This window comes from Clostridium tarantellae, assembly GCF_009295725.1.
GTDB lineage: Bacteria > Bacillota > Clostridia > Clostridiales > Clostridiaceae > Sarcina > Sarcina tarantellae.
On record NZ_WHJC01000003.1, the window covers coordinates 1 to 47,596 of the forward strand.

General features: G+C 26.2%; 39 protein-coding genes. All 39 read left to right on the plus strand.

The genetic code is table 11. The features are described from left to right. The first annotated feature begins 143 nt into the window (after window positions 1–143). Window positions 144–1,289, plus strand: coding sequence for a DegT/DnrJ/EryC1/StrS family aminotransferase (locus GBZ86_RS00625; RefSeq protein WP_152886754.1), 1,146 nt, complete (start codon window positions 144–146; stop codon window positions 1,287–1,289). A gap of 36 nt (window positions 1,290–1,325) precedes the next feature. After that, on the plus strand, window positions 1,326–1,946 hold the full coding sequence (locus GBZ86_RS00630) for a sugar transferase (RefSeq protein ID WP_152886757.1): 621 nt from the start codon (window positions 1,326–1,328) through the stop codon (window positions 1,944–1,946). 32 nt (window positions 1,947–1,978) lie between these two features. Then, window positions 1,979–2,644 (plus strand): acetyltransferase, encoded by a 666-nt coding sequence (locus GBZ86_RS00635; protein ID WP_152886759.1) that lies wholly within the window; start codon window positions 1,979–1,981, stop codon window positions 2,642–2,644. A gap of 99 nt (window positions 2,645–2,743) precedes the next feature. Continuing rightward, window positions 2,744–3,907 (plus strand): glycosyltransferase family 4 protein, encoded by a 1,164-nt coding sequence (locus GBZ86_RS00640; RefSeq protein WP_152886761.1) that lies wholly within the window; start codon window positions 2,744–2,746, stop codon window positions 3,905–3,907. A 4-nt stretch (window positions 3,908–3,911) separates the two neighbouring features. Further along, entirely contained in the window at window positions 3,912–5,021 is a 1,110-nt protein-coding gene (locus GBZ86_RS00645; protein WP_152886762.1) for a glycosyltransferase, read from the plus strand. A 23-nt stretch (window positions 5,022–5,044) separates the two neighbouring features. Continuing rightward, window positions 5,045–5,938 (plus strand): glycosyltransferase family 2 protein, encoded by an 894-nt coding sequence (locus GBZ86_RS00650; RefSeq protein WP_327443409.1) that lies wholly within the window; start codon window positions 5,045–5,047, stop codon window positions 5,936–5,938. Window positions 5,939–5,955: 17 nt separating this feature from the next. After that, a complete protein-coding gene (locus GBZ86_RS00655) occupies window positions 5,956–7,032 on the plus strand; it encodes an EpsG family protein (RefSeq protein WP_327443411.1) in 1,077 nt (358 codons plus the stop codon). Between the two features lie 137 nt (window positions 7,033–7,169). Next, window positions 7,170–8,309, plus strand: coding sequence for a glycosyltransferase family 1 protein (locus tag GBZ86_RS00660; protein WP_152886764.1), 1,140 nt, complete (start codon window positions 7,170–7,172; stop codon window positions 8,307–8,309). 20 nt (window positions 8,310–8,329) lie between these two features. Continuing rightward, a complete protein-coding gene (locus tag GBZ86_RS00665) occupies window positions 8,330–9,520 on the plus strand; it encodes a glycosyltransferase (protein WP_152886766.1) in 1,191 nt (396 codons plus the stop codon). Between the two features lie 132 nt (window positions 9,521–9,652). Next, window positions 9,653–10,756: a polysaccharide pyruvyl transferase family protein gene (locus GBZ86_RS00670; protein ID WP_152886768.1), complete on the plus strand. Its 1,104-nt coding sequence runs from the start codon at window positions 9,653–9,655 to the stop codon at window positions 10,754–10,756. Window positions 10,757–10,769: 13 nt separating this feature from the next. Next, entirely contained in the window at window positions 10,770–11,942 is a 1,173-nt protein-coding gene (locus GBZ86_RS00675) for a glycosyltransferase (protein ID WP_152886770.1), read from the plus strand. A gap of 32 nt (window positions 11,943–11,974) precedes the next feature. Next, window positions 11,975–13,165: a glycosyltransferase gene (locus GBZ86_RS00680; protein WP_152886773.1), complete on the plus strand. Its 1,191-nt coding sequence runs from the start codon at window positions 11,975–11,977 to the stop codon at window positions 13,163–13,165. A gap of 13 nt (window positions 13,166–13,178) precedes the next feature. Beyond that, window positions 13,179–14,366, plus strand: coding sequence for a glycosyltransferase (locus GBZ86_RS00685; protein WP_152886775.1), 1,188 nt, complete (start codon window positions 13,179–13,181; stop codon window positions 14,364–14,366). 69 nt (window positions 14,367–14,435) lie between these two features. Continuing rightward, complete coding sequence (locus GBZ86_RS00690) at window positions 14,436–15,977, plus strand: lipopolysaccharide biosynthesis protein (protein WP_152886777.1); 1,542 nt, start codon at window positions 14,436–14,438, stop codon at window positions 15,975–15,977. Between the two features lie 367 nt (window positions 15,978–16,344). After that, window positions 16,345–18,456 carry a right-handed parallel beta-helix repeat-containing protein gene (locus GBZ86_RS18370; RefSeq protein WP_170272125.1) on the plus strand — a complete coding sequence of 704 codons (2,112 nt, stop codon included), beginning with the start codon at window positions 16,345–16,347 and terminating at the stop codon, window positions 18,454–18,456. 341 nt (window positions 18,457–18,797) lie between these two features. Next, the gene (locus tag GBZ86_RS00700) at window positions 18,798–19,844 is read left to right on the plus strand and encodes a hypothetical protein (protein ID WP_152886781.1); all 1,047 of its coding nucleotides are present in this window, start codon (window positions 18,798–18,800) and stop codon (window positions 19,842–19,844) included. 362 nt (window positions 19,845–20,206) lie between these two features. Further along, window positions 20,207–21,580, plus strand: coding sequence for a GGDEF domain-containing phosphodiesterase (locus GBZ86_RS00705; RefSeq protein ID WP_170272126.1), 1,374 nt, complete (start codon window positions 20,207–20,209; stop codon window positions 21,578–21,580). Between the two features lie 483 nt (window positions 21,581–22,063). Beyond that, window positions 22,064–22,732: a YveK family protein gene (locus GBZ86_RS00710; protein WP_152886785.1), complete on the plus strand. Its 669-nt coding sequence runs from the start codon at window positions 22,064–22,066 to the stop codon at window positions 22,730–22,732. Window positions 22,733–22,761: 29 nt separating this feature from the next. Continuing rightward, window positions 22,762–23,466: a CpsD/CapB family tyrosine-protein kinase gene (locus GBZ86_RS00715; protein ID WP_152886786.1), complete on the plus strand. Its 705-nt coding sequence runs from the start codon at window positions 22,762–22,764 to the stop codon at window positions 23,464–23,466. Between the two features lie 79 nt (window positions 23,467–23,545). Further along, window positions 23,546–25,450 (plus strand): polysaccharide biosynthesis protein, encoded by a 1,905-nt coding sequence (locus GBZ86_RS00720; RefSeq protein WP_152886788.1) that lies wholly within the window; start codon window positions 23,546–23,548, stop codon window positions 25,448–25,450. 142 nt (window positions 25,451–25,592) lie between these two features. Further along, on the plus strand, window positions 25,593–26,723 hold the full coding sequence (locus tag GBZ86_RS00725; protein WP_152886825.1) for a DegT/DnrJ/EryC1/StrS family aminotransferase: 1,131 nt from the start codon (window positions 25,593–25,595) through the stop codon (window positions 26,721–26,723). 36 nt (window positions 26,724–26,759) lie between these two features. After that, complete coding sequence (locus GBZ86_RS00730; RefSeq protein ID WP_327443429.1) at window positions 26,760–27,380, plus strand: sugar transferase; 621 nt, start codon at window positions 26,760–26,762, stop codon at window positions 27,378–27,380. Window positions 27,381–27,411: 31 nt separating this feature from the next. After that, the gene (locus tag GBZ86_RS00735) at window positions 27,412–28,077 is read left to right on the plus strand and encodes an acetyltransferase (RefSeq protein WP_152886790.1); all 666 of its coding nucleotides are present in this window, start codon (window positions 27,412–27,414) and stop codon (window positions 28,075–28,077) included. Window positions 28,078–28,105: 28 nt separating this feature from the next. Continuing rightward, window positions 28,106–29,212, plus strand: a complete 1,107-nt coding sequence (locus tag GBZ86_RS00740; protein ID WP_152886792.1) for a glycosyltransferase family 4 protein — start codon at window positions 28,106–28,108, stop codon at window positions 29,210–29,212. Between the two features lie 8 nt (window positions 29,213–29,220). Then, on the plus strand, window positions 29,221–30,327 hold the full coding sequence (locus GBZ86_RS00745) for a glycosyltransferase (RefSeq protein ID WP_152886794.1): 1,107 nt from the start codon (window positions 29,221–29,223) through the stop codon (window positions 30,325–30,327). A gap of 39 nt (window positions 30,328–30,366) precedes the next feature. After that, window positions 30,367–31,431 carry a glycosyltransferase gene (locus GBZ86_RS00750; RefSeq protein WP_152886796.1) on the plus strand — a complete coding sequence of 355 codons (1,065 nt, stop codon included), beginning with the start codon at window positions 30,367–30,369 and terminating at the stop codon, window positions 31,429–31,431. 20 nt (window positions 31,432–31,451) lie between these two features. After that, the gene (locus GBZ86_RS00755) at window positions 31,452–32,579 is read left to right on the plus strand and encodes a glycosyltransferase family 1 protein (RefSeq protein WP_152886798.1); all 1,128 of its coding nucleotides are present in this window, start codon (window positions 31,452–31,454) and stop codon (window positions 32,577–32,579) included. 1 nt (window position 32,580) lies between these two features. Further along, complete coding sequence (locus GBZ86_RS00760) at window positions 32,581–33,474, plus strand: glycosyltransferase family 2 protein (protein ID WP_152886800.1); 894 nt, start codon at window positions 32,581–32,583, stop codon at window positions 33,472–33,474. A gap of 20 nt (window positions 33,475–33,494) precedes the next feature. After that, window positions 33,495–34,577: an EpsG family protein gene (locus tag GBZ86_RS00765; RefSeq protein ID WP_152886802.1), complete on the plus strand. Its 1,083-nt coding sequence runs from the start codon at window positions 33,495–33,497 to the stop codon at window positions 34,575–34,577. Window positions 34,578–34,605: 28 nt separating this feature from the next. Further along, window positions 34,606–35,721, plus strand: a complete 1,116-nt coding sequence (locus tag GBZ86_RS00770; protein ID WP_152886804.1) for a glycosyltransferase family 1 protein — start codon at window positions 34,606–34,608, stop codon at window positions 35,719–35,721. A 19-nt stretch (window positions 35,722–35,740) separates the two neighbouring features. Continuing rightward, window positions 35,741–36,931 (plus strand): glycosyltransferase, encoded by a 1,191-nt coding sequence (locus GBZ86_RS00775; RefSeq protein WP_152886806.1) that lies wholly within the window; start codon window positions 35,741–35,743, stop codon window positions 36,929–36,931. 22 nt (window positions 36,932–36,953) lie between these two features. After that, the gene (locus GBZ86_RS00780) at window positions 36,954–38,069 is read left to right on the plus strand and encodes a polysaccharide pyruvyl transferase family protein (protein WP_152886808.1); all 1,116 of its coding nucleotides are present in this window, start codon (window positions 36,954–36,956) and stop codon (window positions 38,067–38,069) included. Window positions 38,070–38,080: 11 nt separating this feature from the next. After that, entirely contained in the window at window positions 38,081–39,268 is a 1,188-nt protein-coding gene (locus GBZ86_RS18615) for a glycosyltransferase (RefSeq protein WP_207707412.1), read from the plus strand. A 25-nt stretch (window positions 39,269–39,293) separates the two neighbouring features. Beyond that, window positions 39,294–40,415: a glycosyltransferase gene (locus GBZ86_RS00790; RefSeq protein ID WP_152886812.1), complete on the plus strand. Its 1,122-nt coding sequence runs from the start codon at window positions 39,294–39,296 to the stop codon at window positions 40,413–40,415. 10 nt (window positions 40,416–40,425) lie between these two features. Continuing rightward, window positions 40,426–41,574, plus strand: a complete 1,149-nt coding sequence (locus GBZ86_RS00795; protein ID WP_152886814.1) for a glycosyltransferase — start codon at window positions 40,426–40,428, stop codon at window positions 41,572–41,574. Window positions 41,575–41,582: 8 nt separating this feature from the next. Further along, window positions 41,583–42,485, plus strand: a complete 903-nt coding sequence (locus GBZ86_RS00800; protein WP_152886816.1) for a glycosyltransferase family 2 protein — start codon at window positions 41,583–41,585, stop codon at window positions 42,483–42,485. Continuing rightward, complete coding sequence (locus GBZ86_RS00805) at window positions 42,475–43,995, plus strand: lipopolysaccharide biosynthesis protein (protein ID WP_152886818.1); 1,521 nt, start codon at window positions 42,475–42,477, stop codon at window positions 43,993–43,995. The genes GBZ86_RS00800 and GBZ86_RS00805 overlap by 11 nt, the downstream gene beginning before the upstream one ends. 50 nt (window positions 43,996–44,045) lie before the next feature. Next, the gene (locus GBZ86_RS00810) at window positions 44,046–44,897 is read left to right on the plus strand and encodes a homocysteine S-methyltransferase family protein (RefSeq protein ID WP_152886820.1); all 852 of its coding nucleotides are present in this window, start codon (window positions 44,046–44,048) and stop codon (window positions 44,895–44,897) included. Between the two features lie 175 nt (window positions 44,898–45,072). Beyond that, window positions 45,073–47,596: alpha-mannosidase (locus GBZ86_RS00815; protein WP_152886822.1), on the plus strand; the 2,524-nt coding region annotated here is incomplete at its 3' end.

Here is a 47,596-nt window from a genome sequence, read left to right on the forward strand (position 1 = left end):
ATTTAGTTATTAGATATTTTTACAAAAGAATTAATATATAGATTTAATGAATTTGAATTCATTAAATCATAAGAGAAGGGAGTAGGTGTTACCAAAATTTATTTAGGGTTTATAAATTATATTGGTAACAGAGTTGTTTGAAAATGGAATGTAAAAGAATTTATTTAGCATCACCTCATATGGGTGGATTAGAAAAAAAATTTATTGATGAGGCTTTTGAAACAAATTGGATTGCTCCACTAGGTAAAAATGTTGATGGGTTTGAAAAAGAAATTGCTGAATATGTTGGGTGTAAATCAGCAGTAGCACTATCTTCAGGAACTTCTGCTATTCATATGGCATTAAAATGTGTAGGCATAGAAAAAAATGATAAAGTCTTTTGCTCAAGTCTAACTTTCGCAGCAAGTGCGAATCCTATCATGTATGAAGGTGGAATACCTGTTTTTATTGATTCAGAAGAAGAAAGTTATAATATGTCACCAAAGGCTTTAAAGAAAGCTTTTGAAAAACATGCAGAAAAAGGACAACTTCCTAAGGCGGTTATAGTTGTTAATCTTTATGGACAAAGTGCAAATATGGATGAAATTAAAGTAATTTGTCATAAATATAATGTTCCAATAATAGAAGATGCGGCAGAATCATTAGGTGCTACATATAAAGGTAAAATGAGTGGAGCAATAGGTGATTATGGAATATTTTCATTTAACGGAAATAAAATAATAACAACTTCTGGTGGTGGAATGTTAGTTTCAAATAATGAAGTTATGATGCAAAAAACAAAGTTTTGGGTAACTCAATCAAGAGATAATGCAAGACATTATGAACATAGTGAATTAGGGTATAACTATAGAATGAGTAATATAGTAGCTGGTATAGGTAGAGGTCAGCTAAAAATATTAGAGCAAAGAATTTTAGAGAAGAAACATATATTTAATTCTTATAAAAATGGGTTTAAAGATATAAGTGAAATAGAAATGGCTCCCATATGTGAATATGGAGAATCTAACTATTGGTTAAGTGTAATTACGCTAAAAGAAGAAAGTAAGGTTAAGCCTTTAGATATAATTTTAGCATTAGAAAATGAAAATATAGAATCTAGACCAGTATGGAAACCAATGCATCTTCAACCTTATTATAAAGATTATGAATTCTTTAATCATAATGATGAAGGAATAAGTGTAGCAGAAGATATATTTAATAGAGGAATTTGTTTGCCTTCAGATACAAAAATGACTGAGGATGATATTCAAAAGGTTATTAAGATTATTAGAAATCTTTTCAGTAAGTAACAAAGGGTAAAATATATTAGATAGTAGGTGTACACAATGGTTAAGGGTAAAAAATTTGAACTTATAATAAAAAGAATTATGGATATAGTACTATCTCTTTCGGGATTAATACTATTATCACCAATTATATTATTTGTTGCAATTTTAGTTAGAATTAAATTAGGAAGTCCTATTTTCTTTACTCAAGAAAGAGTGGGTAAAAACAATAAAGTATTTAAGATGATTAAATTTAGAAGTATGAAGGATGGTAGAGATAAAAAGGGAAATTTACTACCAGACAAAGAAAGACTAACTAACTTTGGAAAGAAATTAAGAAGTAGTAGTTTAGATGAAATACCAGAACTTATAAACATATTAAAAGGAGATATGAGTTTAGTTGGTCCTAGACCATTGCTTGTAGAATATCTTGAGTTATATAGTGAAAGACAACTTAAAAGGCATGATGTTACACCTGGATTAACAGGTTTTGCTCAAATTAACGGCAGAAATTCAATTTCTTGGCATGATAAATTTGAACTAGATGTAGAGTATGTTGAAAAATGGTCTTTTATATTAGATTTAAAAATATTATTTTTAACTGTTTATAAGGTATTTAAAAAAGAAGGAATAAATCAAGAGGGAAATGTAACTATAGAGAAGTTTAATGGTTGCAATTAACTTTAATCATATAATTTAAGAGGTTTTAGGTAATGAAGGACATCATAATAATTGGGTCAGGTGGCGTTGGAAGAGAAGTAGTTTGGATTATAAACCAAATAAATAAAGAAGAACACAAATACAACATAGTTGGATTCATAGATGATGATAAAAATAAATGGGGCAAATCAATAAATGGAATTAAGGTTTTAGGGGGAGTAGACTTCCTAGAAAAATATAATGAAGAAATAGATACTTGTAAAAATACATATTTAGTAGTTGCTATGGCAAATTATAAAGTTAAAAAATTTATTATTGAGAGATTAGAAGATAAATTTTCCTTTGAAACTATAGTACATCCGTCCGTTTATATAGATGAAACTATTGAAATAGGAGATGGTACTATAATTTATCCAGGTGTAATAATGACTACCAATATAAAAGTTGGAAATCACGTTTTAATTAGTTCTAAATGTGGAATTGGTCATGATACTGTTATAAAAGATTATGTTTCATTATTATGGAATGTAAGTGTATCAGGCTTTGACACAATTGAAGAAGGTGTTTTGATGGGATCTGGATCAACGGTAATACAATCAAAAACAATAGGACAAGGTGCGGTTATTGGAGCTGGTGCTGTAGTTATAGATTATGTACCAGATAATACTACTTCTGTTGGAATACCAGCAAGAGTTTTAAGTAAAAGTGCTGTAGTATAGATAAACTACAATGTATTTAAGAATATATTAGTTAATATTTTAATTTATTTATAAAGCAGAAGCTCCATATTACTAGGTAATGTGGAGTTTTCTATTTATATGAAATTTAAGTTATATAAAACAAAAGATAAGAAAGGAAGTCAATTGGTGAAAAAGATACTTTATGTAACAACAGTTAGTAGAACTATTAATGCTTTTTTAATACCACATATAGAAGAGTTAATAAGAAAAGGATATAAGGTTGATTGTGCATGTTCTATTGATAAGGAGGTAGATAAAGGGTTAATAAAAAAAGGGGTTAAAGTTTTTGAAATACCTTTTAATAGAAATCCTTTAAGCTCAGAAAATGTAAAAGCATTTAAGCTTTTAGATAAAATTCAAAAAGAAAATAATTATGATATTGTTCATGTACATACTCCCATAGCATCTATATATGGAAGATTACTAAAGAAAAAACATCCAAAAATAAAAACAATTTATACAGCTCATGGATACCATTTTTTAAAGGGTGGTTCAAAGATAGCTTGGCTAACTTATTATCCAATAGAGAAATTTATGGCTAAATTTACAGATGTAACTATCAATATAAATGAAGAAGATTATAAAGTAACAAAGAAATTAATAAGACCTAAACAAAGTTATTTCGTTAAGGGGGTAGGGTTAGATTTAACTAAATACAAACCATTAAATAATGAAATTAAGAAAAATATAAGAAAAGAATTAGGGTTAACTTGGAATGACTTTATTATCATAATGATTGCAGAACTTAACGAAAATAAAAATCATATACAGTTAATAAAATCAATGGAGATTTTAAAAAATAGATTTCCAAACATAAAAGCATTATGCGTAGGCGATGGAGTTCTATCAGAAAAGTTAAAAGAAGAAATAGAGAAAAGAGCTTTAGGTAATAATGTAAAATTATTAGGATTTAGAAATGACATAAATAATCTTATAAACATAGCAGATATAGGAATACTACTTTCCTACAGAGAAGGACTACCAAGAAATATAATGGAACTTATGGCCAATGGAAAGAAAGTTATTGCCACAGACATAAGGGGAAATAGAGATTTAGTATGCAATAAAAATGTAGGAACTTTAGTTAAACTTGGAGATTATGAAGAAACAGCTAAAGCTATAGAAAATTATTATTTAAATAATAATAAAAATGTTGCAATACCAGATGAAATACACCCTTACGATGTAAGAAGAGTTACAAAAGAAATTTTAAAAATACATGAAAGTGTTTTGGAGGGATAAGCAAATGAAGTGTCTTCACATTTTACCAATGAATAAATTAAGTGGTGCTGAAAAAATGGCACTTATTATGTGTAAGAATATGAAAAAATTTGAGCCTATAGTAGTTTGTGGAGGAGAAACTTTAAAAAAAGTATTTGAAGATAAAGGCATAAAAACCTACGCTTTAAGTTTTTCAAATAAAAAACTATTTAGCACAATGAGAGATTTAAAAAACATAATAAAAGAAAATGAGATAAAAGTAATCCATGCCCATGATAATAATGCTTCATTAAAAGCATATATGGTAAAGAAAATATACTCATTAAATGTAAAAGTAATATCTCATATACATAACTGTTACCCATGGTTAAAAAATGATAGTAAAAATAAAAAGATAGACGGTTATATAAGACCTAAATATGATCACAACATAACTTGTGGAAAGGTAGTTTATGACTTTTATAAAGAACATACTAATTATCTTTATGAAAATAAAACAACTATATTATCTAATGCCATGGATATAGATGAAATAACTAAGGTAGATGTAAGTAAAAGCGAAGAAATAGTTAAAGAATTTAACATACCAAAAGATAAAAAAATAATTGGGTTCATTGGAAGATTGCATGAGCAAAAAGGAATTATTCCATTTATAAAAGAGTTTGCAAATTATAAGGAATATTTTAATGATTCAAAGATATTATTAGTTGGAAATGGAGAACAAGAGGAACAGGTTAAAAAGTTAATAAGGGAATTAAACTTAGAAGAATACTTTATACTAACAGGTTTCCAAGGAGATGTTTATAAATTCTATCCAATTATAGATATATTCTTTTTACCATCTCTATATGAAGGATTACCAATGGTTATTTTAGAAGCTATGGCATTTAAAAAAGCAATTGTTTCAATGAATGTAGGAAGTATAAGTGAAGTAATAAATAATGAAACAGGAATAATAATTAATGAAGGTGAGTACAAAGTCTTTATAGATAAATTAATAGAAATAAAGAACAATAAAGAAAGAATAAAAGCATATGGAGAAAATGCTTTTAAATTTATAGATGAAAATTACAATATACATTCTTATGTAGAAAAAATAGAGAAAAAATATTTAGAGCTACGAGAAGCAATATAAATTAAAAGTAAGGAGAAACTAAAGTGAAAAAACCATTATTAACAGTGTTCACTCCAGCATATAACAGAGGGTATACCATACATAAATGTTATGAAAGTTTAAAAAGACAAACTTTAAAGGATTTTACTTGGTTAGTAGTAGATGATGGTTCCACTGATAATACAAAAAATTTAATAAATCAGTGGATTAAGGAAGACAATGGGTTTGAAATAAAATATATATATCAAAAAAATCAAGGAATGCATGGAGCGCATAACACAGCTTATGAAAATATAGATACGGAGTTAAATGTGTGTATAGATTCAGATGATTATATGCCAGATTATGCAGTAGAGAAAATAAAGAATTTTTGGGAAAAAAATAAAAATGATAATTTGGCAGGAATAATAGCATTAGATGCCTATGAAAATGGGGAAGTAATAGGAAGTAAGTTTCCAGAACATTTAAAAAGGACAACTCTTTTTGAAATTAATAATACTTATAAAATTCCTGGAGATAAAAAATTAATATATAGAAGTGAGTTAACAAGAGATTATAAGTACCCATTGTTTGAAGGGGAGAGATATGTTGGACTTGCTTATAAATATTATAAAATAGATGAAAAATATGAAGTAGCAACAATGAATGAAAAAGTATGTATAGTTGAATATTTAGAAGATGGATCATCTAGAAATATGATAAAACAATACAAAAAAAATCCAAAGGGATTTGCCTTTTACAGAGTAGAAAATATGAAAAATTCAAAAGCAACATTAAAGTTTAAATTAAAAGAATGTGTTCATTATGTGGCAAGTTCTATTATAAGTAAAAATAAAAACTTTTTAAAAGAAGTTCCTTGTAAAATGCTTACTATATTAGCAATGCCTTTAGGATGGTTATTATATTTACACATAATTAAAAATACAAAAGAAGTATAGTTAGGAGTTTTGACAAAGTGGATGTTTTATTTTATACCCTTATAGCAACCTATATTATAGCTTTAATAGCTAGACTAACAAATACTAAATCAGGAAAAGCATCTATATTTTTTACTTTTGTACTTTCTGCTGTATTGATTTTAGTTGCAGGGTTAAGACATGGTATAGGAGACACAGTATTTTATGTTCATACCTATGAAATGCTTGGACCAGGGTTTAATGCACAGGGATATGAACCAGGTTTTTTAGCTTTAATGAAATTTTTAAAAAGTATATCTACAAACCCACAGGTTATGGTGTTTACATTAGCTTTAATAACAACTTCCCTTAATATCTGGACTTTAAGAAATTATAGTAAAAAAAATTACTTTGAGTTAGTTATTTTTATGTATATAGCATCAGGATATTATCTTGTTACCATGAATGCTTTAAGACAAGCTTTAGCCGCAGCAATAATATTTTCAGCCACACCTTTAATTTTAAAAGGTAAGATGAAAACCTATATGGCTGCAATAGCATTTGCAACCTTATTTCACAATTCATCAGTAATAATGATACCAGTTTACTTCATAGCTAGAACAGAAGCGTGGTCAAAAACCATAGGAAAACTATTAGCCGTTACATTAGTGGCAGTAGCTTTATTTAATCCAATTATGGACATTGTTTTTGGTTCCTTAAGTAATTCAAAATATGGGGCTTATGCTACAAACAATGAAGGTGGAGCAAACCTAATAAGAATAGCATTATTTGCAGTACCTGTTTTATTTGCATTTATAAAAAGAGAATCATTAAAAGAAAAATGGCCAGATAGTAATATATTTGTAAACATAAGTTTAGTTTGTTTCATAATAATGATGTTTTCTGCTTTCAATTGGGCTTTTGCTAGATTTACAGTAACCCTTCAACCATATTCTTTTATATTATTGCCTTATATAATAAAAAATTGCTTAGAACGATCTGAAAAACGATTGGTTTATTTAGGATTTTTAATAGGTTACTTAATATTTTTCTATTTTGAACATGGGGTAAGCTTAGGAATAGTATATAGAACAAAGTTCACCATTGAACAGCTATTTTATTATGTAGTTAATTAAGTGAACTATTCTATGATTAAGTAATTCTTAAAGTGATGGCTGTTTATAGATATAAACAATGTTATAAGTTAATTCCCATCCATATTGGGGTTATAAAAAATAAAGAACAAAAGATGTAAATAGGAGTTTAAATTTAAATGAGTGTTTCAAGTAATTTAAGAAAAAAAGTATTACATGTTGTTGGTGGTATGAATGTAGGTGGAACAGAAACTATGCTTATGAATTTATATAGAGAAGTTCATAAGGATATTCAATTTGATTTTATATCTTACTATAATAAAAAAGCTTACTATGATGAAGAAATAGAAGCTTTAGGAGGTAAAGTAATAAGATTAAATGCACCAAATAAAGTAGGCGCTATAAAGGCTATTAAAGATTTAATTAGAGTAATAAAAGAAGAGGGAGAGTATGAAGCTATTCATGCTCATACCCTGTTTAACTGTGGTATAGCTATGATAGCTGCATGGATGGCAGGAGTTAAAGTTAGAGTATCTCATGCCCATACTACTTTAGATAAAAAAGATAACTTTATAAAAAAAGTATATACAAACTCCATGATTAAAGTTATAAGAATTTTCTCCACAAATTTTTTAGCTTGTAGCCATAATGCAGGAAAATATTTATTTGGAGAGAGTATAGGAAAAAATAAAAAATATAAAAGATTACCTAATTACATAAATTACAAAAAAATAATAAATTGTAATGATAATAACAATTTAAGAAAAGAACTTGGACTAAAAAGGGATGACATATTAATAGGACATATAGGAAGATTTATGGATGCAAAAAATCATAAATTTATTATAGAAATAATGAGTTATTTAGTTAAAAAAAATAAAAAAATAAAGTGTGTTTTAGTAGGTCATGGACATTTAAAAAAAGAAATAGAAACACAAGTTAAATGTTATGAATTAGAAGAAAATATATTATTCTTAGGTATTAGAAATGATATACCAGAAATACTAAATAATTTAGATTTATTTTTATTTCCTTCAATTTATGAGGGGTTAGGATTAGTTTTATTAGAAGCACAAGCAGCAAGAATACCTTGTGTAGTTTCAGAAGCAATACAGCCAGAAGCTGATTTAGGGTTGGGATTATTTAAGATGCTTACACTAAAGGATGGAGTAGAAAAATGGAGTGAAACCATACTAAATTCTTTAAATTGTAATGAAAAAATAACAAAGGAACAAATAACAAAGAGATTTGAAATTGCAGGATATAATATAAAAACTATAACAAAGGAACTGATGAATATTTATAAAGTTAGTTATTAGTTATGATTAGGAGAAGACAAATGAAAAAAGTATTAATATCTTCATTTGATATGGAAGTTGGGGGAGTTGAAAGAAGTCTTATAAGTATGTTAGATAACTTAGACTATGAAAAAAACAATGTTGATTTAATGTTATATAGACATACAGGAGATTTTTTTAAGTTATTACCTAAAAAGCATACATTACTAAAGGAAGTAAAAGAGTATGCAACCTTTAGAAAATCCATATCTGAAGTATTTAAAGAAAAAAAAATTTCCCTGGGAATATGTAGACTTTTAGCAAAATTTAATGCAAACAAATTAGCTAAAAAAGAAAGTCTTAAAGAACCAGGTTGTGTTCAAATGCAGCTTATGTGGAAATATGCTATACCCTTTTTACCAAAATTAAAAGAAGAATATGACGTAGCCATAAGTTATCTTTGGCCACATTATTTTATAGCAGATAAGGTTAAGGCTAAAAAGAAAATAGCTTGGATACACACAGATTATTCAACCATAGATACACATATAGAAATAGACTTAGAAATGTGGAATAAATTTCATCATATCATAGCAGTTTCAGAAGAGTGTAAAAAGGCTTTTTTATCAAAATATCCAACATTAGAATCAAAGGTTAAGGTTATAGAAAATATAACTTCACCAGAATTTATCCACAAAATGTCTAATGAAAAAATAGAAGATTTTATAGAAGATAAAAAGAGCTTTAATTTAATAACAGTAGCAAGATTATCTCATGCTAAGGGAATAGATAATGCAGTAAAAGCATTAAAGAAAGTTCATAACAAAGGCTTAACAAATATAAAGTGGTATGTGGTAGGTTATGGTGGAGATGAAGTTATTATTAGAAAGCTTATAAAAGAAAATAATCTAGAAAATAGTTTTATTTTATTAGGAAAGAAGATAAATCCATATCCATATATAAAAGCATGTGACTTATATGTACAACCTTCTAGATATGAGGGAAAAGCAGTTACGGTAACAGAAGGTAAAATATTAGGAAAACCTGTTATCATAACAAACTACACTACTGCAAAAAGTCAGGTAGACCATGGGGTGGATGGATATATAACAGAGTTATCTATAAAAGGAATAGCAGATGGTATAGAAAAGCTATATAAAGATAAAGAACTAAGAAATAAATTAGCTGATAAATGTTTAAACACAAACTACGGAAATAAAGAAGAATTAGAAAAACTGTATTCCTTATTTTAAAAAAGTGAAGTGGAATTTCATATAAAAAAATATTTCATAAGAAATAAAAAACTAATAAGTAATATAAATTTATAGAATTACTAAAGAGGTTTGTTTAGGAAACTAATGGAAAATAAAAAGGAGTAAAAAATTATGAAAGTGTGTACAATTACCTGTCATGATGTTTATAACCATGGCGCATCCCTTCAAGCTTATGGACTTATGACTTATCTAAAGAATAATGGACATGATGTAGAAATTATAGATTATAAACCTAATTACTTAGGTAATTTATATAACATGCTTAGTGTGGATAATCCTAGATGGGAAAAAAACTTAATAACTAAGTGGGCATATATAACGCTAAAAGCACCAATTAAAATAAGAAGTTTAAAGAGAAAAAGAGCCTTTGACAAGTTCACTAAAGAAAGATTAAAGGTTACGGAGAGAACATATACAAACAATGAAGAACTAAAGGAAAATACACCCCAGGCAGATGCTTATCTTTGTGGAAGTGATCAAATTTGGAATAGTCTTCACAAAAATGGAAGAGATCCAGCTTTTTACTTAGACTTTGTTCCAGATAATAAAATTAAAGCATCCTATGCAGCAAGCATGGCAATAGATAAAGTACCTGATGAATGTGTGGATTTAGTTAAGAGTAAAGTAAGTAGATTAGATAAAGTGGCATTAAGAGAATCAAGTGGTGTTAGAGTATTAAAAGGATTAGGAATAGATAATGCTATACAAGTAGTAGACCCAGCATTACTACTAGACCATAAGGAATGGAGTAAAATTAGTGAGTGTAAATTTAATGAGAAATTTATACTAGTATATGATTTTGACAGAAGTTCAGTAATTGAAAAAGTAGCAAAGGATATTGCAAAAGCTAAAGGATATAAAATATACACACTAAATATAGATAAACCAGATTATTCAGATAAATCCTTTAGGTATAGTGGACCACAAACTTTTATATCCCTTGTAAAACATGCAGAATTTGTAGTGTCTAACTCCTTCCATGCAGCTATATTCTCACTAATATTTAAGAAAAATTTCAACATAGTAAATAGAACAGAAGCCATAAACACAAGAATGAGAGATTTATTAACAGATTTAAATATAGGTGAAAGATTAATAGGTGCTGATTATAAGGTAGAAGAGTTAATTAAGGATATTGATTACTCAAAGGTAGACAAAATTCTTAATGAAAAAATAGAGTTTTCTAAAAAATATTTAGAAGAATTACTAGCATAAAGAGGATAAAAAAATGAAAAAAAAAATACTATTTCTAATAGATTCATTACATAGTGGTGGAGCAGAAAAAAGTTTAGTATCCTTATTAAATTTATTAGATTATACCCAATATGATGTGGATTTAATGTTAATAAGTAAATCAGGATTATATTTATCTTTAGTTCCTGATGAAGTAACTATAATAGAGCCACCAAGATTTTTTTCTAGTGGAAAATCTATAAAAAATATAAAAGAGTTAAAGTATATGTTAACTAAATTAAAGTATTCAGCATACTTAAGAATGCCACTAAAGAAAAAAAAATTACATAAAGCACAAGAGAATTGGAAGTTTATATCTAGTTCAATAGAAACTATAGAAAAAGAGTATGATGTAGCAATAGCCTACAGTCAAGGGCTACCTACTTATGTGGTAAGCAGTAGAGTTAAGGCTAAAAAGAAATACTGCTGGATAAATACAAATTATAAAGAAGCAGGATATTCAAAAGATTTTGATGTTAAATACTATGAAGAGTTTCATGGAATAAATTTAGTATCCCATGAGGCAAAAGAGATTTTTTTAGAAGTTTATCCACAGTTTAAGGAAAAAGTATCAATTATTTATGATATTATTCCACATAATTTAATAAAAAAAATGGCAGAAGAACAGGTACAATTAGCAGAAGAAAATTTTAAAGGAACTACTATCTTAACCATAGGAAGATTGGTTCATACAAAAGGATATGATATGGCCATAGAAGCAGCTAAAAAGCTTAAAGATAATGGAATTGAATTTAGATGGTATGTAATAGGAGAAGGAATCTTAAAGAATGAGTTAATTAGTATCATTGAAGAAAATGGATTACAAAAAGAATTCAAACTTTTAGGGACTTTCACTAATCCATATCCTTATATAAAAAATTGTGATATATATTGTCAGCCATCTAGATTTGAAGGGTTTGGAATGGCAATAGCAGAAGCTAAAATATTAGGAAAACCTGTAATAGCAACTAATTTTGAAACAGTAAAAAATCAAATAAATCATGGAGTAAATGGATTAGTTGTAAAAATGGATGGAATGAATATTTTTAGAGGTATTAAGTATTTAATAATGGATGAATTTTTCTATAGAAATGTACAAGATAATCTTATTAAAGAAAATTTAGGAACAGAAAGTGAAATAAATAAGATAAACCAACTATTAAATTAATAGTAATTATAAATTAGTTTTAGGAGAAACCAATGAAAAATATAGTTTTTATGATTATAAACATGAATGTAGGGGGAACAGAGAAAGCATTACTTACAATGCTTAATGAATTACCTAAAGATAAATATCATGTTACAGTTTTAATGTTAGAGAAGTCAGGTGAATTTTTAAAATACATACCTAATTGGGTTAATGTAAGAGTTTTAGAAGAGTATAAAGAATTAAAACCATACATACAAGAACCACCAAAGCACTTAGCTAAAAAGTTATTTAAAGAAAAGAAGTATATTAAAGGAATAAAGCTTTTAATTAGTTATGGAATTTCAAAAATTAAAAAGGATAACTCTTATTATTATAAGCATATATTAAAGGATATTAAACCTATAGATCATTTATATGATGTGGCTGTAGCTTATGCTGGTCCAATGGAATTTATTACATACTTCATTGCAAACAAAATAAATGCTAAGAAAAAGCTTCAATGGATTCACTTTGATGTAACTAAAATAGGTTTTAACAAGAATTTTGCAAAGAATATATATACAAAGTTTCATAAGATTTTTGTTGTTTCTAAGGAAGCAAAGAAGTCTCTTATAAATGAAATACCAGAATTAGAGGGAAAAACAGAAGAATTTTTCAACATTGTATCTTCAGATTTAGTTAAGAAAATGGCTAATGAAGGAGAATCTTTCAATGATGGTTTTGAGGGAATGAGAATACTTACAGTAGGAAGATTAGCTAAACAAAAGGGTCAAGATTTAACTATTCCTGTTTTAGCTAGACTAAAGGCTGATGGATATAAGGTTAGATGGTATTGTATTGGTGAAGGTTCAGCAAGAACTGAATATGAAGAAATCATAGAGGATTTAGGGGTTAAAGAAGACTATGTACTTATGGGAGCACATGCTAACCCATACCCATATGTTAGAGATTGTGATATGTATGTTCAATCATCTCGTCATGAGGGGTATTGTATAACAGTAGCAGAAGCTAGATGTTTTGATAATCCTATAATATCAAGTAAATTTACAGGAGCAGCAGAGCAAATAGAGCATGAGAAAAATGGTCTTTTAGTTAATCTTAATAGTGAAGAAATGTATGAAGCAATTAAAAGACTTATACATTGTGAAGATTTAAAAAATACTATAAAAAGTAACTTAAATCATAACATTGATACAACTAAAGAAATTGAAAAACTAAATAAAGTAGCAGAATTAGCTTAATGAGGACAAACTAATGAAGAAAGTATTATTTATGGTAAGTAGTATGAAGATAGGTGGGGTAGAAAAATCCCTACTTTCTTTATTATCTGTTATACCTAAAGATAAATATGAAGTAACAATTTTAATGCTTGAAAAAAAAGGTGGTTTCTTAGATAAATTACCACAATGGGTAAAGGTTGAAGAGGTTCAATGGTTTAAAAAGATAAAGCCAATAATTATGCAACCTCCAAAGGAAACCATAAAATCCTACATAAAAAATAAAGAATACTTTAAAATACTCCCATTTATTTATTCTTATTTTATGTCTGAAAAAAAGAATGATAGACACATTTATTATAAACATGTATTTACTCATGTACCAAAACATAAAGAAGAATATGATGTGGCAATAGCCTATGCAGGACCAACAGATGTTATAGACTATTATATAGCCCATAAAATTAAAGCAAAAAAGAAAATTTCATGGATTCATTTTGATATTTCTAAGCATAAAGTTAATTCAAAGTTATATACAAAATTATATGAAAAATTTCATAAGATTTTTGTAGTGTCAAAGGAAGCAAAAATTCATTTAGACAATATAATACCAAAAGCTAAACATAAAACGGAAACTTTTTTAAACATAGTATCAAAAACTTTAATTAATAATATGTCAAAAGAAAAAATAGATATGGATGAAAGCTTTAATGGTATTAAGGTTGTAACTGTAGGAAGATTGTCAAAGGAAAAGGGACAAGACCTTGCCATAAAGGCACTACATAAACTTAAAAAAGAAGGTTATAAAGTAAAATGGTATTGTGTTGGAGAAGGCCCAGCAAGAAATGAGTATGAAAATCTAATAGAAGAATTAAACTTAGAAAATGAGTTTATTCTTTTAGGAGCTACCAACAATCCATATCCTTATATAGCTAAAAGTGATATATATGTTCAAACTTCAAGGCATGAAGGCTTTTGTCTTACTTTAGCAGAAGCTAAATGTTTAAATAAGCCCATAGTAACTACAGACTTTACTGGAGCTAAAGAGCAGATTAATCATGGAGAAAATGGATATATTGTTTCTTGTGATGAGAATGAATTATATAAAGAAATTAAAGTTTTAATTGAAGATATAGAAAAGAGAAAAAGCTTTGAAAAAGCATTATCATTAGAACACTTTGATACAACTACAGAAGTAAACAAACTTTACCAAGCTATTGGTTAGATGAAAATAGTTTTATATTTTAAAAGTTAATTTACTAAAAAATAAACTGAAGATGAAGAGGGTGATGTTTTGAGAACTAAACATGCTTTGAAGAATATATCCATAAGTATATTCTCGCAGATAATTATAATTTTATTAGGTTTTGTTTCAAGAAAGATTTTTTTAGATAATTTAGGTGCAGAATACTTAGGAGTAAATGGACTACTTACAAATATTCTTTCCATAATAATTTTAATAGAAGGGGGGATAGGGGGAAGTATAGTTTATAACCTATACAAACCTTTAGCAGAAAATGATCATGAAAAAGTAGCAGCTTTAGTTCAACTATATAAAAAAGCTTATTTAGTTTTAGCTATTATTATATTAGTTATAAGCTGCGCTTTATATCCTTTCTTAGGAATGCTTATGAAGGGTGGAAGTACCATTCCTGGAATGGCTATAGTGTATTTTATATTTGTAGCTAAAAATATGGCTTTATATATAAATTCTCATAGAGTAGCTTTAATAAACGCAGATCAAAGAGGGTATGTGTTAGCAAGAATAAATCTTATATTTCAAATATTAACAACAGTAACTAAAATAGCAATTTTAGTAGTAACTAAAAGTTATATACTATATCTATTAGTAGAATTAGTGATATTTTTAATACAAACTATAATAAGTGCCATTATAGTAGAAAAAAAATATCCATACATAAATGAACAAAAATGCATAATAGATGTGGAAACTAAAGAAAACATAACTAAGAATGTAAAGGCAATGTTTCTACATAACATAGGCGGATATTGTGTTTTTGGAACAGATAATATTCTTATATCTTCCTTTGTAGGTGTTATAGCAGTAGGACTTTATTCTAACTACACCATGATAATTGGACAACTATCTTCACTAATAACTCCAATAATATCAGGTATAGGAGCAGGGGTTGGTAACTTAATAGCTACAGAAAGTAAAGAAAAGAATTATTCCATATTTAAAATAACTTACTTTATAAGTTTTTGGATACATTCATTCTGTGTAATTTTCCTATACAACCTAATAGAACCATTTATAAGCTGGTGGATAGGAGCTAGTTATTTACTAGATAAATTTACTTTTATAGTTATACTCTTAAACTTTTATTTAATGGGCATGAGATTAGCCATAAGTACCTTTAAAAATAAAGCAGGTTTATTTGTTCAAGATAAATATGCACCTTTATTAGAAGGATTAATAAATTTAATAGCTTCTATAATATTAGTTAAATATTTAGGGTTAGTAGGTATATTTATTGGTACAACCATAAGTACTTTAAGTATAGTTTTTTGGAATCAACCACGTATAGTGTATAAACATGTTTTCAAAGTTCCACTAATATCATACTTCAATAAATATGCCATATATGGAGCATTAACAATAATAGTAGGATTTATCACAACCTTTGCATGTAATAGTGTGGTAAGTTTAGATAATTTCACTTTTATATCTTTAATAATAAGAGGAGTAATATGCCTTGTAGTTCCAAACTTAATATATTTTATATTGTTCTTTAAAACTGAAGAATTTCAATATTTATGGCAGAATATCTTTAAAAATATCTTTGTTAAATTAAAAGTAAAAGTATCTTTCTAATTATTCTATGAAAAGAAGTGTGAAGATTTAAATGAATTTTCATGCTTCTAATATTTAAAAAGCACATTAAAAATTAAAGTCTTCAAAAAGTAAAAATGATATACCTAAGATATATTTAAAGGTATATTATTTTTTTCGCAATAAAATGTTAAATAAAGTTTCATTAAGTTAAGAAGAAACTTTAATTTTTATAATAAAGATGATTTTTAGATACTATAGTAAAAAAAATAATAAAGTGGAATTATTGTTAAAATATTGTAATAAAACAGGTTTATAATGTAAAGAAACTATGGTATTTAAACCAAAAATAAAGTATAGTGGTTTTTGCATAGTTTTTGAATTTTATATAGACATAGGAGGGAAAATAGTGAACAAGAAGAAAAAACCATTGAGCAAGAAAAAACAAAAGTTAAGACGAAAGAAGCAAGTAGTAAGAATACTATCAGCGGCAGTTTTATTAGGTGTTATTTGTGCTGGTCCTTATTACGTAGGAAAAAAGTATTTCTTTGATAAGGATGTAGATGCTAGTCAAGAAATAAATAAGAGTTATACTGTAGAGTTAAGTAGATTTAAAATAAAAAATAATGGAACGGACCCAATTCAAACATCTAAAGGAATTAATGAAGCTTTAGAATATGCTAAAGGGAAAGGTTATAAAGAAATAGTTTTTCCTAAAGGAACATATCTAATAGATGAAAAAAATCCTGTAACCATAGATGTTAAAGATATGGTTATAAACTTAAATGATTCTACATTTCAAATAAACACTAATGGACAAGAAAAATACTACACAGTGGTATTTAAAGATGGTGCTGAAAATGTTAGATTAACTAATGGAACTATTAGAGGAGATAGGGATACCCATGACTACAAAACTATAAAAACACCTCATGAATGGGGACATGGTTTAGTATTTGATGGAGGACAAAATCTAGATGTAGATCATTTAACTATTACTAATGTTACTGGTTATGGTGTATATACTAGAAGTGGAAATGATGCAAATAGATTTGATGCTATAAAATTTGAAAACTTAGAAAGTGGAAATATATCAGATGATGGAATATCAGTAGATGATGGAAATAGCATAAGAACAAAAGAAGCTTACGATATAAGCAAAGTTGGCGGAAAGTTTGAATTAGGCTATACATTAGGCTATCAAGGATATCCAAGTTTTAAAAATAAAGAATATACTGCATATTTCTATGATAAAGATAATAAGTTCTTAGAAAAAAAAGATTGCATACAATTTAAGAAGACAGAAGTTCCTAAAGATGCTGTATATGTAAAATTTGCATTTCCTCAAAGTGAAGTAGTAGAAGCACCAGTGGCAGCAGCATGGATTTCTAATTTTAAACCACCTACAAATGTAAAACTAATGAACTGTGATATAAAGAAAAATAGAAGTTTAGGACTCGGCTTCTGTGGTGGACAAGATTGGAGAATTGAAGGTAATACTTTTGAAGATAATGGTGGAAATGCACCAGGTTTTGCAGTGGATTTTGAAGATGGATGGAATTTAATGCAAAATGTAACCTTCAAAAATAATGTATTTAAAAACAATCACGGTGATTTAACATCAGCAGCTGGAGATAATTTTGTATTTGAAGGAAATGACTTTACAAATACAGTTTACATATGGCATAGAACTACTGATTATAAAATATTAAATAATGAGTTTAACAATTCAAAGGTAACTTATGAATATTCAACTCCTTTTGAAACTAGAGGAAATACTTATAATAATAGTGAATTAAGATTAAAAGCAAAAGAAGGAACTGAAGTTAATCCATTAATACATAAAGAAATATTTATAAATAGTAGTATAGAAAAAATGGCTCCAAATGAACAAGTTATAGATTCAGATATAAGAGGTACTAAAGGGGCGAGTATAAGATTAGCAGGTAACATAAAAAAATGTAATATAAATGTTAAAAAATCATATTTAATGGGTGACTTAGATGAGTGTAACATAGAAGGAAGCGAACTTAGTGTATTAGAAGATAGTAAAATAACTAATGGAACTATAAAAGATTCACAAATACTTAACCATGGAAGAACTGGTACTATAGCTTTAATAAATAATAAAATAAATAATAGCCAAGTACTATTAAATACATGGGGCAGTCATACTATATTAGATATTGAAAATAATGAAATAAATATGGATAAAGATTCATTTATAAAACTTTCAGCAGGAAAAATGAAAGATTTATTATTTAAGAATAATGCAGTAAATAATACCAGTGATAAAAAGCCAGTATTAAATATGTATGATACAACTTATAGTCAGCCAAATGGAAATGCAACTATAGAGGGAAATACATTTACTCAAACAAAATACCCTTATGTATTTGATGGCGTAAATATAAAAAGTGGAATATTTAACTTTGATGCTAAGGATAATACTCTAAACAATTGTGAAATAATAAATGAAAAATATAATAAAAATCCGAACTTTAACATGACAATTTCATAGAAATGCAATAAAAAACAATAATAGAGTAATTTTATGAAGTGGTTTAATAAAACTGTAAAAGTTGTGAAAATAAGGAGATTAAATCTTTAAGTTCACAACTTTTTTTTAGTATAATTATTCAAATAAAAAATAAATTTACAGTTTTTGAATAAATTTTATGTGAAAATAGTTTTAAAAAGAAAATAAGTAAAAATTATCAATAAAAAAGTAAAAAAATCAAACAAATTTATAGTGAAAACATATACAAAAAGTTCGGATTATAGTGTATAATATAAATATGAAAATGTAAAAAATATAAATGTCAAATTTAAGGGACATGAAATAGGTAGAGGTGATTAATAATGGACAAGAAAATTGCTTCAACAATAATAGCAACAGCTATTGCTGTTAATAATATCTCTACTACAACCGTTTTAAGTAAACCTATTACAACAAGGACTAGAATGTTAAAGCATAACGAAAATAGTGAAAAGGTTTACGGATTGAACAATAATTTAGAGCAAACCTTTAAAGAAAATGTTTTAGATGTAGTAGAGTTTGAAAGCAATGTATTTAATGAAGGAGAATTTATTTCTTTAATTAAAGAAGGAACAATTGATGTTGTAAAATTAGATAGAGATTTAGATTTAACATCCTTTAAAGATGAAGAAATGATAGTTACAGCTCAGGGACTTACTATTGATGGCGGAGGAAAATCCATAATTTTACCAGCTTTTTATGAAGAGTTAAATAAAAAATGCTTTACTATAAAAGGCAATGATGTAATCATAAAAAATGTTAATTTTATAGTGAAAAATAAAAATAGTAGATTTTCAGGTTCCAAGTGTGATGCCATAAATATAGTAGCAGATGGAGTACAACTTAAAAATATTAATATTCAAAGCGAAGATGGAAGAGGTATTAACATTTATAATTGTAAAGATGTAATTTTAGATAATGTTAATATTAAAACTTCTAAGGAATATAAATCAGCATTAAAAATTGATAATGGAAATGTTAAATTAAAAAATTTAAATATAAATAATGACAAAGGTATTGGTATTGAGGTAGTTGGTAGACAAGCTAAGGTTAATATTGAAGATAGTCTACAAATAAATTCTAATATAAATATAAGAGCACAAAAAAGAGATGGAGCTGAAATACTTTGCAATAATCAACAAATAGCATTGCAAGAAAAATTCTTTGGTTATGAAATATATAAAGCAATAAAGCCTAAAGAGTTTGTAAAAAGTGAAGAAGAATTTTTATCACTTATAAATAATCCTAATGTGGATAAGCTAATATTAAAAACTAATTTGGATTTAAGAAAATATGAAAAGGCTTTAATTTTAAGAGCTATGAGTAACGTGATTATAAATGAAAATCAGTATCACATATCTTTTCTTTAAAAGTCTTTTTAAGAAGTACTATACAAAACTGCCATGTATAAAATCAACTAAGCACAATCTTTGTTGTTTAGTTGATTTTTTTACTGAATATTTACTTAAAAAATAATAATTTTTAAGTAAAATTTAGAAAAATTATACTAGAGAAATATAATAAAAATAAGGTAAAATAATAATAGGGTAATGGTTAATTTAGGAGTAAAAATACTGTTAATTATTGAATAAAGAAATTAGGGGTTCTATTAGTTTAACAAAGGAAAAAATTATTAATTCAATTATGTGACCATACTGGTAAATGGCATTTAAACACATATGAATAAAAAAAATTATTAGTATTGTCAATAATATTAATTGGAGGATTTGTTTTGGGTAAAAAAAATATAACAAGAATAATTGATAGTTTTATAGAAAGTGATAGAAAAGAAACAATAATAAATGAAGAAAAAATAAAAGAATATGAATACTATATAAAATCATCTAAAGTAGATTTATTAACAGGCATTTATAATGAATATGCTTTAGAAGATTTAATGGATATTTATAAAGAAAACTATACATTTTTATTCATAGACATAAATAAATTAAAATATGTAAATATGTACTATGGTCAACTTAAAGGGGATGAATTATTAAAAGAATTAGCTTCTTATTTAATAGATTTATCAAAAGAAATTAAGGTTGCTTTTAGGTTTTGTAGGTATGAAAGTGATGAATTTATAATATGTATAGGTACTACAAATGATTGTGAAATAAAAAGTGTAATTAAATATTTAAAAGAGTTTAGTAAAAAAGATATTATTTGTGAAATGAATATAACTCTTAGAATTATAGCTATAAAAAATAAATATAATCTTTCATTAAAAAAATTAATAGCTTATGTAGAATACTTATTAGAAGATAACTCCATAGGATTAGGAGAAGATTATAATAATATAATTCAAGATGAAAAGAATTTATATAGGTATTATTGTATGGCTGAAAGATTAAATAAAGAAGTAAAATATTTAGGTGAATTAGGAGAAATATATGTGGTTTTTCAACCTCAATTTGAACTTAAAACTAAAAGTATTGTGGGGTATGAGGTACTATGTAGATGGAACCATGAAAAAATAGGAGAAATTTTTCCTAAAGAATTTTTAAGTTTTTTTAAAGCTAACAATAGAATGTATGAATTAGATATATTTATATTTGAAGAAGCTTTAAAATTTCAAAAGAAATTAGAATCAATGAAATTTTACCAACGTTGTTCTATAAATGTAAGTATAGTAACTTTAAAAAATAATAATTTTATAAATGATATTAGTAAATTAATAAAAAAATATGAAGTGGATGCAAGTAAAATAACCATAGAGCTAATAGAAGAATTAGCCTTAGAAGAAAAAGATACTATAAAGAATTTATTAAAAAACATTAAAGATAATGGAATGAACATTTCTATAGATGATTTTGGAACAGGATATTCATCTTTAAGTAGATTATATTTAGTACCCTTTGATGAATTAAAAATACCTAGAGAATTTTTAATGAATTCATTAACTGATGGAAAGCAATTAAAAATATTAAAAACAATTTCTAATTTAGCTAAAGTATTAAACTTAAGTACTGTGGTAGAAGGAGTTGAAACTTTAGAACAATATGAACTTATAAAAACTTTAGGTTTTAATTATTCACAGGGATTTTTTCACTCTAAACCTTTAAAGAAAAATGAGTATTTAATATTTATAAAAGAATTTTCATAAATATATGATTTTAAAAGAAATTTTTCATTTATATTAGTGTAACTTAAAGTTTACTAATATAAATTGAGAATTTTTTTTTTGTTTAAAATTGATATTTTGTAAAAAAACAAAATATTATGTAAGAAAAATTTAACTTTTTTTGAACAAAATATAAGTAATATGAAAATAAATATTGTAATTAATTAAAAATAATTGATAAAATGTAATTAAATGCAAAAATAATTAAAGTTTTAAATAATATGAAAAAATTTTTGAATATAAATATATATAAATAAAATAATTCTATAGAGAAACCCATAAAAAAATGCAATTTTCAATGTCGTATAATAAAAGGTTTTGTTGTACGAAATTTCTTAAAATTCAAATTATTGTCTGATATAATGCATTTACAAGATAATTTTTGCATGGGATAGTGATATTTGTCAAAGCATGGAGATTTAAAATCACTAAGGGTTATTTATTTGTAGAACTAAGGAGGCGACGATGGAAGAAAAAACGTTAAAGATTGACGAGTTACTATATACCATTAAGAAAAGGTATAAAATCATAATTTTAGTAACTGCATCTATGACAATATTAGCCACATTATTTGCTTTTTTTAAAATGAAACCACAGTATTTTGCCACAACTAAAGTTTTTGTTGGAAGAGTTGGAGATTCTAAAAATTATAGTACGTCAGAACTAGAAACATATAAAACTTTAATGAGCACATATGTAGATTTAATAAGAACTGAAGATGTTGTAGCAAAAGCTTTAAATGATAGTGGAATTAAAAAAAGTGCAAAAGCTGTTCTAGGATCCATGCAACTAGCTCCTAATGAAGCATCACCTATACTAACAATAAAAGTAATAGGCACTAGTGAAAAAGATGCAAGAGTAACCACAGAAGCTTTATTAAAAGGTTTTGATAACATAACTAAGGAGGTTTTAACAACAGCTAAAATAGATGTAATAGACTCCACTAAAACTTATACCGTAATGCCAAATAGAAAAAAGGTTTTAATAATGGGTTTTATAGTAGGTTTAATAATTAGCTTAGGAGTAGTTTTTGTATTAGATTATCTAGACAATACCATAAAGACTACAGAAGAGTTAGAAGAATTACTGAATCTGCCTGTTGTTGGAATAATACCTAATGAAGATGAGGTATAGAAGTATAAAAGTAGGAGGAAAAATTATTAATGTTTGCAGTAGAGAAAAGCAATAAATCTTTATCCACAGAAGCCTATAGAACCTTAAGAACTAATCTACAATATTCAGCTTTAGACAGAGAAATAAAAGTTATATTAGTAACAAGCTCTAACCCAGGGGAAGGCAAAACTACTACAGCAGGAAACTTAGCAATTGTTTTAGCTCAAGACGGTAAAAGAGTAATGCTTATAGATTGTGATTTAAGAAAAGCTAACGTTCATAAGCAATTTAAAATATCAAATACAGTAGGATTATCAGAAGTATTATTAGGAAAAGAAACTTTTTTTAATTCTATGACAACACATGAGAGTGGATTGCATATACTGACTTGTGGAAAAATGCCTCCTAATCCAGCAGAAATGGTTGGCTCTAAAGCTATGGAAAAATTATTAAATGATTTAAGAAATAGATATGACTATATAGTTTTAGATACACCACCTGTGCAAGCTGTTACAGACTCAAAGGTTCTAGCCACTAAATCAGATGGGGTTGTACTAGTAGTAAGAGTAGAAAAAACTACAAAGAACATAGTTCTAGAAACTAAAAAAGAACTAGAAAAAGTAAATGCAAAAATTATTGGTACTGTTTTAAATGGAGTATCAAACAAAAATGGTAAAAATCCATACTACTATTATGGTAGTAGAGTTGAGAAAAATAAGAAAAAAAAGAGAATATTTTCATTTTTAAAAGGGTAATCTAAATTACGTAGGTAAAGGGGTTTAATCTAATTTAATATAAATGGATGGTATTAGAGAGGAGGTGCACATTAATAAGATGAAACTTGCTCAAAAAACTAAAGTAATATTGTTATTATTCATGGATATTTTTCTAATATCTATAGCATATTTATTTAGTTTGTATATAAGATTTGCCGCAGATGTACCTGCTATTTATATGGTATTGTATTTTAAATACATGGCAATAATATTAGCTCTTTATATAATACCTCTTTATATATTTAAAATGTATAAAAGTTTATGGAGCACAGCAGGAATAGATGAAGCAATACAGGGGGGAACAGCTTGTTTTATAGGTATGACATTAAGTGTTTTAGTTATGTTTATACTTCCTTCAAGAATTCCCGTTTCAGTAAATATTTTATCAGGTATATTAATAACTTTTTCAGTAATAGGTGCTAGACTTTCCTTTAGAGTTTATAGAAGATTAATTATTTATAAAGACTATATGTACTCAAAGGATAAAGGTGATGCAACTAGAGTTTTAGTTGTAGGAGCTGGTTCCTGTGCACAGATGATTCACAAAGAATTTGCAAATGATCCAAAAGGAAAATACAAATTAATAGGTTTTATGGATGACAATAGAAATAAGGTAGGAACTTACCTTGCAGGAGTTAAAGTTCTTGGAACTAGAGAAGACATAAAAATTATAGCAGAAGAGAAGAAAATAGACTTAATATTAATAGCTATACCATCTCTAAAAGGAAATGAAAAAAAAGAAATAATAGAAAAATGCCAAGAGGCAAAGGTGAAAACTCAAATAATTCCATCAGTATATGAGTTAATTGGAGAAAAAGTTAACTTAAAGCAAGCCAGAGATGTAGATTTAAGGGACCTACTAGGCAGAGAAGAAGTAAAGCTAGATAAAGATGGAATAAAAGATTATATTCATGGAAAGACAGTTTTAGTTACAGGTGGAGGAGGTTCCATTGGCTCAGAACTTTGTCGTCAAATAGCACAATTTTCGCCTAAATTACTTCTAATTTTAGACATATATGAAAATAATGCTTATGATTTACAAAATGAGTTAAAAAGGAAATTCCCTACGGTAGAACAACAAGTGTTAATAGCTACAGTAAGAGATAAAAAAAGAATGAGACATATATTTAGACAATATAAACCAAATGTAGTGTTTCATGCAGCAGCACACAAACATGTGCCACTTATGGAATTTAATCCAGGAGAAGCTATAAAAAATAATGTGGTAGGAACTTTAAATGTAGCAGAATGTGCTCATAGGTATAATTCAGATAAATTTGTTTTAATATCCACAGACAAAGCAGTAAATCCAACTAACGTAATGGGTGCTACAAAAAGAATGTGTGAAATGATAGTTCAAGCAATAAACAAAGTAAGTGAAACAGAATTTGTGGCAGTTAGATTTGGAAATGTACTAGGTAGTAATGGTTCCGTAATACCACTATTCAAAAAGCAAATTGAAGAAGGTGGACCTATTACCTTAACGGATATGGAAATAACAAGATACTTTATGTTAATACCTGAAGCATCTCAACTAGTATTACAAGCTGGAGCTTATGCAAAAGGTGGAGAAATTTTTGTATTAGATATGGGGAAACCAGTTAAAATTTATGATTTAGCTAGAGATTTAATAAAACTTTCTGGATATGAACCAGATAAGGACATAAAAATAAAAGTTACAGGGTTAAGACCAGGAGAAAAATTGTATGAAGAACTTCTTATGGATGAAGAAGGACTAAAAGAAACTCAACATGAAAAAATCTTTATAGGTAAACCTGGGGATTTCAATTTAGATAGATTAAAGCTTGGTATAAAAGCTTTACTAGATATAAGTGAAAAGGATGACAAAGAAACAATAAAAGTGGCATTAGCTCAAATTGTTAAAACCTATAAAAGATTAGATAAAAAAGAAGAAGAAGAGGAATTGGTGTTAAGAAAAGTATTTATCACCAAACTTGGATAATAATATTTAAAAATGTTCTTTAGGATTAGGGGTATTTTAAAAAGGTTTTATATATAAGGGGAAATTTTAACATAAATGAAAAGAAAAAGAGGGGGAGCTTATTTTGAAGGGGACTAAAAAAATATATTTATCTTCACCACATATGGGGGGATTGGAAGAAAAGTATATTAAAGAGGCATTTGCAAGTAATTGGATTGCTCCACTTGGAAGTAATGTAGATGGCTTTGAAAGAGAGATTGCTGAATATGTAGGGTGTAAATCTTCAGCAGCTTTAGTTTCAGGCACATCTGCTATACATATGGCATTAAAATGCATAGGAGTAAAAAAGGGAGATCTAGTATTTTGTTCTAGTTTAACCTTTGTAGCTAGTTGTAATCCTATTATGTATGAAGGTGGAATTCCAGTATTTATTGATTCGGAAGAAGAAAGTTATAACATGTCACCTAAAGCTTTAAGAAAAGCCTTTAGGTACTATGAAGAAAAAGGACAAGTTCCAAAAGGGGTTATAGTAGTTAATCTTTATGGACAAAGTGCTAATATGGATGAAATAAAAAGCATATGTAGTGAGTATGATGTTCCAATTATAGAAGATGCAGCAGAATCCTTAGGAGCTACATACAAAGGAAAACAAAGTGGAACCTTTGGAGAGTATGGCATATTCTCATTTAATGGAAACAAGATAATAACTACCTCAGGTGGTGGAATGTTAGTTTCAAACAATGAAGAAATGATAAAAAAGGTAAGGTTTTGGGTAACTCAAGCAAGAGATGAAGCAAGACATTATGAACATAGCGAGCTTGGGTATAACTACAGAATGAGTAATGTGGTAGCTGGTATAGGTAGGGGACAATTAAAAGTTTTAAAAGAGAGAATAGCAAAAAAGAAAGAAATATTTAATAGCTACAAAGAGGGATTAAAGGATATAGAGCAAATAGAAATGGCTCCAGTATGTGAATATGGAGAACCAAACTATTGGTTAAGCTTAATGTTATTAAAGGAAGAAAGCATAGTAAAACCTTTAGATATAATATTAGCTTTAGAAAAAGAAAACATAGAAGCAAGACCAGTGTGGAAACCAATGCACATACAACCATATTATAAGGAATATCAATTCTTTAGTGATAAAGAAGATGGGATAAGTGTTTCAGAAGACATATTTAATAGGGGAATATGCCTACCAAGTGATACAAAAATGACTAAGGAAGATATGGATAGAATAATAAACATAATAAAAAAATGTATGGTTAAAGAAGAGTGTGCTATTTGTATTTAATAAGTAAAAAAGTAATTAGTATAAGGAAATAAAGAAGTGAATAAGGGAAAAGATTATAAGTTTTTAGTAAAAAGAGCCTTTGATATAACTGGTGGAATAGTAGGGTTAATAGTTTTATCACCAGCTATAGTTATAACTGCCATTGCAGTTAGAGTTAAGTTAGGTAGTCCAATATTTTTCACTCAAGAAAGAATTGGATTAAACAATAAAACTTTTAAAATGATTAAGTTTAGAACTATGAAAAATAGTAAAGACAAAGAGGGAAACTTACTATCAGATGAAGAGAGATTAACTAAGACAGGGAAATTTATTAGAAGCCTTAGTTTAGATGAAACTCCAGAACTTATAAATGTAATAAAGGGAGATATGAGCTTAGTTGGGCCAAGACCTTTACTTGTGGAATACCTTCCTTTATACAGTGAAATACAAATAAAAAGACATGATGTCATGCCAGGTATCACTGGTTGGGCACAGATAAACGGAAGAAATGCAATTTCATGGACAAAGAGATTTGAATTAGATGTTTTCTACGTTGAAAACTGTAGCTTATTACTAGATTTTAAAATATTATTTTTAACTTTTGTTAAAGTTTTTAAAAGAGAAGGAATAAGCCAAGTGGGGAATGCAACTATGGAAAAGTTTAATGGTCACAATTAGCATGAAGCTAGAATGTTAGAGGTGTTTAGCATTGAAAGATATTTTAATAATTGGAGCAGGGGGAGTTGGGTCAGAAGTAGCTTTGCTCATAAATCAAATAAATGAAATTAGTAAGGGTTATAAATTAAAAGGTTTTATAGATGATAATGAGGAGCTTTGGGGACAGAGAATAAATGGAATAGAAGTTTTAGGTGGACTAAGTTTTTTAGAAAAGCTTTATGAACAGATTCAAGATAATATGAATACTAGTTTTGAAAATCTTCATATAATAATAGCTATTTCAAATTATAAAGTTAAAAAGTTAATTGTGGAAAAGTTAGAAAGAAAATTTCCCTTTGTAACTTTAATTCATCCACAGGTTTATGTGGATAAAAGTATAATCATTGGGGAAGGAACTATTATTTATCCAGGAGTTATAATGACTACTAATATAAGTATAGGAAATCATGTAATTATAAGTCCAAAGTGTGGAATAGGTCATGATTCTATTATAAAAGATTATACTTCACTTCTTTGGAATGTAAATGTATCTGGTAAGGATATTATTGAAGAGGGAGTTTTAATGGGAACTGGATCATCTGTTATACAGGAGAAAGCTATTGGAGAAGGTGCAGTAATTGGAGCTGGAGCAATAGTTATAAGAGATGTACCAAAGTATACAACCTCCGTTGGAGTTCCTGCACAGGTTGTAGGGTAAATGGGATGAAAGAATAGGAGAAGATTTTATGAAAAGGGTATTGTATGTAACCACAGTTAGTAGAACTATAAATGCTTTTTTAGTTCCTCACATTTTAGCTCTAAGAGAAAAGGGATTTCAAGTTGACTGTGCCTGTTCTATTGATAAGGAATTAGATAAATCCTTAGAAAAAGCAGGAGTTAAGTTATATAAAATACCTTTTACAAGAAATCCTATAAGTTTATCAAATATAAGAGCTTTTAAAATGTTAGACCAAATTCAAAAAAACAATAAATATGATATTGTTCATGTTCATACTCCCATAGCATCTATTTATGGAAGACTACTAAAGTTAAAACATAAAGGAATTAAAACAATATATACAGCACATGGGTATCACTTTTTAGAAGGTGGATCAAAAAGTAGTTGGCTTATTTATTATCCCATAGAAAAGGTAATGGCAAAGCTAACAGATGTAACAATAAACATAAATAAAGAAGATTTTAAAATAACACAATCAAAATTAAAACCTAAAAAATCCTATTACGTTAAGGGGGTAGGATTAGACTTAAAAAATTATAAACCCTTAACAGAAAAAGAAAAAGTAAAGAAAAGAAAAGAATTAAATCTAAAAGAAGAAGACTTCATAGTAATAATGATTGCAGAAGTGAACGAAAACAAAAATCAAATACAGCTTATAAAAGCAATGGAAATACTAAAAGAAAAATATGAAAACATAAAAGCAATATGTGTTGGAGATGGAGAATTATTAAAACAAAGAAAAGAAGATGTAAAAAATAAAGGGTTAGAAAATAACATTAATTTCTTAGGGTATAGAACAGATATTAATGAACTTATAAATATAGCAGATATAGGAGTGCTACTTTCCTATAGAGAAGGACTTCCAAGAAACATAATGGAGATTATGGCAAATGGAAAGAAAATAGTAGCCACAAACATAAGAGGGAATAGAGATTTAGTATGTAATGAAAATGTAGGTAAATTAGTAGAAGTAGGGGATTATGAAGAAACAGCAAAGGCTATTGAATATTATTACTTAAATAATACAAGGGAAGTAATAATACCAAAGGAGATAGAGCCTTATAGTTTACCTAATGTAGTTGAAATGGTAAGGGAGATACATGAGGGAGTTTAAATATTATTATGAGTAAAATTAAAGTTTTGCAAATATCACACGGATTAGCACCAGGTGGAATTGAATCATTTTTGCTAAATATTTATGAAAATATAGAAAAAGATAATATTGAAATTAGTTTTGCGGTTGCGGCTAATGGAAAGCAATATCATGAAGATAGAATTTTAAAAAATGGAGATAAAGTATATCATACGAGCGACTTAAATGGTGCTAATAATATTTTAAAGCATTTTTTTAGGTTGATAAAATTGTTAAAAAAGGAAGGTCCTTTTGATGTAGTTCATAGTCATATAGATTTTTTTAATGGAGTAAATATATTAGCGGCATTTATAGCTGGAGTGCCTGTTAGAATATCGCATTCACATAATACTAATAGTGCTAATGCAAATACAACAAAAATAAAAATGCCAATACTTTTATATCGTAATTTTATGAGGACTTTAATAAATAAATTTTCAACTGTTACTTTAGGGTGTTCTACTGAAGCTAATGATTATATGTATGGAAATAATCATAATGCTAAGGTGATATGTAATGGAATTAACTTTAATGAATTTATGGAATCTAAGAGATGTCCAATTAATATAAATTTAGATAAGACCAAAATAAACTTTATAACTATAGGAAGATTGTGTGAACAAAAAAATAGTATTTTTATAGTTAAGATTTTAAATGAATTGATAAAAATAAGAAAAGATATACATTTATATTGGGTTGGAAAAGGTCCTCAAGAAAATGAAGTAAAGAATATAATTAAAGGTTTAAAGTTAGAAAGACATATTACACTTTTAGGAGCAAGAAATGATATTTCAGAAATATTATCAATAAGTGATTTTATGATTTTTCCATCTAAGTGGGAGGGTCTTCCTGTAACTTTAGTAGAAGCACAAGTAGCACAAGTTCCTTGCTTTATATCTGATGTAATTTCAAATGAAGCTAATTTAGGTTTGTGTACTAAAATATCATTAAAAAGTGATGCTAAAATATGGGCAATCAAAATAAATGATTATATAGAAAATAATACTTTTAATAATAAGATAGATAAAAAAAAGTTAAATAATTTTAATATTAAAAATGTAACTAAACAAATGAAAAATATATATTTATGTAAATAAAAGGAAGGTTTTAAAAATTATAGGGAGTATTGAGAAGTAATGGCTACAAAAGTAAGTGTTATTGTACCAGTATATAATGTAGAAAAATTTTTAAGGAGATGTATGGATAGCTTAATATCACAAGCTTTTAAAGATATTGAAATTATAGCTATAAATGATGGATCAACAGATAAGAGCTTAGAGATTTTAAGAGAATATGAGGAAATAGATAGTAGAGTAAAAGTTATTGACAAAGAAAATAGTGGAGTTTCTAAATGTAGAAATATTGGAATTGATGTTTCAAAAGGTGAGTATATTATGTTTGTAGATAGCGATGATTGGATAGATACAGATATGATTGAAAACATGTATTATAAAGCTTTAGAGGAAAAAGCAGATTTAATAATGTGTACATATACTAGAGAATTTATCAATCATTCTAAAGAAAGAGTAATTAAATTACCTAGTACTAAAATATATGATGATGAAGAGGTAAAGAAAGAGTTACTTAGAAAATTAGTTGGTCCAATAAATAAAGAATTAGCAAGTCCAGATCAATTAGATGTATTAGGTACTATTTGGGGTAAATTATATAAAACTGAAAATATAAAAAGCAACAAATTAGTATTTATAGATTTAGCAGTCATAGGTTCAGCAGAAGATACATTATTTAATATATATACATTTAATTGCTTAAAAAAAGTAGTGTTTATAAATAGGCCTATGTATCACTATTGGAAAGGAAATAGTGAATCAATAACTTCTAAATATAATCCTAATTTGAAAGAACAAAGAAAAGCTTTTTTTAAATACATAGATAATTTTATAAAAGAAAATAGGTTAGGAAGTGAATTTGAAAAAGCTCTAGAAAATAGAATTTGTACTTCGGTTTTAGGACTAGGATTAGTTGAATGTAGTGTTCAAAATAAAGTTTCTACAACAAAAAAAATAAAAAATATAAAAAATATTTTAGAAACTAACTATATTGAAAAGGCATATAAGAAGCTTGAGATTAAACACTTTCCTATACATTGGAGATTATTTTATTTTTTTAACAAAAATAAAATGGCTACATCATCATATTTTATGTTAAATAGTATAGAATTTTTGAGAACTCGTTTTTAGGTATATAAGGGGTGAAATAAATGAAGCCAATAAGGGTATTACAGGTAGTTACTATAATGAATCGTGGTGGATTAGAAACTATGTTAATGAACTATTACAGAAAAATAGATAGAACTAAAATACAATTTGATTTTATGACTCATAGGACGGAGCGAGGCCATTATGATGATGAAATTGAAAAATTAGGTGGCAAAATATATAGAATGTCTTCAATAAGACCTGGAAATTATAATAAATACTTTAAGGAATTAGATGATTTTTTCAATGAACATAAAGATTATAAAATAGTTCATTCACATATAAATGAAAATAGTGGTTTTGTGTTAAAAGCTGCTAATAAATATAATGTTCCATGTAGAATTGCACATAGTCATTTGGCAGATTTGAAGTTAGATTATAAATATCCTTTTAGAATATATGCAAGGTTAAACCTTGAAAAAAATGTTAATGAATATTTTTCATGTTCTAAAAATGCTGGAGAATGGCTATTCGGAAGAAATATTAGTGAAAATGGTAAAATTAAAATTTTAAATAATGCTGTAGATGTTGAAATATTTAAACCTAAAGATGAGATTAGAAGCAAAATCAGAAAAGAATTAGGTGTAGAAGGAAAATTTGTAATTGGTCATATAGGAAGATTTTATCCACAAAAAAATCATAAATTTTTGATAGATGTATTTAATGAAATATATGCTTTAAATAAAGATGCAATTCTTTTATTAGTGGGTGAAGGGCCATTACTAGATGATATAAAAGCTAAAGTTATTTCTTTAGGATTGCAAAATGTTGTTAAATTTTTAGGGATTAGAGAAGATGTAGCTAATTTTATGCAAGGTATGGACTTGTTCTTATTCCCATCATTATTTGAAGGATTAGCAGTTGTTTTGGTTGAAGCACAAGCAAGTGGGACAACATGTGTAACATCTACTGGAGTTACTAAAGAATCTAATATAACAGGAGATGTTGAGTTTATAGATTTAAATTTATCAGCTAAAAAATGGGCAAATAAAATATTAGCTTTAAATTTAAATAAAAAAGATACTTCAGATTTATTAAAAATAAAAGGATATGATTCTAATACTAACGTAAACTGGCTAAGTGATTTTTACTTAAAATATGTACAAAGAGCTATGAAAGAGGTTAATTAGTATGAAGACATTAACAATATTTACCCCAACTTATAATAGGGCTTATACATTACATAAATGTTATGAAAGTTTAAAGAAACAAAGTTGTAAAGATTTTATTTGGTTAATTATAGATGATGGTTCAAGTGATAATACGAAAGAGTTAGTTCAAATATGGATAGAAGATAATGAAATAGAAATAAAATATTTTTATCAAAAAAATCAAGGTATGCATGGAGCTCATAATACAGCATATGAATTGATACAAACTGAGTTAAATACCTGTATAGATTCAGATGACTATATGCCAGATGATGCAGTTGAAAAGATACTTTCTTTTTGGAAAAATACTAAGAGTAGTAATATAGCAGGAATAGTTGCATTAGATGCTTATAAAAATGGAAATATTATAGGGGATAATTTCCCTGAAAATTTAAAAAGGACAACTTTATTTGATATTTATCAAAAACATAAATTAACTGGAGATAAGAAATTAATTTATAGAACTGAATTAACTAAAAAATATCCTTATCCAAATTTTGAAGGAGAAAAATATGTAAGTTTGGGATATAAATATGCAAAGATTGATTTAGAGTATGAATTAGCAACTATGAATGAAGTAGTTTGTATTGTGGAGTATATGGAAGATGGATCGTCAAAAAATATGCTTAAGCAATATAGAAAAAACCCTAAAGGATTTGCATTTATAAGAGTAGATAATTTGAAAAATCCAAAAGCTAGTTTTAAATTTAAGTTTAAAGAATGTATCCATTATGTTTCAAGTAGCTTAATAGCAAAAAATAAGAATTTTTTAAGTGAAACTCCTTGTAAATTACTAACGGTATTAGCAATGCCAATGGGGATTTTATTATACCTATACATAATGAAGAATACATCAGATTTATGTAAAAATTAGGGCAAGGAAGGAGATTAATATTGAGTGTATTTTATGCTACATTAATTTCTACATATATTCTTTCTTGGCTTTCTAGAATAGGTAAAGAAAAAAAGAGAATAATATTTTCGATTTTTTGGTTATTTTTAGCTACTTTAATTTTAATTATAGTGTCAGGATTAAGAAGTGGAATAGGGGATACAAATGCATATATGCATTCTTATGATTTATTAGTACAAAATCCTAGTAGCTTTGAATTAAATGGAGATTTTGCATTAAATTTAATAAGTATTTTTTTAATGCAAATATCAACTAATCCACAAATATTAATTTTTACCACAGCATTTTTAACAAATTTATTTAATATGATTATTTTTTATAAATTTGGAACTTGTTTAGAATTGCAAGTATATATGTATATTACTTCAGGTTATTATACTGTAACAATGAATGGAATAAGACAAAGTTTAGCAGCAGCATTTTTATTCTTATCTATAAATTTAATTATAAAAGGTAACTTCAAGATGTATGCAATTATAGTATTAATTATATCTACATTTCATGCTTCAGCATTAATAATGATACCTTTATATTTTATTGTTAGAGAAGAAGCTTGGTCAAAAAAAGTTATGAAAATGATGCTATTAGCATGTATTGGTGTGTTTTTTTATGATTTATTTAGTGAAATTTTATTTAAGTTATTAGAGAATACTAAGTATGCAGCATATTCACAGGTTAATGAAGGTGGATCAAGTGTGATGAGAACAATTGTGAATTCCGTTCCGGTAATATTAGCTTATATTAAAAGAAATGAATTAAGAAAAATTTGGCCGGAAAGTAATATTTTTGTGAATTTTGCTTTGATAAATCTTATATTTGTTGGATTTGGAATGTTTAATTGGATATTTAATAGATTTACTATATATTTTCAGCTATATAATTTTATTTTATTACCATTTATTATAAAGAAATGCTTTAAAGGAAGGGAAAAAATTTTAGTTTATTTTGGATTTGTATTTTGTTATTTTATATTTTTTTATAGAGAACAAGTTATTGGATTAAATATGAGTTATCCAAGCCAATATTTAACAATAGAAAATTTGTTTTATGAAGTTATTCCATAAAGTTTATTTAAAAAGGAGTGATACCAGTATGATAAAAATACTCCAAGTAGTAGGTGGTATGAATATAGGTGGAACAGAAACTATGCTTATGAATTTATACAGACAATTTAATAATGGAATACAGTTTGATTTTATTTCTTATTATGATGAAGAAGCATATTATGATAATGAAATAAGGTCACTTGGAGGAAAAGTTATAAGATTAAAAGCACCTAATAAAGTAGGGATGATAAAAGCTATAAAAGATTTGATGGAAGCTATAAAAGAAAATGGACCTTATGAAGCTATTCATACTCATACTTTATTTAATTGTGGTATATCGGTTTTAGCAGGTAAATTAGCAGGAGTTAAAGTAAGAGTATCCCATGCACACACTACTTTTGATAATAATAATAGTTTAGTTAAGAAAATATATATGAATACAATGAGAACTTTAATAAAAAGTTGCTCTACTGATTTTTTAGCTTGTAGTGATAATGCAGGTAAATATTTATTTGGAGAAACTATAACTACAAATGATAGATATAAAAAGCTTCCTAATTATATAGATTATATGAAGTTTATAAATTGTAATGATAAAGAAAGTATAAGAAAAGAATTTAATATAGGTAAAGATGATATAGTTATTGGTCATGTAGGAAGATTTATGGATGCTAAAAATCATAGATTTATAGTTCAAATAATATCTGATTTAGCAAAAAAGAATAATAAAATTAAATGTTTGCTCGTGGGTGAAGGACATTTAAAAAAAGATATAAATGATCAAGTAAAAAGACTAGGATTACAAAATAATGTTTATTTTCTTGGTATAAGAAAAGACATACCAAAAATTCTAAAAATCTTAGATGTATTTTTATTTCCTTCAACCTATGAAGGATTAGGATTGGTATTATTAGAAGCTCAAGCATCAGGAATATCTTGTTTAGTTTCGGAAGCAATACAGCCTGAAGCAGATTTAGGAGTTGGATTGTTTAATAAGTTATATCTAAATGAAGGTTCAGAAAAGTGGAGTAGTGAGATATTAAATATTATTAATAATAAAACTATTGTAGATAAGGAAATTTTAAAAAATAGTTTTGAAAATAAGGGATATAACATAAATGATATAACTAATAATTTAAAAGACATTTACAAAGTAGGCTAAGTAAAATAGGGGGATAAGAATGAAGAAGGTATTGATATCATCTTTTGATATGGAAGTTGGAGGGGTAGAAAGAAGTTTAATAAGTATGCTAGAAAATTTTGATTATAGTAATTATGATGTAGATTTAATGTTATATAGACATACAGGTGATTTCTTTAAATTATTACCTAATAAACCCAATTTGTTAAATGAAGTTAAAGAGTATTCTACATTTAGAAAATCTATATCAGAAGTTTTTAAAGAAGGAAAAGTTTTATTAGGTATAGCAAGAACATTAGCTAAGTTTAATGCTAAAAATATAATGAAAAAAAATAATTTTAGTGAAGAAGGACATGTTCAAATGCAATATATGTGGAAGTATTCAATGTCTTTTTTACCTAAGTTAGAAAAAGAATATGATGTAGCTATAAGTTATCTTTGGCCTCATTACTTTATAGCAGAAAAAGTAAAGGCTAAAAAGAAGATAGCATGGATACATACTGATTTTTCAAAAATAGAAACTGATATAAAGTTAGATTTAGAAATGTGGAATAATTTTAATCATATTATAGCAGTATCAGAAGAGTGTAAGAAATCTTTTTTAATAAAGTATCCTACTTTACATAATAAAGTAAAGGTAATGGAAAATATAACTTCCCCAGAGTTTATAAAGAAAATGTCTAATGAAAAAGTAGAAGATAATCTTAGTAAGGATAATTCTTTTAAAATAGTTTCAGTAGCTAGATTATCTCATGCAAAAGGAATAGATAATGCAGTAAAAGCTTTAAAGATTTTACATGATAAAAACTTTAAAAATATTAAATGGTATGTTGTTGGATATGGCGGAGATGAAGCTATGATAAAGGATTTAATAAAAGAAAATAATCTAGAAGATAGATTTATATTATTAGGAAAAAAAATAAATCCATATCCATATATGAAAGATTGTGATTTATATGTACAACCATCAAGATATGAGGGAAAAGCTGTTACAGTAACAGAAGCAAAGATTTTAGGAAAGCCAGTAGTTATAACTAATTATACAACTGCAAAAAGTCAAGTTAAATCAGGAGAAGATGGGTATATATGTGATTTATCTGTTGAAGGAATAGCTAAAGGAATAAAAACAATGTACAAGTATCCAGAGTTAAAAGAGTTAATTGCGAATAAATGTGTTAATACTGATTATGGAAATAAAGAAGAGTTAGATAAATTATATGAATTATTTTAAAAATTAACTAAGGAGAGAATTTATGAAAATATACACAATAACATGCCATGATGTATATAATCATGGAGCATCATTACAGGCATATGCATTAATGAAATATCTTGAGAATCAAGGACACAATGTAGAGATTATAGACTACAAGCCAGATTATTTAAGTAATCATTATAATATGTTTAGTATTGATAATCCAAAATGGGATAAGAATTTTATAAGTAAATCTATTTATTTAACTTTGAAAATTCCATCACGAATAATTGGTAGAAAAAGAAAAAATGCCTTTGATAAATTTACAAGGAAAAACTTAAAAATAACTAATAAGAGATATAAGTCTAATGAAGATTTATTAAATAATATGCCATTAGGAGATGCATATATATGTGGAAGTGATCAAATTTGGAATAGCTTACATAGAAACGGACGAGATAGAGCATTTTATCTTAATTTTGCTCCTGACAATAAAATTAAAGCATCTTATGCAGCAAGTTTTGCAACTGATTTTGTATCTAAAGAATATGAAAATTTAGTAAAAGAAAATGTAAATAAATTAGATGGGGTAGGAGTAAGAGAAGTAAGTGGTGTAAATATATTAAATAATTTAGGTATCAAGAAAGCTGTTAATGTGTTAGATCCTGTTTTTTTGTTAGGAAAAGAAGAATGGAGCAATATAGGTGAAGAGGTTTTTGATGAAAAATATTTATTAGTTTATGACTTTGATAAAAATTCTTTTATTGAAAAATTAGCAAAAGATATTGCTAAAGAAAAAGGATATAAAATATATACAATAAGCCATTATAAAGCAGGTTATGAAGATAGAAGCTTTAGATATAGTGGACCAGAAACATTTGTATCTTTAGTAAGAAATGCTGAATTTGTTATATCTAATTCATTTCATGCAGTTGTTTTTTCTTTAATTTATGAAAAAGAAGTGGTTATTGTTAATAGGACAGAAAATATTAATACAAGAATGAGAGATTTGCTATGTTTAGTAAATTTAAAAGAAAGATTAGTTACTGAAAAAACTTATAATTTAGATAAGTTATTAAATCCTATAAATTATGTAGAAGTAAAAAAAATTTTAAATAAAAATATTAAGTTTTCTAAAAATTATTTAGAAAAAGTATTAGCTATTAAAAAGTAATGGAGGATATTGTGAAAAAGAAGATAGTATTTGTTATTGATTCTTTAAATAGTGGTGGAGCTGAAAAAAGTTTAGTATCATTATTAAATTTATTTAATTATAAAAAATATGATGTTCATTTAATGTTAATAAATAAGTCAGGGTTATATCTACCATTAGTTCCTAAAGAAGTTACTATAATAGATCCACCTAACTTTTTTACATTTAAACCTTCTTTAAAAAGTTTTATAACCATTAATGAATTTAAATATAACATAGCAAGAATAAAGCAATCTTTATGCCTTAGACTTCCAATTAAAAGAAATTTTTCTCATGTTGCTCAATTAAGTTGGAATTTTACAGAAAAAGCTATAGATAAATTAGAAAGTAAATATGATGTTGCAATAGCATATAGTCAAGGATTTCCTACATATTTTGTTGCAAGTAAAGTAAGTGCAAATAAAAAATATTGTTGGATAAATACAGATTATAAAAAAGCAGGATATAATAAAGAGTTTGATTATAAATATTATGAGGTTTTTGATAAGTTGATAGCTGTTTCTGATGTGGCAAGAGATGTATTAGTTGAAGTTTATCCTGAATTTAAAAATAAAATTACAGTAATTTATGACATAATTTCTAAGAATTTAATTTGTAAAATGGCTGATAAAGAAATTGGCTTTAAAGATAATTTTGATGGATTAAGAATTTTGACTATAGGTAGATTAGTAAAATTAAAAGGTTATGATATTGCAATAAAAGTAGCTAAAAAATTAAAAGATGATGGAATAAATTTTAGATGGTATTCAATTGGAGAAGGAATTTTTAAAAAAGAACTTTTAAATTTAGTTAAAGAAAATAATTTAGAAGATAATTTTTATTTTCTAGGTACATTTACTAATCCGTATCCCTTTATAAAAGAGTGTGATATTTATTGTCAACCATCAAGATTCGAAGGGTTTGGAATGGCTATAGCTGAAGCTAAAATATTAAAAAAGCCAATAGTAACAACAAATTTTACTATTGTTCATAATCAAATTAAAAATAATGAAAATGGAATAATCGTTGATATTAATGATGAGGCTTTATATAAGGGAATAAAAAAAATAATTAGCAATAATAAATTAAAATATAATTTAATAAAGAATTTGGATAAAGAAAAAATTAGTACAGAAGATGAAATTTTTAAGATTTATAGTATGTTAGAAAATACTTGTTAATTCAACAAGTATATTAGGAGTTGACATGAAGAAAATTTTGTTTATAGCAAAAGATTTAAAGTTAGGAGGAGTATCTAAAGCTCTAATAAATCTTTTGAAATGTATTGATTTGAATAAATTTAATATAACACTAGTTACATTATTTGCTGATAATGATTATAAAAATAAATTAGATTCAAAAATAAAACATTTAATACTTTTTGAAAATAATAATTATTTAGACAAATTTACAAATAAAATAAAAGGAAGAATATTAAGACATTTTAACAATTCATTAGTATATGACTTTTTTATAAAAGAAAAATATGATATAGAAATAAGTTTTATGACTAATTACCCTAATAAAATAATAGCTAATTCTTCCAATAAGGATTCTATAAAAATAGGATGGATACATGGAAATTATAATTATAAAAATTATGATTTAGAGATATATAAAAATTTAGAAGAACAAAAAAAAACTTATAATAAATTTAATCATATAGTATGTGTTTCGAGTGAATGTAAAGATGCTTTTTCTAATATAGTTACAGATAAAGATTTAATTACTATGGTTAATCCGATAGATTCTATAGAGATAAAAGAACTATCAAAAGAAAAAGTAAGCATAGAAAAAGATATATTTACAATTTGTTCTGTAGGCAGGCTTTCAGAAGAAAAAGGTTTTATGCGTTTGCTAAAAATACATAAAAAATTAATTGAAGAGGGCTTTAAATATAAATTATGGATAATAGGAGATGGACCTGAAAAAAATAATTTAATTAATTATATTAATAAAAATAATTTAAATAAGCATACTTTATTATTAGGATATCAAAGTAATCCTTATAAATTTATGGTTTTAAGTGATTTATATGTTTGTCCATCATATACTGAAGCATTAAGTACTACTATACAAGAATTCCTTATTTTAAAAAAACCTATAGTTACAACTAGTTGTCCAGGAATGAAAGACTTACTAGGTGATTCAAAATATGGAATAATTACTCAAAATAATAGTGATGATTTATATAATGAATTGAAAAATATACTTATAAATAAAAAAAAATTTAATTATTATAAAGAAAAAGCAGTAGCAAGAAGTAGTAATTTTAATTTAGATAAAAGTATTACTGATATTAATAAATTAATAAATAATTTTCAATAGGAGTATTCATATGAAAAAAGTTTTGTTTTTAATAGATTCATTAGATGGTGGAGGAGCAGAAAAAGTATTGGTTGACATAGTAAAAAATTTAAATTCTAAGAAATATGATATAACAGTAAGCACTATTTATGATAGAGGAGTTTATATAAATGAAATAAAAAAATATGCTAAATATAAACCTTTATTAGAAACTTTAGAATTTGGACAAGGGTTTTTAAAAAATTTTATAAATAAAATTAAAAAAAATCTTAGAATGATATTTTTAAATAAAGCTAATGAAAAGTGGTTGTATAAATTTTTAATTAAAGATAAGTATGATATAGAAATTGCTTTTTTAGAAGTATTATCTACAAAAATAATTTCAGGTTCAACAAATAAACTGAGTAAAAAATATGCATGGGTTCACATAGATATGAGTAAGCAAAATTGGGCTTGTAGATTTTATAAAAATTTAGATGACCAAAAGAGATGTTATAGTAACTTTAATAAAATAGTATGTGTATCTAAGGAAACTAAAGAAGGATTTATAAAAGAGTTTAATATAAGTAAAAATGTTATTGTGCAATATAATCCAGTAGATAACAAAGATATAATATCGAAATCTAAAGAAAATTTAAAATATTTTGACAATGATGATTTTAAAGTTATATCTATTGGAAGATTAGTAGAACAAAAGGGATATGATAGATTATTAGAAGTTCATAAAAAATTAATTGAAGAAGGTTTAAAACATAAATTATATATTTTAGGAGATGGCAAAGAAAAAGAAAAATTAAAATCTTTCATTAAAAAACATAAATTATTAGATACAGTTAAATTATTAGGATTTGAAAGAAATCCATATAAATATATTAGAAATTGTGATTTATTTGTATGTTCATCTAGAGCAGAAGGATACAGTTTAGTAGTGGCTGAATCTATTATATTAGAAGTGCCTATAATAAGTACTAAATGTTCGGGAATAAATGAATTACTTAATAATGGAGAATTTGGAATGTTAGTGGATAATGATACAGAATCATTATATAGTGGTCTTAAAGAAATTTTAACAAAAAGAGAGAAATATAATTATTATAAGGAAAAAGTAAAAGAGCGAAGCAATTATTTTAATTTAAACAATGTAATAAAAGATATAGAGTTATTATTGGATAAGGAGTAGAAAAAATTATGTATGAATATGAGGTTACAGTTTTTACCCCTACTTATAATAGAGGATATATAATAGAAAAATTATACAAATCTTTAAAAAATCAAAGTGATAAAAGATTTGAATGGATTGTTATAGATGATGGTTCTGAGGATTGTACTAAAGATTTATTTGAAAAATGGATAAAAGAAAAAAATGAATTTACTATTAATTATCAAAATATAATTAATGGTGGAAAGCATAGAGCTATAAATAAAGGAGTAGAACTAGCAAAAGGAAAATTATTTTTTATTGTGGATTCAGATGATTATTTAACTAATGATGCAATTTCAAATCTTATTAAGGTTGAAAAAACTTTAAATGGTACAAATGAAAAATTTGCAGGTATAGCAGCGTTAAGGGGATTTAATGAAAAAAAAATTATTGGTACAACATTTAAGGGTTATACAATAGATGCAACTTCTTTAGAAAGAGAAAAATATAATATAAATGGAGATAAAGCAGAAGCTTTTTATACACATATACTTAAAAAATATAAATTTCCAGAATTTAATGGAGAAAAATTTTTAACTGAAAATGTAGTTTGGAATGAAATAGCATTTGATGGATATAAACTTAGATGGTTTAATGAAATAATTTATATATGCAATTATTTAGAGGATGGATTAACAAGTAATGTTAAAAATTTATTTATAAATAATCCTAAAGGCTATGCATATATGATTAAACAAAATATAAAACATAATAAAAAGAGATTTCAATTCAGAGTATATGCCTATTTAAATTATTTTTTACAAATGGAAAATAAAATATCTTTAGAAAAAATGGCAATAAATTTAGAGATAAATAAATTTTTTTTAATAGTAATTATAGAATTATGGCGTTTAAAAAGAAAAATAAAAGGGGAAAATTATGAGGGTTAAAAATTCTATAAAAAACATATCTATAAGTATTTTTTCACAAGTTGTTATGGTGTTTTTGGGGTTTGCAACTAGAAAAATATTTCTTGATAGTTTAGGAACAGAATATTTAGGTATAAATGGAGTATTAACTAATGTAATCTCTATGCTAGGATTAGCTGAAAGTGGTATAGGAATTAGTATAGTATATAATCTATATAAACCTTTGGCCGCAAATGATAAAGAAAAAATAATTGCATTAGTACAGCTATATAAAAAAGTATATGGTGTATTAGCTATAATTATATTTTTGTTAAGTTTTATTATTTTTCCTTTTTTAAAAGTAATAATAGGAGATAAAGATATACCATTTATAGGTTTAGTTTATTTTTTATTTGTTATTAAAAATATGATTTCATATTTAAATGCTCATAAGTGGTCTTTAATAAATGCAGATCAAAAAGCTTATGTATTAGCAAAAAATAATCTTATATTTCAAATAGTAACTACTTTAATGAAGATAATAATTTTAGTCAAGACTAATAGTTACATTTTATACTTACTAAGCGAATTAATTATTTTCTGTATTCAAAATATTGTTAATGGAAGTATTGTTAATAAGAGATATCCATATATTAAAACTAAAACAAAATATGCTGTAGATAAAACATTGCAAAATAATATAATAACAAATACTAAAGCTTTATTTTTACATAATATAGGAACTTACTGTGTATTTAGTACGGATAATTTGCTTATATCAGCTTTTGTTAATATATCTGCAGTAGGTAAATACTCTAATTATACTATGATAATTGGGCAAGTTTCAGGATTAATATATCCTATAATTGGAGGAATATCACATAGTGTTGGGAATTTAATTGCTATAGAAAATGAAGAAAAAAATTATTCTGTTTTCAAAGTTATGTATTTAATTAATTTTTGGATATATTCATGTGCAGTTATATTTTTATATAATTTATTGCAACCATTTATTAATTGGTGGTTAGGAGAAGGTTATCTTTTAGATAATCTAACGTTTATTATTATTTTGGTAAATTATTATATTTTAGGTTTGAGAGGTGCTATAGGAACTTTTAAAACTAAAGCAGGAATTTTTGTTGAAGATAGATTTTTTCCATTAATAGAAGCAGTTATTAATTTAGTATCATCTATAATTTTAGTTAAATATTTAGGATTAGGTGGAATATTTTTAGGTACTACAATAAGTACATTAAGTATAGTATTTTGGAATGTTCCAAGACTAGTCTATAAAAATGTATTTAAAATTCCGGTTAGAAAATATTTTTATAAATATTTATTTTATTTAATTTTGACAATATGTACTGGAATAATTACAACGATTTTATGCAATAGTTTTTTTGAAGGATATACATTTTTATCATTAGTTTTCAGAGGAATTATATGTATTGCTATTCCTAATATCGTATATTTATTAATATTTTTCAAAACAGAAGAATTTAAATATATAAAAAATAAAATACAATTAAGCGTGGAAGAGTTAATTCTATAAATTAAAAACTTTACTACATTTAAAAAAAGTTAAAGGAGAATTTTTGAAGTATGAATATTTTAGAGTATATAGAAGATAATATTTTATTATTTGATGGGGCTATGGGGACCAAACTGAAGGAAGTAGGATGGGATATGAGTTGTAGTTCTGAATTACTAAATTTAAGTCGTCAATATTGGGTTAAAGAAGTTTATGAAAAATACATAGATGCTGGTGCTAAAGCTATAACCACTAATACTTTTATGTGTAGTTTAGAAAATAGTGAGAAATATGGTTATAAATTAGAAGAAGTTATTAAAAATGCTGTAGATATTGCTAGAGAAGTAATTAACAATAGAGGTATTTATTTATCTTTAAGTGTAGGACCTTCCTGTGAATTTTTTAAAAAAGGGGAAGTTGATTTAAATAAAGTATATGAAAACTATAAAACCATTGGAAAAATAGCTAATAAATGTGATATAGATGTTATTGCAGTAGAAACTATACTTAATATAGAGGAAGGAAAATTAGCATTAAAGGCTTTAAAGGAAACTACTAAAGTACCTATATTTATTACCATGAGTTTATGTGGAGGTAATAAGGAGTTTTTAGATGCTTCAGTTAAAGAAATATGTAAGGTTTATGAAACATTAGGGGCTAATGCAGTGGGAATAAATTGTTCTAATTCACCTAAAGAAATTAAGGATATAGTAAAAGAATTTTTAAAATTTGCAAAAGTTCCTGTAATAGTTAGACCTAATGCAGGAATACCTAAAAATATGAATGGAAATTATGAGTATGATTGTTCTATTGAAGAGTATGTGAATTATATGAAAGAATTTATAAAAGATGGAGTAAAAATAATAGGTGGTTGTTGTGGAACTAATGAAAATTTTATAAAAGAATTAAAGCAAAATATATAGTTAAATTAGTTTATATTATAAATAGGGTTTTAAGTCTAATATATTTTTGATAATTAAAATTTTTACCTATAAAAAATCCATTAAACATATAACTATGTAAATTGTAAGGGGTTTTGTAAACGTATATAATTAATTCATAAATTAAAATTATAAGGTAGATGGAGGAGAGATTTCCATGAAGAAAGTACACGTAATATCACATAGTCACTGGGATAGAGAATGGTATATGCCCTTTCAAAAACATAGAGTTAAATTAGTAGATTTTATGGATTCATTAATAGATACATTAGAAAGCAATGTTAATTTTAAATATTTTCATTTAGACGGACAAACAATTGCTTTAGATGATTATTTAGAAATAAAACCATATATGTTTAATAGAATAGAAAAATTAGTTAAAGAAGATAGATTACATATTGGCCCTTGGTATGTATTACAGGATGAGTATTTAATAAGTGCAGAAGCAAATGTAAGAAACATGCTTTTAGGAATTAGATTTGCAAGAAGATTTGGAAATCCAGTTAAAATAGGATATTTTCCAGATTCCTTTGGTAATATATCACAAGCACCTCAAATATTAAGAGGTTTTGGAATTGATAATGCAGTGTTTGGAAGAGGAATTACTCCTATAGCTTTTGACAATCAAAAGGTAGAGGAAGCTGGAGAACATGAGTATTATTCAGAGGTTATTTGGGAATCACCAGATGGTTCAAAGGTTTTAGGTATATTAATGGCAAACTGGTATAGTAACGGAAATGAAATACCAGAAAATAATGAGGAAGCAATAGAGTTTATTAAAGATCGAGTAGAAAAGGCAGATAAATATGCTACTACTTCAAAAATACTTTTAATGAATGGATGTGATCATCAGCCAGTACAAACTAATGTGGGTGATATAATCCAAAATATTGAAGGAAAAACTGATTATGAAGTAGTTCATAGTAATTTAGTTCAATATATAGATGAAGTTAAGGAAGAAGTTAAGGATCTTAAAAAAGTAACTGGAGAGTTAAATGGTCAATTTACTGACGGTTGGTGGACATTAGCAAACACAGCTTCAGCAAGGTTATATTTAAAGCAAATGAACAATAAATGTCAAAATCTTTTAGAAAGATATGTAGAGCCATTAAGCGTATTAGCTAGTTTAGAAGGCGGAAAATATGAAAGAGAATTTATAAATCAATCATGGAAATATTTACTTCAAAATCACCCTCATGATTCAATTTGTGGATGTAGTATAGATGAAGTTCATGAAGAAATGATAACTAGATTTAAAGCTAGTGCTCAAATATCTGAAGAGATGATAGATAGAAATAAAGATTATATGCTAAATTTAATTAATTCAACAACTACAGGCAGAAAAAACATAGTTGTATTTAATACTTTAGGATGGGATAGAAGTGAAGTAGTTGAGGTAGAAATTGATATGCCAAAGGATGAGCATATTGAAAGCTTTAAAGTTTTAGATATGAGTGGGGTAGAAGTACCTGTATCTGTTGAAGTTATAGGAGAAACATTCAAGTACACTTTACCTAACAATAGATTTAGACAACCTGAGTATGTAAATAGATTTAAGGTTAAATTTTTAGCAGAAAATATTAAATCATTAGGAATGAAATCTTATGAAATAATTCCATGTGAATTTAATGTAGATGAAACTAACAGTAAAGATTTAACTTTTGAAAATAAATTTATAAAATTAAGCTTTAATGATAATGGAACATTTGATTTAATTCATAAGGATTCAGGTAAGGAATATAAATCTTTAAATAGCTTTGAGGATTGTGGAGATATAGGAGATGAATATATTTTTAGAGCACCAAAGAAGGATATAGTTATAAATACATTATCAAACAAAGCAGAAATAACTGTAATAAAAGATAATAAACTAGAAAAAGTATTTAAAGTTGTAAATAAATTAACTGTACCAACTCATACTATTAAAAAAGAAAGTAAAAGAGTAGAACAGTTAACTGATATAGAACTAGTATCAGAAGTTAAAGTTTCTTATACATCACCAAGGGTGGATGTAAAAGTTAATATAAATAACGTTGCAAGGGATCATAAAATAACAGCATTATTCCCAACAAATATTGAAGCAAAAACTCATTTTGCAGAGGGACACTTTGATGTTATAGAAAGAGATACAACTCCTTGGGAGGGATGGCAAAATCCATCTAATGCTCAAAAGCAAACTAACTTTGTGGATGTAACAAATAATAATATAGGATTAATGATTGCTAATAAAGGACTTCCAGAATATGAAGTTTTAAGAGATGGAAATAATACTATAGCTATTACCATATTAAGAGCAGTAGGAGAATTAGGAGATTGGGGAGTTTTCCCAACACCAGAAGCTCAATGCTTAGGAGAAAATATAGCTGAGTATTCAATAATACCTCACAATGGGGATTATACTGGAGAGAGTGCATATAAGGAAGCGTATAATTTTAACATTCCTATGGTAGCTTTCCAAGGGGATAAAAAAGAAGATAAGTCTTTATTATCCATAGAAGGAGATAATGTAATATTATCTGCTATAAAGAAAGCAGAAGATAGAGATAGTATAATTATTAGAGTATTTAATATAGCTAATAAAAAAGAAAATATATCTATTAAGTTTAATAAAGAATTAAAAGAAGCTAATTTAGTTGATTTAAATGAAGATAAAATAAATTCTTTAGATATAAATAATAATT

What these genes read in the sequence shown, in the direction of transcription:
- GBZ86_RS00625 (WP_152886754.1), top strand. Translation starts at nt 144, where the DNA reads ATGGAATGTAAAAGAATTTATTTAGCATCACCTCATATGGGTGGATTA.
- GBZ86_RS00630 (WP_152886757.1), top strand. Translation starts at nt 1,326, where the DNA reads ATGGTTAAGGGTAAAAAATTTGAACTTATAATAAAAAGAATTATGGAT.
- GBZ86_RS00635 (WP_152886759.1), top strand. Translation starts at nt 1,979, where the DNA reads ATGAAGGACATCATAATAATTGGGTCAGGTGGCGTTGGAAGAGAAGTA.
- GBZ86_RS00640 (WP_152886761.1), top strand. Translation starts at nt 2,744, where the DNA reads ATGAAATTTAAGTTATATAAAACAAAAGATAAGAAAGGAAGTCAATTG.
- GBZ86_RS00645 (WP_152886762.1), top strand. Translation starts at nt 3,912, where the DNA reads ATGAAGTGTCTTCACATTTTACCAATGAATAAATTAAGTGGTGCTGAA.
- GBZ86_RS00660 (WP_152886764.1), top strand. Translation starts at nt 7,170, where the DNA reads ATGAGTGTTTCAAGTAATTTAAGAAAAAAAGTATTACATGTTGTTGGT.
- GBZ86_RS00665 (WP_152886766.1), top strand. Translation starts at nt 8,330, where the DNA reads ATGAAAAAAGTATTAATATCTTCATTTGATATGGAAGTTGGGGGAGTT.
- GBZ86_RS00670 (WP_152886768.1), top strand. Translation starts at nt 9,653, where the DNA reads ATGAAAGTGTGTACAATTACCTGTCATGATGTTTATAACCATGGCGCA.
- GBZ86_RS00675 (WP_152886770.1), top strand. Translation starts at nt 10,770, where the DNA reads ATGAAAAAAAAAATACTATTTCTAATAGATTCATTACATAGTGGTGGA.
- GBZ86_RS00680 (WP_152886773.1), top strand. Translation starts at nt 11,975, where the DNA reads ATGAAAAATATAGTTTTTATGATTATAAACATGAATGTAGGGGGAACA.
- GBZ86_RS00685 (WP_152886775.1), top strand. Translation starts at nt 13,179, where the DNA reads ATGAAGAAAGTATTATTTATGGTAAGTAGTATGAAGATAGGTGGGGTA.
- GBZ86_RS00700 (WP_152886781.1), top strand. Translation starts at nt 18,798, where the DNA reads ATGGACAAGAAAATTGCTTCAACAATAATAGCAACAGCTATTGCTGTT.
- GBZ86_RS00710 (WP_152886785.1), top strand. Translation starts at nt 22,064, where the DNA reads ATGGAAGAAAAAACGTTAAAGATTGACGAGTTACTATATACCATTAAG.
- GBZ86_RS00715 (WP_152886786.1), top strand. Translation starts at nt 22,762, where the DNA reads ATGTTTGCAGTAGAGAAAAGCAATAAATCTTTATCCACAGAAGCCTAT.
- GBZ86_RS00720 (WP_152886788.1), top strand. Translation starts at nt 23,546, where the DNA reads ATGAAACTTGCTCAAAAAACTAAAGTAATATTGTTATTATTCATGGAT.
- GBZ86_RS00725 (WP_152886825.1), top strand. Translation starts at nt 25,593, where the DNA reads ATGGGGGGATTGGAAGAAAAGTATATTAAAGAGGCATTTGCAAGTAAT.
- GBZ86_RS00740 (WP_152886792.1), top strand. Translation starts at nt 28,106, where the DNA reads ATGAAAAGGGTATTGTATGTAACCACAGTTAGTAGAACTATAAATGCT.
- GBZ86_RS00745 (WP_152886794.1), top strand. Translation starts at nt 29,221, where the DNA reads ATGAGTAAAATTAAAGTTTTGCAAATATCACACGGATTAGCACCAGGT.
- GBZ86_RS00750 (WP_152886796.1), top strand. Translation starts at nt 30,367, where the DNA reads ATGGCTACAAAAGTAAGTGTTATTGTACCAGTATATAATGTAGAAAAA.
- GBZ86_RS00755 (WP_152886798.1), top strand. Translation starts at nt 31,452, where the DNA reads ATGAAGCCAATAAGGGTATTACAGGTAGTTACTATAATGAATCGTGGT.
- GBZ86_RS00760 (WP_152886800.1), top strand. Translation starts at nt 32,581, where the DNA reads ATGAAGACATTAACAATATTTACCCCAACTTATAATAGGGCTTATACA.
- GBZ86_RS00770 (WP_152886804.1), top strand. Translation starts at nt 34,606, where the DNA reads ATGATAAAAATACTCCAAGTAGTAGGTGGTATGAATATAGGTGGAACA.
- GBZ86_RS00775 (WP_152886806.1), top strand. Translation starts at nt 35,741, where the DNA reads ATGAAGAAGGTATTGATATCATCTTTTGATATGGAAGTTGGAGGGGTA.
- GBZ86_RS00780 (WP_152886808.1), top strand. Translation starts at nt 36,954, where the DNA reads ATGAAAATATACACAATAACATGCCATGATGTATATAATCATGGAGCA.
- GBZ86_RS00790 (WP_152886812.1), top strand. Translation starts at nt 39,294, where the DNA reads ATGAAGAAAATTTTGTTTATAGCAAAAGATTTAAAGTTAGGAGGAGTA.
- GBZ86_RS00795 (WP_152886814.1), top strand. Translation starts at nt 40,426, where the DNA reads ATGAAAAAAGTTTTGTTTTTAATAGATTCATTAGATGGTGGAGGAGCA.
- GBZ86_RS00800 (WP_152886816.1), top strand. Translation starts at nt 41,583, where the DNA reads ATGTATGAATATGAGGTTACAGTTTTTACCCCTACTTATAATAGAGGA.
- GBZ86_RS00805 (WP_152886818.1), top strand. Translation starts at nt 42,475, where the DNA reads ATGAGGGTTAAAAATTCTATAAAAAACATATCTATAAGTATTTTTTCA.
- GBZ86_RS00810 (WP_152886820.1), top strand. Translation starts at nt 44,046, where the DNA reads ATGAATATTTTAGAGTATATAGAAGATAATATTTTATTATTTGATGGG.